This window comes from Nonomuraea sp. NPDC050536, assembly GCF_044457685.1.
Taxonomy (GTDB): domain Bacteria; phylum Actinomycetota; class Actinomycetes; order Streptosporangiales; family Streptosporangiaceae; genus Nonomuraea.
In genome coordinates this window covers 226,200-282,718 of sequence record NZ_JBITHD010000001.1, presented here as the reverse complement: position 1 = coordinate 282,718, position 56,519 = coordinate 226,200, and the positions used below count along the sequence as shown (strand labels likewise).

The following is a 56,519-nucleotide window of genomic DNA, read 5'->3' as shown; positions in this document are numbered from 1 at the left end:
CAGCAACTCGTCGGGCTTGGCGGCGAACCCGGTGTCCACGCCGTCGGCCGGCGTATAGACGTTGTGGCTCAGATCCCCGAGCGAACGGGCGATCTCGATCCCTGGCTGGGGACCGCCGGAGATGAACGCGTTGTGCATCGCCCTGGCCTCGTCCAGGGTCGAGGCGATGATGCCGCGCGTGATGTGCAGGTTCGGGGGCTCCATGACTGTCTCCATCCTTGCGTCGTAACTGTCCTCGCAACGCACGGTAGCTGGCCACAGTCCGGAGCTTCTATGCCGTGTAGTCTCCAAAATATGTCCAATCGTCCAGAGGTCGCTCCCGCTGTGGATGTGCTCGCCGACGTGCTCGGCTCTCTCGATCTGCGCGGCTGGCTCCACTCACGCACCGAGATCGTTCCGCCGTGGCGATTCGACTTCATGGCCAGCCACGACAGCGTCTTCCACATCATCGGTTCAGGAGGCGGCTACCTGCTGGCCCCTGGCAGCCACGCTGGCCCCCTTCCGATCAGCGAAGGAGACGTCATCGTCTTCCCCTACGGTGACGCTCATGCGATCTGTGACGAGCCCGCCTCATCGGCCGTTCAGGAGGTGGCTCTGGACTACCACGCCAGCCGTGAGCATCAGGTCTTCCCGTTCGAGGGTGACGGCTCGAAATCGGTCATGCTCTGCGGCTCGTTCCGCATGGAGCACCACCGCCACCTGTCGCTGTTGCAGTCCCTGCCAAGGCTGATCCACATCCCGGCGGCGCAGGGCCGGCTGTCCCCGGACTTCGCCGGCATCGTGGATCTCATCGCGGCGGAATCGAGATCCCGCCGGCCCGGGGCGGAGGCGGTGCTGCGGCGACTCACCGAGATCTTCTTCATTCACATCATCAGGGCGTGGGTGGAACGACAGCCACCCGAAGCCGGGGGATGGTTGCGGGCACTGGAGGATCCGTCGATCAGCCGCGCGCTCGGTCTCATTCACCAAGCTCCGGGACGGCCATGGAACGTCACGGAACTCGCGGCGGCGGCCGGGCTGTCACGCTCGGCGTTCTCCGCACGTTTCACGCACATCGTGGGCGAGCCACCCATGAAGTACCTCACCCGGTGGCGGATGCACCGCGCCACCCGGCTCCTCGCCGGCGGCCACACCATCCCGATCATCGCAGGTCGACTCGGATACGACTCCGAGATCGCCTTCCGCAAGGCCTTCAAACGTCAGATCGGCGTCCCCCCAGGCAGATACCGCACGCCGCCTCAGGCGGACTCGCGCTGACACGACATCATGGTGCGCGCGGCCCGCCGGTGGGGCGGTGGTGCCTAGGATCTGGCGCATGCCACGGTTCGAAGTTGTCACGGTCATTCAGGCGCCTCGGGAGCTGGTCTTCGATACGTCGCTGTCCGTCGAGGTGCACACGTCGTCGATGCACGCCTCCGGAGAGCGGGCCGTCGGCGGGGTCACCGAGGGGATGCTCGCGCTGGGCGACCAAGTGACGTGGGTGGCGCGGCACTTCGGGGTGAGGTGGCGGCTGACCTCCACGATCAGCGGGTACGACAGGCCGGTCTCGTTCGTGGACGAGCAGGTGGCCGGGCCGTTCCGGCGCTGGTATCACGAGCACCACTTCGAGGCGACCGGCGGGGGCACGGTCATGCGGGACGTGGTCGAGTTCACGGCGCCGTTCGGGCCGGTGGGGAGGCTGGCGGAGGTTCTGGTGCTGCGGCGGTACATGGCCCGGCTCATCCTGCTGCGTAATCGGCACATCAAGGCGCTGACCGAAGCCGCCGCCCGCCGTACAGAAGATATGCCAGAATTCGGGGGTGCTTGAGGGGTTCGCTAGGCTGTAGCGCTCGAAGTTACGAATGAGGGATTTGCTGTGTGCCGGGGGTTTGCCGGGGGATGAGCTTGCAACTGCCGGGGCAGCTGGCGTTGGCGCTGAACATGACGGGGTACGAGTGGCCGACCGTCGATGAGGACCTGCTGGGCAGTTCGGGGGGGCGATGGGTCGCCTTCGGTGGAACTCTCCACGAGCACCACAGGGACGCCACGGACGCCGCCGGACGAGTAGTCGCGCGTAACTCCGGGGCGGATGTGGCGCAGATGCGCGAGAGCATGGCCGTGGCCGCCGAGGACGGCGGTGATCACGCCAGGGTGGCGCTGCTGATCGGCGGCGCGTGCGTCGTGGGCGGGGCGCTGGTGCTGGCCTGGAAGGTCGGCATCATCGGCGCGCTGGTACGGCTGGCCGTCCGGATCGTCAGAGCCCTGAGCGCGTCGGCGGTGTCGATGGGGGCGTCGCTGGCCTCGCTGCCACTGTCGGTGCTGGTGACCAGGGTGGCGATGCGGCAGACGCTGCGGCGGATCTTCCCCACCCGGTACCTCTACGACGTGGACGCGCCGGGCGGGATCGACCTCCAGCAGACCATGGGCAGCGCGCTGCGCACGGCGCACCAGCGGGAGGTGGCCTTCCCCGGCGGCATCGAGGGGCGCTACATCAAGGGCGCCAAACCCTACGATCCGGAGACCGGCCAGTTCGGCGAGTACATCGCCAACCCGCACTACCGGCCGTGACTCAGATGGTGCTCGCGTCGTCGGCGTCGCGATACGTGGCCGACATCCTGCCCACCCGCACGCCGTCGTCCTGCATCGCGGCGGCGCGCGAGGCGTAGATGCCGAGCGCGTCCTGCGTGACCGACCTGTAGAGGGACCCCTACGAGGGTGACCAGTTCGCCCCACGGGTCGAACTGCTCACCGGTGAACGCCCGGATGTGCCCGTCCAGCGACTGGCCGATGCTGATCAGCTCGTCGCGGGCGTCGAGCAGATCGCGGTGCGAGATGTCGATCTCCCCTGCCATGGCCTCGACACTACCGGGTTGACCTGGAGTGCGGTCCAGCGGGCGGGATCTTCATCGACACCGCCGACAACTACGCCTTCTGGGTGAACGGCACGCAGGGCGGCGAGAGCGAGACGCTGCTCGGCCGGTGGCGGCGCAGCAGGGGCATCGGCGACGAGGTCGGACGCGGCGAGCACGGAGGGGTATCAGGGCTGACCCCACGGAACGCCGCGAGGGGTCGTCGAGGGGTGGGAGTTGTGGTTGGCTCGAGCGAGAGAGCGCTCTCCCACCCTGCTGGAGGTTCTGTGCGTACTCGCTTATGCGTGGCGCTGACGCTCGTCGCCGCGCTATTCGTCGCACCACCGGCCCGGGCCGAGGCCGGACCACCGCTGACGATCACGGATTTCGAGGGCGACGGGCTGCCGCCCGGCGTGTTCGCCTGGGGCAACGACGGGCCGTCCACTCCGGCGCTGGCCGTGCAGGCCGACGCCGAGCGGGGTGGGCGGGTGCTGAAGGTGGACTACCACGTCTCCCAGTGGGGCGGGTGGTCGCACGACCTGACCACGGCTCAGGACTGGTCACCGTACGAGGGATTCTCGTTCTGGGTGAAGGGGACCGGTTCCGGGCAGAAGATGGCGTTCGAGATCAAGGACGGCGGCGCGGGGGCGGGCAGCTCGGAGCTGTTCGAGTCGTCGTTCACCGACACCTCGGCGGGCTGGCGGCAGATCAAGGTGCCGTTCACGGACTTCACCCGCCGCGCCGACTACCAGCCGCCGGGCGCGCCCAGCGACGGCGAGCTGGACCTGGTCGCGATGTGGGGCTACGCGATGCGGCTGCCGACCACCTCCGGCACCCTGCTTTGGGACGACGTCCAGGTGTACGGCACAGCGCCGCCGAGACCCGCCAGGCTGAGCACGAACGCGCCCGTCTACCCCGTGGACGAGGCGGGATCCGCCCGGGTGGGCGTGACGGTGACCACGTTCGACGGCAAGCCGCTGCCCGCCGACCTCGCCGTTGACTACCGGACCGGAACGGGGACCGCTGCCCCGGGCCAGGACTACACCCCCGCCCAGGGCACCCTGACGTTCCCCGCCGGGACCGCCTCCGGGGCCACGAAGACCGTCACGGTCCAGACCCTGGGTGACGGCGACGCCGAGACCGCCGAGACGATCCCGATCGAGCTGTCGGGAGCCGGAACCCGCCCGCCGCAGGAGCCCCCGGTCGTCGTGATCAACGCCCACGGCCTGCCGTACCTATCGCGAAAGATCCCGGTCAAGGACCGGGTGGCGGACCTGCTCAAGAGGATGACCCTCGAGGAGAAGATCGGGCAGATGACCCAGGCCGAGCGCCAGGCGCTGGGCAAGCAGGGTGACATCGCCACGTACCTGCTGGGGTCGCTGCTGTCCGGAGGCGGGTCGGCCCCGGCGGCGAACACGCCCAGAGGCTGGGCCGACATGGTGGACGGCTTCCAGCTCAGAACCCGGCAGACCCGGCTGCAGATCCCGCTGATCTACGGCGTCGACGCGGTCCACGGGCACAACAACGTCTACGGCGCGACGATCTTCCCGCACAACGTGGGCATGGGCGCCACCCGCGACCCGGAACTGGTCGAAGAATCCGGAAAAATCACCGGCGACGAGGTCAAGGCGACCGGCATCCCGTGGGCCTTCGCGCCGTGCGTGTGCGTGTCGCGCGACGACCGCTGGGGCCGCGCCTACGAGTCCTTCGGCGAGGACCCCGCGCTGGTCTCCCGGATGACGACGATCATCGACGGGCTGCAGAGCCAGGGCGTGCTGGCCACCGCCAAGCACTACGTGGGCGACGGCGGCACCACCTACGGCACCTCGACGACCGGCGACTACAAGATCGACCAGGGTGTCTTCACGGGCACCAGGGCGGAGCTGGAGGCGATCCACCTGCCGCCGTTCGAGGCGGCGGTCAGGCGCGGGGTGGGCGCGGTCATGCCGTCCTACTCCAGCGTCGGCGCGACCAAGATGCACGCGAACAAGGAGCTCATCACGGACGTGCTCAAGGGCCGGCTGGGCTTCAAGGGCTTCGTGATCAGCGACTGGCAGGCCATCGACCAGATCCCTGGCGACTACCCGAGCGACGTGCGGACCTCGATCAACGCCGGGCTCGACATGATCATGGTGCCGTACGCGTTCCAGACCTTCGAGTCCACGCTGAAAGACGAGGTCTCCGCCGGCAGGGTGCCCGTCTCCCGCGTCGACGACGCGGTGTCCAGGATCCTGGCACAGAAGTTCCGCCTGGGGCTGTTCGAGCACCCCTACGCCGACAGGTCGGGTCAGGTGGGCTCCGCGGCGCACCGCGCGGTCGCCCGTACGGCTGCCGCCGAGTCGCAGGTCCTGCTCAGGAACGACGGGCACCTGCTGCCCCTGGCGCCGTCCGCCAGGGCCTACGTGGCCGGGTCGAACGCCGACGACCTGGGCGCCCAGACCGGCGGGTGGACGATCACCTGGCAGGGCTCACCGGGTCCGATCACGCAGGGAACCACGATCCTGCAGGCGATCAAGGCGCGGGCGGCCTCGGTGACGTACTCGGCCGACGCCTCCGCGCCCATCGCGGGTCACGACGTGGGCGTGGTGGTCGTGGGCGAGAAGCCGTACGCGGAGGGCATGGGCGACATCGGCGTGAACGGCCACACGCTCGACCTGGCGGCGGCAGACCGTGCCGCGATCGACCGGGTGTGCGGTGCGCTGAAGTGCGTGGTGCTGATGGTCTCAGGGCGCCCGCTGGCGCTCGGCGACCTGTCGCGCGTCACGGCGCTGGTGGCCTCGTGGCTGCCGGGCACCGAGGGCGCCGGGGTGGCCGACCCGCTGTTCGGGGCCGTGCCGTACACCGGCAGGCTGCCTTTCACCTGGTTCAGATCGGCCGACCAGCTGCCGATCAACGTGGGCGACAGCGCCTACGACCCGCTCTTCCCCTACGGCTGGGGGCTGCGGACCGACTCCGCGCGCGACCGGCTCGCCGCGGCCCGGGCGGTCCTCGCCCGCGGCGACGGCCCGTCGAGGGCTGCCGCCGCGGTGCTCCGGATCGACCCCGGCGGCAACGCCGGCCGGGTGCTGGCCGCGCTGGCCACGGCCGCGTCCCTGCTGGAGAAGTCGCGCACCGACGCCTACGCCCAGGACGACGCGGTCGTCTCCGTGGCCAGGGACCTGGCGCAGGCCGGCGGCAAACGCCCCGGCCTGCAGGCCCTGGCCGACCACGAGGTGGCCTCGGGCAACCTCAGGAAGGCGGTGGACCTGCTGGCCCAGTCAGTCGCGGCATAGGCAGAACGGGTGACCGGCCGGGTCGAGGAAGACGCGGAAGCTGTCCTCCTCGCTCGGCTGGTGCTCGTGCTTGACGGCGCCGATCACCAGCACCTGCTTCTCGGCCACGTCGAGATCGTCGACGGTCACGTCGAGGTGCAGTTGCTGGGGACGCTCGGCGCCCGGCCAGTCCGGCGGCTGATGGTCGGCGGCCAGCTGGAAGGCCAGCCGCTTGGGCGACCCCCCGTCGCTGACCACCACCCAGTCGTCCTCCGCCGAGACGATCGGCCAGCCGAGCAGCTTGGAGTAGAACTCCGCCAGAGCCCGCGGATCAGGGCAATCCAGGACAGTCGTGCGATATCTCGCAATAGCCTTCATAGGACCCCTATTATCGTGGCTCGCGCCGACGAAGAATGAAGTTCATGGCTGCCAACTCGTTCATGGTTCCTCTCGGTACACCCGCTCCTCCCTTCGATCTCACAGCCATCGACGGCGGGAGCGTCTCTCTCACGGACCTCAAGGGCTCGCCCGCGACGCTCGTGATCTTCCTGTCGAACCACTGCCCCTACGTCCGCCACATCGAACACGGGCTCGGGGTCATGGTCGCGGAGTACGGCTCACACCTGTCGGCCGTCGGCATCTGCAGCAACGACAACGTCAACTACCCCGACGACGACGCCACGCACCTGGCCGAACAGGCGGCGCGCGCCGGGTTCACCTTCCCGTACCTGCTCGACGACACCCAGGAGGTGGCCAAGGCCTACCGGGCGGCGTGCACGCCGGACTTCTTCCTCTACGACTCGGCGTTCAAGCTCGCCTACCGCGGCCAGTTCGACGCCTCCCGCCCGCGCAACGACATCCCGGTCACGGGCGAGTCGCTCCGCGGCGCCGTCGACGCGCTCCTCGCGGGCGACCCGGTCGACGACGACCAGATCCCGTCCATCGGCTGCGGCATCAAATGGCGGCCCGGCAACGAGCCATCCTGATTCCTCTGCTGGATTTCTCTGCTGTACGGCAGGCCGCCCTACCGGCCGCCCGCCGTACTTCGGCTGAGGGCCCGCGACCGGCGCGTCCGGCGAGTCGGTGACGGTCGCCCGCCGCCACGACTCCGCCCTTGACCACCGAGGAGGGTCGAAGGTGCGGCGGGCCACCGTAGCGCCCCCATCCAGGGGCCCGTACGCCGTGGGCCACCGCAGCGGCCCGCTCGCGCGACAGGCCGTGCTGTATATGGACCAGCGTGGCGGCGGCGTGCCGTACGGGAGTGTGATTTTGCGGTGAGCAGCAACGTTTGCCGGTCAGTTTGGACAGCACTTGGGGGCTGATCGGGCCTGGAATGTCGGTGAGAAGTACGTGACGTTAGGGGCTGTTCGGATGAGATCCGTGCGCGAACCGCACGGTGATGGACAAGCCGCCTTCTGGGCGTGCGCTGGTGGTAAGGGTGGCGTGGTGAGCTTGGGTGACGGCGTTGACGATGGCGAGGCCGAGGCCGTAGCCGTCGCGGCTGCCGTGACGATCAGGCGCCTGTTTCTGGAAGGGGTGAAAGAGGCGCTGGATCTGATTGTCGGGGATGACTGGCCCGCTGTTGGTGACCGTGAGGGCCACCTGCGTGCCGGAGGTCTGCGTGGTGACCTTTACGTGCCCGTCTGCGTGGTTGTGGCGGATGGCGTTGTCGATGAGGTTGGCGACGAGGCTTTCGATCAGTCTCGGGTCTCCGGCCGTCACTGCGGGCGTGAGATGTTCGGCAAGGTCAATGCCTTTCTGCGTTGCTTGGTCGCGGCGGGAGGCGAGCACTCCTTCGACGACGTGGGCGAGGTCGAGGGTGTCCCAGCGGGTGACGCCGCGCTCGCTGGTGGCCAGAGTGAGCAGTGCTTGGACGAGTCGCTCCTGATATCCGCCGAGAGCGAGGGCCTCCTGGCAGGCCGAGCGCAGGGTGTCGGTGTCGGCATCGGGGTCGGCGAGGGCGACTTCGAGGAGGGTGCGCAGGCCGGCGAGAGGGGTGCGCAGCTCGTGGGAGGCGTTGGCGACGAAGTGGCGTTGGGCGTCGAAGGAGGCCTGAAGGCGGGCGAACAGGTCGTCAAGGGTGTGGCCGAGCTCGGTCAGCTCGTCCGTGGGCTCGCCGAGGTCGAGGCGCCGGTGGAGGTTTCCGGCGGAGATGAGTTGGGCGGTGGCGGTGATGGCGCGCAGCGGGTGCAGGAACCGGCCGGCGACGTACCAGCCCAGAGCCAGGGCGACGGGAATCAGAATGACCAGGGCGACGGCGGATCCTGTGAGGAGTTGGGGCAGGCTGATCCCGGGCCCGGTTTCGGTGATCGCGCTCGATGAGGGGTGGCCTATGGGGGTGGCCGCCTGGATGCTGGCGAGCGGGACGGCGACGAATACGAGCACCAAGACCGCGGCGGTGTAGATGCCCGCCGCGTAGGCGAGCGCGAGCCGCGTCTGCAGGGACCTTCTGGCGAGCTTCTGGGGGGTCATGACGGTCCGATGCGGTAGCCGCCTTCGCGGATGGTCTCGATCACGGGCGGGTCGCCGAGCTTGGCCCGTAACCGGTGCATGGTGTGCTTGACGGCGCTGCTGAAGGGGTCGGCGGCCGCGTCCCAGACACGTTCGAGCAGTGCCTCAGCGGAGATGACCTGGCCGGGTACGGCGAGCAGGCATTCGAGCAGGGCGAACTCCCTGGGGCTCAGGTCAAGGCGCCGACCGGCCCGGAACGCGATACGGCGGGCCGGATCGAGGGTGATGTCCCCGCATGCCAGGGTGGGCGGTAGCGGCGGGGTGGCGCGGCGAGCCAGGGCGCGGACGCGGGCGACCAGTTCGGCGAACGCGAAAGGCTTGGGCAGGTAGTCGTCGGCGCCGAGGCTGAGCCCGTCGACGCGGTCCTCGATCGTGCCGGAGGCGGTGAGCATCAGTACGCGGGTCTCACAGCGGCCGTGGGCGAGCTGCCGGCAGATCTCGTCCCCGTGGACGCCGGGCAGGTCGCGGTCGAGGATCACCACGTCGTAGCGGGTGGCGGCCAGGCGGTCGAGGGCGGCGGTCCCATCCAGGACGACGTCGACGGCCATGCCTTCGCGGCGCAGCCCGGTTCCGATGGAGCGGGCGAGGACCTCGAAGTCCTCGACGACCAGGACCCTCACCGCCCCTCGCCGCCGGTCGTCGTGCCTGGTTGAGGTGCCATGCCTTTACGATGCCAGATCCCCGGTCGCAGCCGGGTCGCAGCCGCTGCGACCCGGTTGGAACCAGGTGCCGCGTACAACCGTCGGCATGAATCCATCGACGCCTAACCGATCGGGCTTCCCCGAGTTGCTGCGCGCGGAATGGACCAGGTTTCGCACCGGGCGAGGCTGGGTGCTCACCATGGCGGCCTCCGTGCTGGTCACCGTATCGCTCGGATTGCTGATCACCGGGGGCGCCCGCAGCACCTGCGTGACAGGGAAGGGCGAAGGCCCCTGCCCCGCGCCATTGCTGGGACCCGATGGCACGGCTGTGCAGGACAAGTACTACTTCGTGCACCAGCCGCTCAAGGGGAACGGCAGCATCACCGCCCGTGTGTCGGATATGACCGGGCAGATGCGGCTGCCGGACGCCGTACCCGGGGTGCGCAACATCAAGGAGGGGATGGTGCCTTGGGCGAAGGCCGGGCTCCTCGTACGGCAGAGCCTCAAGCAGGGCACACCGTACGCCGCCGTCATGCTCACTGGAGATCACGGCGTGCGGATGCAGTACAACTTCACCCACGACGTGGCCGGCGGTCCGCACAATGGGCCGCAGTGGCTGCGGCTGACCAGGTCGGGCGACACCATCGCCGGCTACGAGTCAGACGACGGCAAGACGTGGACCGCGATCAGCACAGCCAAGCTGACCGGGCTGCCAGAGACGGTCGAGATCGGGCTGTTCGCCACCTCACCAGGCGCCTTGTGGGACATGGCGGAAGCCTTCGCCCAGGCCACCGCCACCTTCGACCAGATCACGCTGCAGGGCCCGAACGGTTCGTGGCGCCGCGACGACGTCGGCGTCGTCATGGAGTCCGACGGCAAGACCCCGCATCACCCGGGCGGGGTCGTCGAGTCCGGAGACAAGCTCATCGTGACCGGGGGTGGTGACATCGGGCCCGCCACGGTGGAGGGCGGTCTGCGCGCCGACTTCACGCTGATCGGCGGGGCCGTGGGGCTGATCCTGATGCTCGTGGTGGCGGTCACGTTCTTCACGGCAGACTACCGGCGCGGGCTGATCTGGACCGGCCCGCCGGTCGAGCCGCATCCGGCGCGGCCGCTCGTGGCCAAGGCCGTGGTGGTCGGCGCGGTCGCGTTCGCGGCGGGGTTGGTGACCTCGGGGGTCGTGGTCCCCGGCGGTTTGGCACTGTTGCGTGCCCATCAGAACCCGGTTCAGCCGCTCACCTTGGGTACCGAGCTCCGGGTGATCGTCGGCTACGCGGCACTGACCGCGGCCGCCGCCGTGCTGGCTCTGGGCCTCGCCGCGCTGATCAAGCGGGCCATCGTCGCCATCGGGCTGGCCATCGCGCTGGTCGTCGTGCCCTACCTGCTGGCGACCGCGGGCCTGGCGCCATGGCTACTGATGATCACCCCTGCCGCCGGGTTCGCGATCACGCAGAGCGTCCCCACGTTCGCGCATGTGGACGTCGACCCGTCACCGCTCTGGGGCTACTACCCGCTCCCGCCATGGGCAGGTTTGACCGTGACCTGCGGATATGCCGCCCTCGCCCTCGGGGCGGCGATAGCCGTACACCGCAGGAAGGTTTCACGTCAGGTTCCGCTCGCCTAAAGGTACAGAATCTTGGCCGGCACGATCGGCGGTAGCAACCCAAGGCCAAGTCTCGTGACATCGAAGTTTGAGCAGTCAGCACTGCCGGTCCACGCGCCCTTGCCGGTTCGGCGCCTGAATCCCGGTCAATGTGGCCGATCTTGGCTGGCTGTTCGCCGATCCTGCGCCGCTGACCGCTGGTGCCAGGCGACGCGCTCGCGATGCTGGTCGATAAGCCCGATTCCGCGGGCGCCGATCTGGCCCTCCACCCCGTCCTTCTCATGCGCGCCGATCAGCCCGGGCCGGCAGTAGAAGGCGTCGATGCCGGCCCAGCTTCTGAAGGCCACCCACCGCTCCGACTCCACCCGGCTGCGGGAGAAACCCAGCACCCCGGCCACCGCGCCACTTCATCCCGCGAAGCACACCGATGCTCTCACCGCAAGTCCCCGGGCGCTGTCACTTCTCAGCGACATCGTCTTCCAGCGGAAACGATCGCCGTCGCAGGAGACCGGCAAACGCTGTCACTTGTCACCGACAGAACCAGGAGTGGCTAGGTGTGGGCGGCGATGGCGTGGGGGATGGCGAGGAGGAGTTCGTGGGGCTGGCCGCCGGGCCAGTCGCGGATGAGGCGGCGGCCTGACTCGCCGGGGTCGAAGTCCTCGCAGCCCAGCGGCCCGTAGCAGCCGGACTGGTCCAGCAGCAGGACGAGCGGGTCGTCGTCGGGCAGGCCGGCGGCGTAGGCGGCGGCGTCGAGCAGTGCCAGCGCGGCCCTGGCGTTGCGGCCGTCGTCGTTGGACTCCACCCGGTCGAGGCGGCGGCGAGCCTGGGCGCGCAGGTAAGCGGCGAGCGATTCGGACCTACTCACGACAACCTTCTTCGATCACACACTTTGGGCTACGACATCATCACGCAAAGTGAGCATTGATCGTGGGACGTTGGCGTAACTCCGCCTGTCGGCACCCCTGTGAACACCACCATTGGGGCATGCGGGACTATCTATGCCATGAGTCCGTTTGACGACCTACTCGCCGCTAACGCGAAATATGCGGAAACGTTCGAGGATTCTCATCTCACGGGGCGGGCGGCACGCGGATTGGCCGTGGTCACCTGCATGGACTCCCGCATCGACCCGCTCGGACTGCTCGGACTGAAGCCCGGCGACGCCAAGATCCTCCGCAACGCCGGGGCGCGCGTGACCGACGACGTCCTGCGCACGCTCGTACTGGCCGTCTACCTGCTGGGCGTCGAACGCGTGCTCGTCATGCCGCACACCGACTGCGGCATGTCCAAGGTCACGGACACCGACGTGCACGAGCTGACGCAGCAGAGCGGCGTGGACACGCGCAGCCTGGAGTTCCACACCGTGCCCGACCAGGGCGCGGCGCTCGAACACGACCTCACCCGCATCCGCACCACCCCCTTCCTCCCCGAGGGCATGCCCATAGCCGGCGCCATCTACGACGTCCACACCGGCAAACTCCTCCCCGTGGCAATCCCCTAGATCCCCCTCCCCACCCAGGGCTCTCTATTCAGGGCCCGCCGCTCAGGGCAAGAGCACTCTTCCCATACGGCAAGCCGCCCCACCGGCCGCCCGCCGCACTTCGGCTGGGGGCCCGTGGGCGGCGCTTCCGGCGAGTCGGTGCCACTTACCCACCGCCACGCCACCAGGAACCCACCTCCCACGGCCCACCATCGCGCCCACGCCTCACACCCCTCCGCCTCGCGGGACCACCCGCCCCAGCCCCGGGTCACCCATCCCGTCGCGGCGCAGGCACCTCGGCCTCTTGATTGCCCACCGCACAAGGCGCCGCCGTTCGCCGGATCATGTCCCGCCGACCCGCGCACGGGACCCCGCGGAACCCACGACCCGGCCCCTTGGCAGGGCGGCCACCCCGGACCCCTGCTGCCCACCGCACAAGGCGCTGCCTTTCGGTGGGCAGCGTGTCGGCCTGGTGCCTGGAGGGGTGAGGTGCGGGGTCGTTAGCGGGTGCGGAGGTTGGTTACCTCGGTGGTGAAGATGTCCTCTGTTTTGGTGAGGAAGGTCTTGATGAGCTCCAGTTCCTCGTCCGAATAGTCGGACATGGCCGCACGCCAGGACTTGATGAGCGGGGCGAAGACCGGTGCCACGTCGGCCACGGCGCGCTCAAGGATCAGCGAGACCACGACCTTGCGGCGGTCGGCGGTGTCGCGTTCGCGGCGGACGTAGCCGGCTGCCTCCAGCCGGTCGATCACGCCGGTGATCGAGGCCGTGGTGATGCCCGCCTGCCTGGCGAGCTCGCTGGCCGTCATCGGGCCGGCGCTCAGCAGGTTGAGGCAGTGCAGGTCGGTGGTGTTGACCCCGATCCGCTCCGCCGCGGCCTGACTCATGGACACGGTCAGCACGTTGGCCCGCCGCAGCGCGTCGAGCAGCCCGTTGATCGCTTCAGCACGGCTTGACATCCCGCCGCCAACTCCTTAGCGTGCCAAGTGTCTAGGAAAACTAGAGATCTGGTTCTCTAGCCACTAGGTTACCGGAAGGATGTCACGATGAAAGACATCGTCATGCGGTTCTACGACGAAATCCTCAACCAGAACAGACTCGAAGTGGCCGACGAGATCGTCTCCCCCGCCTTCAGCGGAGGCCGCGGCGCGACCGGACCGCAGGCCATTAAGGAGACCGCGCATTACCTCCGCGCCGCCGTACCCGACCTGCGATTCGACATCGAGGACGTCATCTCGGACGGCGACCGCGCCGCCACCCGCTGGACACTGCGCGGCACGCACAAGGGCGACTTCTTCGGCTTCGCGCCCACGGGCCGTCCGCTGGAGATCCGCGCCTGCGTTTTCTTCCGCTTCGAGGACGGCCGCGTCTCCGAGGTGGTTCCCGTCGTCGACGTCAGCTCCCTCTTCAGAGCGGCGGCCTAGATCTCATCTCAGAGATCTTCTCTCAAAATGGCTATCCTCTGAGAGATTTTTTCTCAAATAGCGTCGCTTCCGAGAAATCTTCTCTCGTACGGGCTTCTTCTCAGAGTGCTCTCGTACGGGCTTCTTCCCGGAGATGCTCTTGTACGGCCAGCCGCCCCACCGCCAACCGCCGCACTCCGGCTGGGCCCTGTCCAGGGAGACGCTCCTCCGGTGATACAGGGTTGCGCGCCGCTACGACGCACCGGACCCGGCACGGCTACACCCTTCGTTTCGCGGGCACCCCGGTTCCTTGGGTGCCCGCCGTACGAGGCGCCGCCCTTCGCCGTTCACCTCCGCGCCGACCCGGCGCCTGGAATCTCCAGGATCCAGCGGGTCAGGCGGTCACGTGGGGGCGAGAGGGCGGCGGCGCTGGAAGCCGCGGGCAGGACCCGCGTCCCAGGCCGCTACGGGCGGGCTTATCCTGGCCCGCGGTTTCGGCGTGGCACGACCAGGCCCGACTCGTAGGCGGCGACCACGGCCTGGGTCCTGTCGCGCAGGCCGAGCTTGTTCAGCACGCGGCTGACGTGGGTCTTCACCGTCTCCTCCGTCACGGTGAGGCGGGCCGCGATCTCCGGGTTCGACAGGCCCTCGGCGACCAGGCGCAGGACCTGGGTCTCGCGCGGGGTCAGGCTGGCGGTGGCGACGGCCTCGGGCTGGGGACGCAGCTGGGCGAACTCGTCGATCAGGCGCCGGGTGATCGCCGGGGCCAGCAGCGCCTCACCGGCGGCGATGACGCGCACGGCGTCGAACAGGCGCTCGGCGGTGACGTCCTTGAGCAGGAAGCCGCTGGCTCCGGCGCGCAACGCGTCGTAGACGTACTCGTCCAGGTCGAAGGTGGTCAGGATGAGCACCCGCGGCCCGTCGAGGCGCTTGGTGGCCTCGATGCCGTCCATGACGGGCATGCGAATGTCCATGAGCACCACGTCGGGCGACAGCTCGCTGCACACGCGCACCGCCTCGGCGCCGTCGGAGGCCGTGCCGACGACCTCGAAGTCGGGCTGGGTGTTCAGCAGCTCGGCGAACCCGGTCCGCACCACCAGGTGGTCGTCGGCGACCACGATCCGCACGCTCATGCGGACGCTCCAGGGAGGCGGGCCTCGATGAGGAACCCGCCGCCGGGGTCGGCGCCGGTGGACAGCTCGCCGCCGACCGCGACGGCCCGCTCCCGCATCCCGGCCAGCCCGTGCCCCATGTCGGTCCCGGCGGTGGCGCCGGGACCGTTGTCGCGGATACGCAGGTGCAGGAGGTCGGCGGTGTAGTGGAGCTCCACGTCCACGGCCGCGCCGGGCGCGTGCCGGCGGGCGTTGGTGAGCGCCTCCTGGACGATGCGGTAGGCGGCCAGCTCCACGCCGGGATCCAGCGCTGCGGGCGATCCGCTCAGGATCAGCCGGATCGCCGATCCGGACGCCTCGCGCGACTCGTCGAGCAGCTCTCCCAGCTCCCGCAGCCCTGGCTGGGGCCGCCGCACGTCGGGCTCCGCCTCTGCGTCCTCCCGCAGCACGCCGAGCAGCCGGCGCATCTCGGTCAGCGCGGACCTGGCTGTGTCGCCGATGGCCGACAGCCGCTCGGCTCCCGCCTGCGGCATCCCCGGGGTGGTGAGCCTGGCCGTCTCGGCCTGCACCGCGACCATGGAGATGTGGTGGGCGACCACGTCGTGCAGCTCGCGGGCGATCCTGGCGCGCTCGCCCCTGGCGGTGTGCTCCAGCAGGGAGTCGGCGATGCCCTGCTGGGCCGCGGCGCTCTCCGACGCCTCTCCCCTGGCCCGCCGTACCAGTCCCGCGAGGGCGGCGGCGGGGCCGAGCGAGGCCAGCACGAGCGTCAGCACGCGCGCCTCGCCGTCCAGCCCGCCGACCACAGCGAGCACCGGAAACGGTACGGCGAGCAGCACCGACAGCCGTGAGCCCGCCAGCCCGAGGCGGTAGCCGGCGATCAGCTGGGCGGCCGCGCCCGCCACGGTCAGCGTCTGGAAGGCCGTCAGCGACAGCACGCACGCGGCCGACACGACGAGCGCGGCGGCCCGCTCCCGCAGCAGCGCCACCGGCAGCGTGGTGGCGAGCGCGATCAGCGGGAAGATCACGTAGTAGAGCGTGATGTTGCCGCCGTCGACGGGCGGCGGGTTCAGCCCGTGGTGCGGCAGCGGCTGCCCGGCGGGGGCCGTATCGGAATAGCCGCCCATGAGGTAGGTCAGCGGGGTCGTCCGGGCCTGCACGATCGACTCGGCGACCGCCAGCAGGGCGAGCAGCACCCCGACCACGGCGATCCGCCGTCCCCTCTCGACCCATTCGTGCACGAGTGTCATTGTCACCGACACCAGGACCTGGGGCATCCCTCGCACGAGGGACACGCGGTAGCTCACGCCAGCGACGGCGAAGATCGCTCCGCGCCGTGACGACCGCGGGTGGCGGGCGTCCATACTCTGCCTGGCATGGAAGCAACTATCGAAGTCGCCGGGCTGCGCAAGCGATTCGGCCGCACCCTGGCGCTGGACGGCATGTCGTTCACGGTCGCGCCGGGGCAGGTGACCGGGTTCGTCGGCCCGAACGGCGCGGGCAAGTCCACCACGATGCGGGTGGTGCTCGGGCTGGACGCGCCGGACGAGGGGCGCGCGCTGGTGGGCGGCCTGCCGTACCAGAGCCTGCGGCGGCCGCTGAGCCACGTGGGGGCGCTGCTCGACGCGGCGGCGCTGCAGCCCAGCCGCGCGGGCCGCAACCACCTGCTGTGGCTGGCTCACTCCCAGGGGCTGGGCGCCGCCCGGGTGGACGAGGTGATCGAGCTGGTCGGGCTGAGCTCGGCCGCGCGGCGCAGGGCCGGCGGCTACTCGCTGGGCATGCGGCAGCGGCTCGGGATCGCCGCGGCGCTACTCGGCGACCCGCCGGTGCTCATGCTGGACGAGCCGTTCAACGGGCTCGACCCGGAGGGCATGGTGTGGATCAGGGGCTTCCTGCGGTCGCTGGCCGCGCAGGGTCGCGCCGTGCTGGTGTCCAGCCACCTGATGAGCGAGCTGGAGGACACCGCCGGCCATCTCGTGGTGGTGGGCCGCGGCCGGGTGGTGGCGGACACCAGCGTGGCCGACCTGATCGCGACGGCGTCCGGCGGCAGGGTCACGCTACGCACGACGGCACGGGACGAGGCGATGGCCGCGCTCGCGCACGCGGGCGCCACCGTGGCCGCGACCGCGCGCGACACGGTGACCGTCACCGGGCTGCCGTCGGAGCACGTCGTGGCGTTGCTCGGTCGCAGCGGGGTGCCGTTCTCCGAGGTGGCCGCGCACCGGGCGACGCTGGAGGAGGCCTACATGGAGCTCACCAGGGACGCGGTCGAGTTCAGGGCGGCGTCGTGATCCGCGCGGAATGGACCAAGTTCAGGACCGTGCGCGGCTGGGTGGCGGGCACCGCGGTATTCGTGGTGGTCGTGGTACTGCTCGGCGTGATGTTCGCGATGGGCTCCCACTCCTCCTGCAGCCAAGGGGCCAAGGAGGTGCCCTGCCCGGCCAACCCGCTGGGGCCCGGCGGGGAGGCCGTGAACGACCGGTTCACCTTCGCGCACCAGCCTCTGAGCGGCGACGGCAGCATCACGGTGCACCTGACGTCGATGACGGGGATCATCACCTACCCGCCGCCCAACCACGACCAGATCGTCAGCGGGCTGGTGCCCTGGGCCAAGGCGGGCGTCATCATCAAGCAGAGCACCACGCAGGGAGCCCCCTACGCGGCGGTGGCGCTGACCGGCAGCCACGGCGTGCGGATGCAGCACAACTTCACCGAGGACATAGCGGGCAAACCAGGCCCGGCACCGCGCTGGCTCCGGCTCACCCGCGCCGGCGACACGATCACCGGATACGAGTCGGCCGACGGGTCGGCGTGGAGCGAGATCGGCAAGGCCCGCCTGGCGGGGCTGCCGGAGACGGTGCAGATCGGGATGTTCGCGAACTCGCCCGGGGACCTCACCGTCCGGCAGCAGTCGATGGGCGGCAGCATCGTACAGATGCGTTTCACGCAGACCTCGGCCGTCTTCGACCACGTCACGCTGCAGGGCAGGACGCAGGGCAGGACATGGCTGCAGCAGGACGTGGGCGTCGGCGATGGACGGACGGACTGGGAGAAGTACCACCGCCCGAACGGGCTGGTCCAGTCGGGCGGGACGTTCACCGTGACGGGCACCGGCGACATCTCGCCGATGGGCCCCGAGGGCGGGCAGTCCCTCGAGCGCACCCTGACCGGGCTGCTGGCCGGCTTGATCGTGATGATCGTGGTGGCGGTGCTGTTCATCACCGCCGAGTACCGGCGCGGGCTGATCCGCACCACGCTGGCCGCCGGCCCGCGTCGAGGGCGGTCGCTGCTGGCCAAGGCGCTGGTGATCGGGGCGGTGTCCTTCGCCGCCGGGCTGGTGGCCGCGGCGGTCGTGGTGCCGGTGTGCTCGGCGATCCTGCGCGGCAACCAGGCCCCCATCCTGCCGGTCCCCGCGCTCACCCAGGTGCGGCTGATCGTGGGGACCGCGGCGCTGGTGGCGGTCGTGGCCGTGCTCGCGCTCGCGCTGGGGTCGCTGTTCCGGCGCAGCGCGGCGGCGGTCATCGTGACCATCGCGGTGATCGTGGTGCCCGAGATCCTGGCCACGGCCTCGGTGCTGCCGATGTCGGCGGCGCAGTGGCTGCTGCGGCTCACGCCCGCCGCCGGGTTCGCCATCCAGCAGACGATGCCGGAGTACCCGCAGTCGACGGGCTACGCCGCGCCGTCGGACGGGTACTACCCGCTGGCGCCGTGGGCGGGCTTCGCCGTCCTGTGCGCCTACGCCGCGCTCGCCCTGGGCCTGGCCGTTCACCGTCTGCGCCGGAGGGACGTATGAGGACCACCCTGACACCTGGCACGCGGGGACAGCTGGCGTGGGCGTTGCGGGCCGAGTGGACGAAGCTGCGGACCGTGGGCGGGACCGGGTGGCTACTGCTCGGCATCGTGGCGCTGACCGTGGCCGTCAGCTCCATGACCGCGGCGCTGACCTTCGCCGATCCATGTCCGCGCACCGGCTGTCTCCAGGACCCCGTCAAGATCAGCCTGTCCGGGGTCACCGTCGGGCAGGTGGCCGTCGCGATGCTCGCCATACTGGTGGTCTCGGGCGAGTACACGTCCGGCATGATCCGCACCACCCTCACCGCGATGCCACGCAGAAGCACGGTGCTGGCCGCCAAAGCGATCGTCGTCACCGGGCTGGTCCTGGCCGCCGGGATCGTGGCCGTGCCAGGGGCGCTGGCCGCAGGGCGGTTGCTGCTGCCGGGCAGCGGGTTCACCCCCGAGCACGGCTACCCGCCGCTGACGCTCGCCGACGGCCCGACGCTGCGCGCGGCGGCGGGCTCGATGCTCTACCTGGCGTTGGTCGGGTTGCTGAGCCTGGGCGTCGGGACCGCGGTCAGAGACTCGGCCGCGGCCATCGGCTCGATCCTGGGGCTGCTGTTCCTGCCGCTGCTGCTCTTCGTGTTCCCCGACCCCCATCTGCAGAAATTGATCTTCCGCATCACTCCGATGAACGCGGGCCTGGCCATCCAGGCCACCCGCGATCTGGCGGCCTGGCCGATCACCCCGTGGGCGGGCCTGTCAGTGCTGGCCGCATGGGCCGGAGTCGGCCTGCTGTGTGGCGGGCTCCTCCTGCGGCACCGGGACGCCTAGGGCGGAGTTCACCCAGCGGCCCTTGCGCATGAGGTCGCGCTCGGCCAGCTCATTGGCCTCCCGCCAGGCCTGGATGCGCTGCGGGGCGATGCGGAAGTACACGTACGGGGTCCCCAGGTCGCGCGGGTCGAACCCGGTCTTGACCGCGAAGGCGTCGCCGGTCTCCTTCGGCAGATCCGCCATCCGCACGACCTGGACGGTGCCGTCGATCAGCACCACGTCGCGGGTCGGGCCGAGCCCGATCCGCGCCGTGGCCCGCGCGCGCAGGTTGCGTCCCGTGGGGCTGGACTCGGGCGTCGACAGCAGCAGCGTGCTTCCGTCCCACAGAAACGACAGCGGAACCAGGTACGCGGACTCGCCGGCGGTCGTCGCCACCCAGCAGTCCACATCGTTCTCCAGCCGGTGCAGCGTGTCCTTCATGCGCTGCTCCCTGCTGCGGGGCTCCTCGATCATCATGGCCTCCTCCATGAGTGCGATGCTGCCAGTGGAGGGGGCGACACGCGCGGTGCCGCCCCCTCGTGGCGCGTCACCAGGCGCCGGCGATCTGCCTGGTGGTGGCGTTGAGCCGGTTGAACAGGTTCGTCACGGCGATCATCATGATGATCGAGGCCAGGCCCGGCTCGTCGTAGTGGCCGGCGGCCTCCTCCCAGATCTCGTCCGGGACGGCGTCGGGGCGGTCGGCCAGGCGGGTGGCCGACTCGGCCAGCGCGAGCGCGGCCCGCTCCGCGTCGGTGAAGTAGGAGGTCTCGCGCCAGGCGGCCACCGCGAACAGGCGCTCGTCGGTCTCCCCCGCCTTCCTGGCCGACTTGGCGCCGGCGTCCACGCAGGCGCTGCAGCCGTTGACCTGGCTGACGCGCAGGTGCACCAGCTCCAGCGTCGTCTCGGGCACGCCGCCCGACTTGACGGCCTTGAACAGCGCGAAGATCGGCTCCATCGCGCCGGGAAGGATCTGGGCGGGGTTCTTCATCCGAGCCTGCATGATTGTTGTCCTTTCGAGGTTGGTGTGATGGACGAGCGGCCAGTCGATGGCGACCCGGGCCGCGTTGGTGAAGTAGTCGCTGAAAACGTTGAACGCGACGTGCGCGACGATCTCGGCGAGATGGGTGTCGGACAGCCCGCCCTCGCGCGCGGCGCGCAGTTCCTCGTCGGTGATGTGGCCGCGCCGCATGAGCAGCGCCGCGGCGAAGGCGAGCACCGGATGGGCGTCACCGCCGCGCCGGGCTCTGACGGCCTCCCGCTCGGTCAGGCCGGCGACCTTGGTGCCCACGTAGGTGTGCGCGGACAGGCCGTAGTCGGCGGCGTTGTGCTGGGCGACCAGCAGCGCGATCCGCTCCCGGTCGGCCGCGGACAGGCCCCCGCGTTGGAGCGCGCCCGCGAACTCCAGGTAGGCCCGGAGCACTGCCGGGCTGTTGGCCATCGCCTTGGCCAGGTTGGGCGTCAGGCCCGTCATGGCCTGCACCGCGTCCAGCAGGCGGGCCACCTCGGGGGTGGCGTCCTCCGGCTGGACGAGCGGGAGTCCCGGCATTCCTGATCTCCTCCTTTCCTTCGATGACTCCCATCGTGGCGAGGCGTTTTGATAGATTTGCGATGCGTTTCCGATATGACGTTGTGTAGTGGATGGTGTACGTGGAGTTCCGGATCCTGGGTCCCATGGAGATTCACGCCCCGGGCCGGTACGTGCCGAGCCCCACCCCGCGGCACCGCGCGATCCTGGCCTACCTGCTGCTGAACGCCCGTCGCGTGATCAGCGCCGACCAGCTCATCGAGGCCATGTGGGGCGGCGCCCCGCCGGACACGGCCCGCTCGCAGATCCACGCCGCGATCACCGCGCTCCGCCGCACGCTGCGCGCCGTAGACGCGGCACACCTGCTGGAGACCCGCGCGGGCGGCTACGTGATCCTCCCCGAGCCCGGCGGGCTCGACCTGGAGGAGTTCACCGGCCGCCTGGCCGAGGCCGGTGACGAGCCCGCTGAGGCCGCCCGGCGGATCCGCGACGCGCTGGGGCTGTGGCGGGGCAGGCCGCTTGCGGACCTGAACGCCGACTACACCGACAGCGCCAGGACCCGCCTGGAGGAACGGCGGCTGGCCGCCGTGGAACGCCTGGCCGAGCTGGACCTGGCGCTCGGCCGTCAGGACGAGCTCATCGAGGAGCTGTCCGCGCACGTGGCCGCGCACCCGCTCCGGGAGCGGCTGACCACCCAGCTCATGCTCGCCCTGCACCGCGCGGGCAGGCAGGCGGACGCTCTGGCGCTCGCCCGCGCCTTCCGCGAGCGGCTCGCCGAGGACCAGGGCCTCGACCCGAGCCGCACCTTCACCGCCCTGGAGGAGCAGATCCTCCGCGACAACCCCGGCCGCCCGTCCTCCGTCGACCCACCGCGGAGGGTGAGTTACCTGCCGTACGGCACGCCCGACTTCACCGGGCGCGCGGCCGAGCTCGACCACCTGCTCCAGGCCGCCGGGTCGGGGACGGTGACGATCTCCGCGATCGACGGCATGGCCGGCATCGGCAAGACCACGCTGGCCGTGCACGCCGCGCACCGGCTGGCCGGCCGCTTCCCCGACGGGCAGCTCTTCGTCGACCTGCAGGCGCACACCGCCGGCCAGGACCCGCTCGAGCCCGGCGCCGCCCTCGACACGCTGCTACGCCAGCTGGGCGTACCCGCAGATCGCATCCCCGCCGCGCTGCCTGACAGGGCCGCGCTGTGGCGGGCCGAGCTGGCCGAGCGGCGTGTGGTGGCCGTGCTGGACAACGCCGCCGACGCCGAGCAGGTGCGCCCGCTGCTGCCCGGCCTGTCCAGCAGCCTCATCCTGGTCACCAGCCGCCGCCGGCTGACCGACCTGGACGGCGCCCGTGCGCTGTCGGTGGACGTGCTGCCCGCCCGCGACGCGCTCGAGCTGTTCGCCGCCGTCGTGGGCGAGCGGGCCCGGTCCGAACCGATCGCCACCATGGACGTGCTGCAGCTGTGCGGATTCCTGCCGCTCGCGGTCCGCATCGCCGCCGCGCGGCTGCACCACCGGCCGCGCTGGAGCGTGGAGTACCTGGCGGGCAGGCTGCGCGACCAGCGCCGCAGGCTGGGCGAGCTGGCGACCGCCGAGCGCGGGGTGGCGGCCGCGTTCGCCCTGTCCCACCAGCAGCTGGACCCCGCACAGCAGCGCGTCTTCGGCCTGCTCGGCCTGTATCCCGGGCGCGACCTGGACGCCACGGCCGCGGGCGTCCTCTGCGACCTGCCGCCTGAGCGGGCCGAGGCGCTGCTGGAGGACCTGCTCGACGCGCACGTCCTGCTGCAGCGCGAGCCGGGCCGCTACACCTTCCACGACCTGCTGCGCGAGTACGCCAGGGACACCGCCGAGGACTCCCCCGAGGCGGTCGCCCGGGTCATGGACTACTTCCTGGCCGCCACCTGGGCCGCGGTGTGCCTGCTGTATCCGCATATGTCCCACCCCGAGCCGGAAACGCCGCGGCTCGCCGTACCCTTCGGCGACCCTTTCGGCGACCCCTTCGGCGACAGTGCAGGGGCGCGGGCGTGGCTGGCGGTCGAGCTGCCCAACCTGCTGGCGATCGCCGCGCACGCCGAGGAGCACGCGGGCAGGCTGGCGGTGCTGCTGCACCTGTACCTCTACGACCACGACCACCACACCGACGCGCTCACCCTGCACACACACGCCGCGCAGGCTCAGCGCCGCCTCGGCGACGCCTCCGGCGAGGCCCGCGCGCTCATCCACCTGGGCTGGGAGCAGGCCCGCCAGGGCAGGTACGGCGAGGCCGCGGCGAACTCCGGGCGCGCCCTCGACCTCTACCGCGAGCTGGGCGACCGAATCGGCCAGGCCCGCGCGCTCAACAGCCTGGGGAACGCCCGCTGGCGCGAGGGCGACCTGGAGGGCGCCCACGCGCACTTCCGTCCCGCTCTCGACCTGTTCCGCGAGCTCGGCGACGGCGGAGGCGGCGAGGCCAACGTGCTGACCAGCCTCGGCCTGGTGCTGGCGCGGCTGGACCGGCACGCGGAGGCGGACGAGCACCTCAGAGAGAGCCTCGTGCTGCACCGCCGGCTGGGCGACCGCGGCGGGGAGGCCGAGGCGCTCGACCACCTCGGCCTGCTCTTCCTGCGTCAGGGCGACCACGAGCGGGCCGCGGACCACTACCGGCGGGCGCTGGAGCTCTGGCGCGAGCTGGGCAACCGGGGCGGCGAGGCGGAGGCGCTCAACGGCCTGGGCGAGGTGGCCAGGTCGGCCGGCGACGCGGTCCAGGCTCGCGCCCACCACACGGCCGCCCTCGTCCTCGCCCAGGAGATCGACCTGTCGCCCGAGGCCGGCCGAGCCCGCGACGCCCTCGCCTCCCTGCCCGCCGAGTAACGGCCGGGCTCAGGCGTCGATGTGGTCGCGGTCGACCTCGGCGGCGCTGCTGACGATGAACTCGCGCCTGGGCGCCACCTCGCTGCCCATCAGCAGGTTGAAGATGCCCTCGGCCGCCTCGGCGTCCTCGATGCGGACCCGGCGCAGGACGCGGTGGCGCGGGTCCATCGTGGTCTCGGCGAGCTGGTCGGCGTCCATCTCGCCCAGACCCTTGTAGCGCTGCACCGGGTCCTTCCAGCGCTTGCCGCGCCGCTCCAGGCCGGACAGGACCTTGTGCAGCTCGGCGTCGGAGTAGCAGTAGATGTACTTGTCCTGCCCCTTGCCGGGGTTGGTGAGCTCGATGCGGTGCAGCGGCGGCACCGCGGCGAAGACCCGCCCCGCCTCGACCATGGGCCGCATGTAGCGGTGGAAGAGCGTCAGCAGCAGGCAGCGGATGTGGGCGCCGTCGACGTCGGCGTCGGCCATCAGGATGATCTTGCCGTAGCGGGCCGAGTCGAGGTCGAACGAGCGGCCCGACCCGGCGCCGACCACCTGGATGATCGCGGCGCACTCGGCGTTCTTGAGCATGTCGGCAACGGACGCCTTCTGCACGTTCAGGATCTTGCCGCGGATCGGCAGCAGCGCCTGGAACTCCGAGTCGCGGGCCAGCTTGGCCGTGCCCAGCGCCGAGTCGCCCTCGACGATGAACAGCTCGCTGCGCTCGACGCCGTCGCTGCGGCAGTCGACCAGCTTGGCGGGCAGCGCCGAGTTTTCCAGCGCGGACTTGCGGCGCTGGTTGTCGCGGTGCTCGCGGGCGGCGATGCGCGCCTTGGCGGCCGCCACGATCTTCTCGAGCACGGCGCGCAGCGGCTGCTTCATGCCCCGCGGCGGGTTGTCGAACAGCTGCTTGAGCTCGCGGGAGACCACGTGGGAGACGATCCTGGTGGCCGCGGAGGTGCCGAGCACCTCCTTGGTCTGGCCCTCGAACTGCGGCTCCGGCACCCGCACGGTCACCACGCCGGTCAGCCCCTCGAGGATGTCCTCCTTGGTGACCGGGTCGTCGCCGTTCTTCAGCAGCCGGGTCTCGCGCAGCTGCTCGTTGAGCGTCTTGACCAGCGCGCGCTCGAACCCGGTCAGGTGGGTGCCGCCCTTGGGGGTGGCGATCACGTTGACGAACGAGCGGATCGTGCTCTCGTAGCCCTTGCCCCAGCGCACCGCCACGTCGACGGTGAGCTCGCGCTGCACCTCGGTGGCCGTCATGTGACCCTGGTCGTCGAGCACCGGCACGGTCTCGTGGAAGTGGCCCACGCCCTGCATGCGCAGCACGTCACAGACGGCCTCGTCGCGGGCGAGGAACTCGGTGAACTCCGAGATGCCGCCGTCGAAGCGGAACTCCTCGGTCTGCCCGTCGTGGATGAGCGCGAGCGTGAGCCCAGGCACCAGGAAGGCGGTCTGGCGCAGCCGTACGTGGATCTCGTCGATCGAGACCTCGGCGTCGGGCAGGAAGATCTGCCGGTCGGCCCAGAAGCGGACCCGGGTGCCGGTGCCCTTCTTCTTCAGCCGCCCGCCGTCGCGCAGGCCGGACTTCTTCTTGAACTTGGCGCCCGGGCCTTCGCCGTCGAACACGCCGGGCACGCCGCGCCTGAAGCTGATCAGGTGGACCTGGTCGCGGTCGACCTCGATGTCGAGGCGGGAGGACAGCGCGTTGACCACCGAGGCGCCCACGCCGTGCAGGCCGCCGGAGGCCGCGTACGAGCCGCCGCCGAATTTGCCGCCCGCGTGCAGCTTGGTGTAGACGAGCTCGACGCCTGCCAGGCCGCTCTTCGGCTCGATGTCGACGGGGATGCCGCGCCCGTCGTCGCGCACCTCGATGGAACCGTCGGGGTGGAGCTCGACCTCGATGCGGGTGCAGTGACCGCCGAGCGCCTCGTCCACGCTGTTGTCGACGAGCTCCCATAGACAGTGCATGAGCCCACGGCTGTCGGTGGACCCGATGTACATGCCGGGGCGCTTGCGAACCGCTTCGAGGCCCTCAAGCACCGACAGGTGACGAGCCGTGTAACCCGCCTCCACAACCGTCACTCCAGCTCCTCTTGTCAAGGATCGAACACCAGTGCGTAGCTTACCGTTCTTCCCGTCCACGCGCGTACAAGCTTGCCATCACGAACGGTTTGCCGTTACCAACCGGCTGATCGTCATTACTTTGGGATACATTCCGCTCTCGGCGTAGTCGGGCCGCGGTTGGGAACGTCTCTGTCCGGTTAGATGTTGTCTCAAGTGACTGACGCCAGATCCTCGCTTCGGCGGGGGTGACCCGAAAGGCGATACGTGACTGGAGCTCTCGCCCCCGTTAAGCCGCTGACGGCCCTCGACCGTTGCGACCGCTGCGGCGCCCAGGCATACATTCGCGCGACCCTGCCCGTGGGCGGGGAGCTGCTGTTCTGCGCCCACCACGGGCGTCAGCACGTTGCGGCGCTGCGCGAAAAGGGCGCCGAGATCATGGACGAGTCGGCTCGGCTCAGCGAAACCCCTGCAACCGCCAACCACGAGGAACGCTAACCACATATACGAGACGCGGCGGGCCATCCCAGGTCCGCCGTTTCTCATCTCACGCGGTAGTGGTAGCGAGCCCGGACCTCGAACCCCTCGCTCCGATACAGCGCCTGGGCCGCCGTGTTCGACTCGGTGGTGACCAGGTAGGCGTGCTCGTCCCGCCGTACCAGGGCACGAAGCACGCTGGAGGCCAGCCCGCGGCGGCGCGCGGCGGGCAGCGTGGCCATGCAGTAGATCCCGACCGTGTCGCCCTGCGGGACACCGCGGCCCACGGCAAGCGCCACGCCGTCCTCCTCGACGGCCGCATAGCGCGCCTTGACGCCCGTGCAGATGCGCCGGGCGGACTCCAGGCCGTCGGTGAAGCGGCCGTCCACCGACCACCAGGTGTCCAGCCAGCCGTCCCACGGCTCGTCCTCGATCCTGACCCGGTGCCGCGGCTCTCCCTCGGGTGAGCCCGCCATGATCAGCGTGGGGTCGACGAGCCCGTATCCCCGGCCCTCAAGCTCCGCGTCGAGCCCCTCGCCGGCGCCGGGCCCCATGGAGAAGGCGCACGGCAGGCCGCGGTCGGCGTAGAAGGCCTCGGCGGCCTCGATGTCGCCGCGCTCGCCCAGCGGCAGGACGGAGTTCGCCCGTTTGGTGACACCTCCGGCGTAACGGAAGGTCCAGCCCCGGGAGCGTTCCCGCTCGAACGCGGGCCAGGCCTCGTCTATCAGGCTGTCGTAGTCACGCATGCCGGAACCCTAGCGTTAAGCTGCGGAATCGTGCTGATCCTGCTGCCGCCGTCCGAGGGCAAGGCCGCCGAGGGCAACGGTCCCGCGGTCGGCGAACTGTCCTTCCCCGCGCTCGACCGTGCCCGCAGGCGCGTGGTGAGCGCACTGGTCAAGGCCTCGCGCCGCCGCGACGCGCTCGACGTGCTCGGCCTGTCGCCCGGCCAGGCGCCCGAGCTGGCCAAGAACCTGGCGCTGAAGACGGCGCCCACGCTGCCCGCCGCGCAGCTGTACACCGGTGTGCTCTACGACAACCTGGGCCTGGCCACCCTGTCCCCCGAGGCGCTGAGCAGGGCCGAGGAGTCGGTGCTGATCTTCTCGGGCCTGTGGGGCGTGCTGCGGATCACCGACCGGATCCCGCCCTACCGCCTGTCGATGGGCGTCACGCTTCCCCCGCTGGGCGGCCTGGCCGCCTTCTGGCGCCCCTTCGTCGCCAAGGAGCTGGACCGGCTGCCCGGCCTGGTCGTCGACCTGCGCTCCTCGACGTACGCCGCCGCGTGGAAGCCGGGCGACCGCGCGGTGGCGGTCCGCGTGCTGCGCGACGGCAAGGTCGTCAGCCACATGGCCAAGGCCACCCGCGGCGAGGTGGCCCGCGCGCTGCTGGACAGCGCCGCCGAACCGGCCACCCCGGACGAGCTGGCCAAGGTGCTCCAGGACCTGGGCTATGCCGTACGGCCGGCGCCGGGCAGGATCGACGTCAGCGTCGGGTGAGTCAGCGATAGATGGCCGTGGCCTGGTTGGCGATGTAGGACTCCAGGGCCTTCATGATCTGGGCGACGTCCGGTCGCACGGCCCGGGTCAGGTCCGCCAGGCGGGCCCTGATCTCGGCGGGGCGCTCGCCGAGGTAGAGGGAGTCCTCCAGGTGGAGCAGCCGCACCAGCTCGCACAGCGCCAGGTCGGCCGGCGTGGGCTCCTCGTGGCCCATGACCGGCAGCCTGACCCGGGCCATGGCGACCGTAAGCGGCCCGTGGCCGACGGGCACGTAGCGGATCGAGGATCCGATGAGGCGCCGCCGTACCGTGGTCCCTATCAGGCCCAGCGTGTCCAGTTGGCGGGCCGTCGTCTCGTACATGTCGGCGCCCAGGACGGCCAGCCACTGCACGATCGGCATCCGCTGCTGCGGCACGGCGGCCATCAGCCGACCGCAGGCCGGATCACTCAGGTGGGCGGGACCCGGCCGCCCGCCGCCGAGCACCAGGTGCTGGCCCTCCAGGGCCAGCGCGCCGACCAGGCTGAGGTCCGCCATCAGGGCGGCGGCCAGCCCGGCCCCCAGGGTGGGCACGTGGATGGAGGGGGCCCCCTTCTCCCCGTGGGCGATGAGGAACAGGTCGTACGGCAGCGGGAGACGTTCCATGTTCTGTCAGAGCCGTTCGTGTGACAGTCCGGCCAGCCTGGGCTGCGCACCGGCGACGTAGAGGCCGGCCAGCACCAGCAGGCCCAGGACCAGCCAGACCAGGCCGACGAGCTGGGCGGCGAGGTTGGCGTTCCAGACGACGAAGGCCAGGATCACGAAGCCGATCAACGGCGAGATCAGGTGCCGCCAGAAGTCCCTGGACCCGCCCCTGATCCAGTAGTGCGCGATGACCGACACGTGCAGCACCATGAAGGCGATCATCGCGCCGAAGTTGATCAGCGTGCCCAGCACGCCGATGCCCTGGTCCTCGGTGAACACCAGCAGGCCACCGGGCAGCGCGAGCCCGAGGAAACCGACCAGCAGGATCGCGTTCACCGGCGCGAGCCGCTTGAGCGAGACCTTGGCCAGGAAACGCGGCAGCTGCCCGTCGCGCGCGATCGCGAACAGCAGCCGGGAGGTCGCCACCTGCGCCACCATCGAGTCGGCGATTCCCCAGGCCGCGGCCGTGGCGACGGCGGTCACGCCGCCCAGCCAACCGCCGCCCGCCGACGAGGCGATGTCGAAGAACGCCGTGCCGCGCTCCCCTCCGTGGGCGAGCAGGTCCGCCGGGTTCGGGGCGAGCAGCGCGGCCACCCACGTCTGCGCGATGAACAGCAGCCCGGCCAGCCCGAGCGCGGCCGCCATGGCCCTGCCGATCTCCCGCGACTCTCCGCGGCTCTCCTCCGACAGCATCGCGATCCCGTCGAAGCCGAGGAAGCTCAGCACCGCCACGGACACCGCACCGAAGATCACCGACAGGGAGAACGTGCCGGAGTTGAACAGCGGCTCGATCGACATCCCGTTGCCGTGCCCGCTCAGCAGCGCCCACAGCCCCACGGCGAGGAACAGTCCGAGCACCACCAGCTCGCAGATCAGGAACACCTTGGTGGCCGTGGCCGTGATCTTGATGCCGAACAGGCTGACGGTGGTGTTGAACACCACGAACAGCACCAGCCACCCCCATACCGGTACGGCCGGCACCACGGAGTGCATGGAGGTGGAGGCGACCAGGTAGAGCAGGCTGGGCACCAGCAGGTAGTCGAGCAGGATCGCCCACCCCGCCAGGAACCCGACGCCCGGGTGGATGGCCCGCCCCGCGAAGCTGTAGACACTGCCCGCCAGCGGGAACGCCTTGACCATCTGGGCGAAGCTGGCGGCGGTGAAGGTGAGTGCGACCACGCCGATGAGGTAGGCGAGCGCGACCATCCCGCCCGAGGCCTGGAACACCTGCCCGAAGATCGCCATCGGGGCGATGGGCACCATGAAGATCAGACCGTAGAACATCAGGTCCGCGAAGCTCAGGGATCGGCTCAGTTCCTGCTTGTAGCCGAACTCGGATAAGGACGTCGCCATGGGTCGCCTCTCGGGGGGTGCACAACCAACGGAGTGCAACCTAAGGCACACGCGTCACTACACACCAGATCAAACCCCCAGAAAGCACCAGGTTGACCGCATTCCCGCGATGTGCGGCCAAATACCCCGAGCGCCCCTGCAAGGGCCCCTGGGCCCCTCTCCGGCCCTACACCGCCCCTACCTCGGGGCGATCCGATCCCCTGCACCTGAGTTGACCGCCCGGCCCTGCATCCGTCCCTGGCCTGTCGGTCGCCCGGATCCTGCATCGGTCCCCGGCCTGGACAGTTGCCCGGCCCTGGCGTCGGATCCCCCGGTCCTGGGGCGACCCCTGCTCTGCGTCACCAGGTCCTGGCCCAATTCCCCTACCGCGCTCGGCCCGCCAGCCGCCCGGATCCTGCATCGGTCCCCGGTCCAGCGTCGATGCCTGGCCGTGTTCGGTTACTCGCCGCAATCGGTTCGCCCAGGGCACCGGGCCGAGAGCCACCTCGCGGCGGTGGCCGGCCTATCCCCCGGGCGCCCGCGGATGGGCTTGGCTCTGCCGTACGGCTGGCGCCGGGGGGTTGGCCGTCAGTGTCGGATGACGCAGGCGTACTGGATGTCGGCCGGGAGGACCGGCTTGCCGTCCACCGGGGGCGTGGGTCCGTCGGGCTCCGGCTGGATGCCGCCCGCGGCGATGCGGTCCAGGGCGGCCAGCCCAGGCCCGTCCACGGTCCCGAAGATCGTGTAGTTCGGCCGCAGCCCGGAATCCCCGTACACCAGGAAGAACTGGCTGCCGTTGGTGTCGGGCCCGGCGTTGGCCATGGCCAGCACGCCCCTGGCGTACGTCCTGCGCTCGCCGGTCGGATCCCCGGGCCACGGCGGCAGGTCGGTGGGCAGCTCGTCCTTGAACTTGTAGCCCGGGCCGCCCTCACCGGTGAAGCTCGGGTCGCCGCACTGCAGGACCTTCAGCCGGTCGTAGGCGGTCAGCCGGTGACAGGAGGTCGCGTCGTAGAAGCGGTGCCGGACCAGGTGCACAAAGCTCTGCACGGTGCACGGCGCCTTGGCGGGGTCCAGCGCCAGCCCGATGTCACCCTGGTTGGTCTTGAGCACGACGGAGACCGGGCGGGTCGGCGTGTGCCGCGGGTCGGGCGGCAACGGCACCTTCCTGACGGCGGGGTCGTCCGGCGTCTCGGTGTAGCCGCACGGCCCGTGCGTCGTCCTGGGCGGCTTGTCGGCGGCACTGGCGGGCAGCCCGGCTGCCACCACCGCTCCCGCGGCCACCGCCACCACCGTGAGCCGTAATGCACCTCTCCTGGACACAGTGCCCTCCCGTGAAGTGATCGACAGGCCCCCCGACATCTAGTCGATCAACCGGGTAGCGTCAAGGGGGCGTCAAACCTCCCGTTGCGGACCTCGAACTGCGCCCCGAGAACGTCAGGTCCACGGCCAACCTCTTCGGCCTCGCGGGCGGCCCCGGATTCGAGGCGTGGCGGGAGCCGGCGGCCTCCGTCATGGCCACGAACTGGGCGCTGACGGGTCAGAGCGAGGCCTGCCCACTTGGTTTACCACTGGCGGGTCGTGCCCGGCGCTCCCCCATCCCACGACGTGCACGCCGATCTCGAGGGGACCGTCAACTACTGGGGCGGCTCCCCCGCGATCCCCCACCGCCTGGAAGCGGTCGCCGAGTCGACGACGAGCCTCGTGCTCTTCTTCGAGCACATCCCGATGAACTGGCTGGCCACCGAGCTAACGGCAGGACCGGAGGCGATCGTCGCGGCCTACGCGATGGTGCGCGCTTCCCGGCCTCCGAGGCCGAAGACGCCCTGCTCGCTTGATCCACCTGCCGATTCCGGACACGCGCCCGAAAAAGACTGTAGTCAAGCGCGAAGCGCTGCCGAAAGCAAGGAAGGCGCGGCCCCGACGAGGGGCCGCGCCTTGCGGACTGCTAGTCCAGGTAGTCGCGGAGGACCTGGGAGCGGCTCGGGTGGCGGAGCTTGGACATGGTCTTGGACTCGATCTGGCGGATGCGCTCGCGCGTCACGCCGTAGACCTTGCCGATCTCGTCCAACGTCTTCGGCTGCCCGTCGGTGAGGCCGAACCGCATCGACACGACGCCCGCCTCGCGCTCCGACAGCGTGTCGAGAACGGAGTGCAGCTGCTCCTGCAGCAGCGTGAAGCTGACGGCGTCGGCGGGCACGATGGCCTCGGAGTCCTCGATGAGGTCACCGAACTCGCTGTCGCCCTCCTCACCCAGCGGGGTGTGGAGCGAGATGGGCTCGCGCCCGTACTTCTGGACCTCGACCACCTTCTCGGGGGTCATGTCCAGCTCGCGGGCCAGCTCCTCCGGCGTGGGCTCGCGACCCAGGTCCTGCAGCATCTGCCGCTGGACGCGGGCCAGCTTGTTGATCACCTCGACCATGTGGACCGGGATGCGGATGGTCCGCGCCTGGTCGGCCATGGCACGCGTGATCGCCTGCCGGATCCACCACGTGGCGTAGGTGGAGAACTTGTAACCCTTGGTGTAGTCGAACTTCTCCACCGCGCGGATCAGGCCCAGGTTGCCCTCCTGGATGAGGTCCAGGAAGAGCATGCCGCGGCCGGTGTAGCGCTTGGCCAGCGAGACCACCAGGCGGAGGTTGGCCTCCAGCAGGTGGTTCTTGGCCCGGCGGCCGTCCTCGGCGATCCACTCGAGCTCAGCGCGCACGTCGACCGGCAGGTTGTCGGTCTCGCCGCCGCCGAGCTGCTCCTCGGCGAACAGGCCGGCCTCGATGCGCTTGGCGAGCTCGACCTCCTGCTCGGCGTTGAGCAGGGGGACCTTGCCGATCTGCTTGAGGTAGTCCTTGACGGGGTCGGCGGTGGCGCCGGCGGCGGCCACCTGGGCGACCGGGGCGTCATCGTCGTCGTCGGAGAGGATGAGGACCTCGTCCTCACTCTTTTCGACCTCGGCCACCTCGGCGGGCTTGGGCCCCTCCTCCGTCTCCTCGGAGTCGTCGGAGTTGTCCGAACTGTCGCTGTCGTCGGAGTCGTCCTCGGCGACGATCTCCTCGTCGTCGACCTCGATCTCCTCCAGGTCCTCCAGCTCCACGTCGCCGTCGAGCTCGAGGTCCTCCTCGTCGTCGGTCTCGGCCTTGGTCTCGGCAGGCCCAGCGTTCTCAGGCTTGGCCTTCTTGGCGGGCGACGGGGTCGCCGCCTTCTTGGCCGCGGGCGCGGCCTTCTTGGGCGGGGCCGGCTTCTTGGCGGCCGGCTCGGCTTCGACGGTGCCCACGACCGCGGTCACGGTCTCGGGCTGCTGCTCTTTGGCGGCCGCTGCGGCCTTGGTCTTGACGGGGGCAGCGGTGCGGCGCTTTGCTGGACCACGAGACTTCTTCGGCGCAGCCGAATCCGCGGCGGTCACCACCACGGTCACGCCCTCTTTGCTGAGGTTCCGCAAGAACGCGGCGGCGTGCGACATGGGGATGTCCGCCTCCTCGAAGGCCTGACGGACATCCTCAGACTCGAGGAAACCCTGCGAGCGCCCACGCTCGAGCAGTCGCTGAATGACGGGCTCGTTCAGCTCTTGTGGCTTCGAGCGAGTCGAACTTGCAGGCGACACGAACACCTCTCGAACGAACACGTGGCGACAATGGACCCAGATGGCCGGTGGGGGATCGTCTGGAGCTTGACGGACCTGTCCAAGCATTCTGGCACGACCAAGCACTCCATACGGCCACCTCCCGGCGGTTGACCTCCACCCTAGGCCGACCCGGACAGTAGTGCGTACGTAAGCGCGCCACCGATACCCGAAAGCAACCCTTATGACTGTTTCATTCAGTCACTCTTCGTGGTGGGCGGTACGTGAATGGCCAGGGCGGTAACGTCATCATCCTGTTCATATCCCGACAACATCCGGTCAACCAGGAAGTCCAGCAACATATGCGGACTACTGACCACCTCAGGCGGCGCTTCGGTCACAACACTGCAAATCTCTGCAAGTCCGGCATCCAGCCCGCGCTTCCTGTTCTCGACGAGACCGTCGGAGTAGAGCACGGCGGTATGGCCGGGCGGCACCACGAACCGGAACTGCCTGCGGCTGGTCGGCCAGCCTAGCGGAGTGCCGGGCTCGGCGTCGCACAGGATCGCCGTGCCCTGCGGAGAAACCAGGACGGGTGGCGGGTGACCGGCCAGGGCCAGCGTGCCCTCGCCCGTGCCGGGCTCGACCACCATGTAGGCCAGCGTGGTGACCTGCTCTTCCTCCTCCGTCGCCTCGAAGACCCGGTCGAGACCGGTCAGCACGGCGGCAGGCGGCGGGTTGGTCAGGGCCAGCGCCCGCATCGCGTTGCGGATACGGCCCATGCCCGCCGCGGCCTTGACGCCCTTGCCCATGACGTCGCCGACGACGGCCGCGACCCGGCCGTCCTGGAGCACGAACGCGTCGTACCAGTCGCCGCCCACCTGGACGTGCCGGCTGCCCGAGCGGAAGCGCTGGGCCAGCACCAGCCCCTTGACCACCGGCAGGCGGTCGGGCAGCAGGCTGCGCTGCAGCGTCTCGGCGGTGCGGTGCTCGCGCTCGAACAGTGTCGCCCGCTCCACGGCGAGCGCGCACTGGCCGGCCAGCGCCTCCAGGAAGACGCCGTCCTCCTGTGAGATCTTCTGCGGCCTGGTGAAGGAGAAGCGCAGCGCGCCAAGGGCCCGGCCCGCCGCCAGCAGCGGCAGGCCCACCCAGGCCCGCTCGTCGCTGTGGGCCAGGTAACTGGCCAGCACCTCCTCGTCGCCGCCCGCCTCGAGCAGCTGGGACTTCAGCGAGTCAGGCGACTCGGCGAACACCGGCCTGCGGCTGTTCACGGCCATGGTCATCACGCTGGAGTGGGACAGCGGGATCTCCTCGCCCGCCGTACCCGACGCCTCGGGGACGCCCTCGCCGTTGATCAGCTTGAGCGCGGCCCTGTCGGTGTCGAGCAGCGCGACCGCGGAGCGGTCGGCGGCCAGGGCCGTGCGGCCCACATCGACGATGACCTGCATGACCTGCTCGACCGTCAGCGCCTCGGCCAGCATGGCCGTGGCACCTTGAAGCCGGGCGGTGCGCAGGGCGGCGGCGCCGAGCTGGTCGGTCAGCCTGCCGCGCATCTCCTCGGCCTCGCGCTGTGGCGTGACGTCGGTGTTCGCGCCGACCCACTCCACGACCCTGCCGTGCCTGATGATCGGTACGGCGCGCACCTCGAAGTGCCGGTAGCCGCTGGCCCGGGTGCGGACCCGGTAGTTCCACTCGAACATGGTCCGGCCGCGCAGCGCCTCGCGCCAGGCCTCCTCGGTCTGCTGGCGCTCCTCCGGATGGACCACGTCGAGCCAGCCGTGGGCGAGGTACTCCTCCAGACCCTGGCCGGTGATCGCGCGCCACTGCGGCGCGTCCTCCACGACGGTGCCGGTGGGCGAGGTGATCCAGACCAGCTGCGACTGGGCCTCCACCAGCGAGCGGTAGCGCTCCTCGCTGCGGCGGAGATCCTCTTCGGTCTGGCGACTCTCGGTCACGTCCAAACCCACCAATGCGACTGCCCGCAACTCGCCCTCGGCGTCGTGCACGGGCGAGAAGGACAACGACCACTGCTGGTTGTTGCCCTCGGCGGTGCGCACGCGGACACGGCCCTCGGTGACCGGCGCGTCGCTCTCGACGACGCCCTGGACGGCGTGCGTGATCAGCTGGTTGAGATCGGCTGTCAAAGTCTCGGCGGGGGTGCGCCCGGCCAGCCGGTCGGCAGGGACACCGACGATGTCCGTGAACACGTCGTTGACCCGCTGGAACTTGCCGTCAGCGGTGAAGAAGGCGAAGGCGAACTCCGCCTCAGACAGCAGGCCCTTGAAAAGGGCGGAGTCTGAGATGTCCACATCCGACTCCCGGGGACGAGGAACGGAGGTCTCGGCGCTCATGATCGGCACCTCCGTCGCGTGCCAGGGTCTCCCACGCGGCACATCTCCATAACTGTGTATCGGCGTAGCGCAGCTCCGGGCGACCGGATTCTGCAGTACATCATCGGCGATGGGTATGCATGGACGGAAGCCCCAGCCGCCATACGGTCAACGCATCCTGTCAAAATCGCTCCACGTTGCGCAGCAAGATCAGGCTACTTCGCCTTGGCCAGCCGCTTGGCCTCCTGCTTGGTGGACCGTACGCGGCCCAGGCTCTCGGCGTCGACCACGTCGGCCACTGAACGGAACGAGTCCTGCTCACCGTAGGCCCCGGCGGCCTCGCGCCAGCCGGGCGGCTGGACGCCCAGCTGCTTGCCGAGCAGCGCGACGAAGATCTGTGCTTTCTGCTTGCCGTAGCCCGGAAGGTCTTGCAGCCGCTTGAGCAACTCTTTGCCGTTCGCGGCATCGGCCCAGATCCTGTCGGGCTTCCCGTCGTAGTGCTCGACGAGGTAGGCAGCCAACTGCTGGACACGGGCGGCCATCGACTTGGGATAGCGGTGCACGGCCGGCTTGTCGGCCAGCAACGCGGTGAACGCCTCGGGGTCGTACGAGGCGATCTCCTCCGCCGACAGGTCGTGTCCGAGCCGTTCCGAGATGGTGTACGGCCCCGTGAACGCCCACTCCATCGGGATCTGCTGATCGAGCAGCATGCCGACGAGCAAGGCGAGCGGACTGCGGCCGAGCAGTTCGTCGGCCTCGGTCCGCTGGGCGAGCTGGATGCGCATGGCTACAGCTTCGCACGAATAGAGGTCTCCCGTTCGACGTCTGGTCCGGCACACCCGACTAGACCGCAAACCCCTGCCACATAACGAGAAACGAAGACAGGCGGCACAGAGGCTTGACACCCGCCCGAGAACGGATGGAATGAGAACGCAAGTCGCCCTGCGTCCGCTCCCGGGGGGTTTGCCCTCGGGCTTCCAGAGGAATCTCACTTCTATGCTCGCTCTGGCCACACGCTTCCTCAGGGAGCCGGTGAGTCTTCGGCTGGCCGAAGAGTTCCTGACCGTGCCCGTCGACACCATCGACCGATGTGTCGCCGACGTGTGCGCGTGCGCGACTCACCTCGGTATCGACGCGACGCCCGACGTCGTCGAGCGCATCGCGCGTGAGCACCTGCTCGCCATCGTCAACTCGGCACCTCCGCCGCGGAACCCCCGGTAACATCGGGGTCACCAGGCCGCGTTAAACGCGCCGTTTACGCCTGGAATGCGAGAGAGTGAGGGCGTGCGCCGACACCGACGAGATCCCCGGGAGAGCACCCCGCCAGACGATGTGTTCAAGGAGATGGTGCAGGCGGCCCGCGAGCTGCTCGCCGTACGCAGCCCCCTTGACGCGGAGCTGATGGTCTCCGACATGGTCGGCGCCTGGTGGGGCAGGCGGGTGCGTGGCGGCGACGTGGAGCAGGTCCTGGGTGAGGGTCTGGTGGATTTCGCCGCGAAGGCGGGCACTCCGGCGTCACTGACCCTGTTGATCTGCCTGGCCTATCTCGGTACGGCACGCCAGGGCGCCAAGGCGGAGGGCGCGGCGCTGGCGATGATGGAGTCGGGCGTGGCCCGCCCCGGCTGGGCCGACCGGGTCGGCGCGGTCAAGCCGACCGGCTGCTGGGTCTCCCGCGACGCCTACGGCGACCAGGACACCGTGATCTGCACGTTCGCCTACAAGTCGAGCGAAGGAGCTCGCGACGAGAGAGCGAGGAACGAGCCAACGAGGAGCGAAGCGGTCGCGACCAGTCCATACAGCCAGGACCGGCACGCGCTGGTCGTGGTCGTCGATCACAACATGTCCGGCATGGCGCGCGACGCATGGGTGTCCTCGCAGGTCGACAAGCTGCTCGAGCAGGCCAGGGCGGAGGCCGCGGGCAACCCGATGCTGCTGTTCGAGGAGATCGAGCCGCAGCAGGCCAGGGCGCTGCTGGAGTCGGCGATGAAGGCCACGCGCGAGCCGAAGACGCCGCCGCCGGTCAGCGACAGCTACAGCGCCTACCACGCCTTCGCCCGCTCCCGGCTCAAGGCGCTGCCTCCCGGCCGCAAGCGTCCCGCGCCGCTGCACATCGAGGCCCCCTACAGCCGTGAACGGCGGGCCATGCTGGCCGCCGAGTTCCTGGCCTCCGACGCGGCCGAGCACCTGTCGGACCCGTCGGCGGCCTCCCGCTGCGCCGACCACATCATCGACTACGGCTGTGAGCAGGACTTCGGGCGGCCGCTGCGGGTCAGCCCGACCAAGTGCGAGACGTTCCTGCTCGACTGGCTGCCGCGCAAGGTCATGCTCAGCCAGGCCGAGCAGGACGCCATGCCGCACGCGCTGTCGGCGTGGGTGCGCTTCGCGGCCCGCCGTACCGCGCTGCCCGAGCAGGGTCTGAAGGCGACACTGGACGCGGTGTGGGAGGCGACGGGCAAGTTCCCCGAGGCCTACCGCGACCCGACCTCGTTCGGGCTCGACCGGCCGCTGCTGGAGCGGCTGCTGCCGGACGGCGACCTGTCGGCGCTGGCCAGGAGGGTGTTCGCGTTCCCCTTCCTGACGGGCACGCACGGCGGGGTCGAGCTCCACAGGCTCAACCCGGCCGACGAGGCCGACCGGCGCACGCTGCTGGAGATCGACCACGTCGGCGAGATCGACGAGGAGCACCTGGCCTGGCACGAGGAGATCGCGACCCGGCTGTGGGAGGGCGATCCGCCGCAGCTGTGGGAGGCCGCGCAGCGGCTGCTCGACCTGGGTCACGACCGGCACGACGTGCTGCACGTGCTGATCGAGATCGCCGAGCGGATCGGCGGCGATCCCGAGGAGCTGGCCGCGGCCCTGGACGACATCGCGGACATCCCCGACGAGATCTAGAATCTTGTTCTATGTCGATGTACACCCGGCTGGGCGCCGGCCGCTATCTCGCCTCGGAGCACACCCAGGGACCGTGGGACACCGGCTCGCAGCACATGGGTCCGGTCTCCGCGCTGATCGTGCACGAGCTGGCGCAGACCGCGCCCCGGCCGGGGCTGGAGCTGTCGCGGCTGGCCGTGGACGTCTTCGGGCCCGTACCCGTGGGCGAGCTGAGCGTGCGGACCGACGTGATCCGCGACGGCAAGCGCATCCAGTGCCTGTCGGCGAGCGTCTGGTCGGGCTCCCGCGAGTACGCGCGGGCCACCGCCTGGCGCATCCGTGAGGCCGCGACGCCCCCGTCCGGCGCCCGGCAGGCCCCGCTGCCCATTCCGGAGACCTCGAGCGGTTCGTGGCTGGCGACGGGCTTCGGCTACGGCAGGGCCATGGACTGGCGCTTCGTCAGCGGGGAGGCGTTCGTGCCAGGCCCGGCCACGGTCTGGGGCCGCGCCAGGGTGCCGCTGGTCGAGGGCGAGGAGATCACCCCGCTGGAGCGGCTGGTCCTGTTCGCCGACAGCGGCAACGGCGTCAGCCCCGCCCTGGATTTCGCGGACTATCTCTTCGTCAACGTCGACCTGGTGATCTCGCTGTTCCGTCCCCCGGCGGGCGAGTGGATCTGCCTGGACGCCGAGACCAGGACGGGGCCGTCGGGGCGCGGGCTGACCCAGACCACGCTCTACGACGTGACCGGCGAGGTGGGCACGGCGACTCAGACGTTGTTCGTCGCGCCGAGGTAGCCCGTGCCGCCATGATGGAGTCATGGTGATCGACCTCAACGCTGACCTGGGTGAAGGCTTCGGCATCTGGCACCTCGGCGACGACCTGGCGCTGCTCGACATCGTCACGAGCGCCAACGTCGCCTGCGGCTTCCACGCCGGCGACCCGGTGACGATCAGGCGCACCTGCGCGGCCGCCGTCGACCGCGGGGTGGCGATCGGGGCCCAGGTGTCCTATCGCGACCTGGCCCACTTCGGGCGCAGGGAGATGGAGATGGAGCCCGAGGAGCTCTGCGCCGAGGTCCTCTACCAGCTGGCCGCCGTCGACGGGATCGCCAGGGCGATGGGCGGGCGGGTCTCCTACGTCAAACCGCACGGGGCGCTGTACAACCGCATCGTCCGCGATGAGGTGCAGGCCGCGGCCGTGATCGACGCAGTGGCCGACTACGACCCCGCGCTGCCCGTGCTCACCCTGCCCGGCTCCGCGGTGCACGCCGCGGCGGCGGCCGAGGGGATCCCGACGGTCAACGAGGCCTTCGCCGACCGGGCCTACACCCCCGCCGGGACGCTGGTGCCGCGGCGCGAGGTGGGCGCGGTGATCCACGACGCCGAGGCCGTCGCGGCGCGCGCCGTCCGCATGGCCGTCTCGGGCACGGTGACCGCCCAGGACGGTACCCAGGTGCCGGTTTCCGCCCGTTCCATCTGCGTCCACGGCGACACTCCCGATGCGGTACGGCTCGCGCAGGCCGTACGCGATCGGCTGCTGGAGGCCGGGGTGGTCCTCCAGGCGTTCGCGTGAGCATCAGGACGGCCGGGGAGCACGGGCTGCTGGTGGAGACCGGCGGGCTGGAGGCCTCCCACCGGCTCGACGCGCTGCTGCGGGAACAGCGGCCCGAGGGCGTGGTGGAGATCGTCCCAGGGCCGTCGACGGTGCTCGTGGTGGCCCCCGGGGTGGACACCGCGCGGTTGCGTGTCCGGCTGGAGGCGTTGCTGGCCCTCGCCTCACCAGCTCAGGGCGGCGTACTCGCGGAGCCCGCGGAGGCGGTGGTCGTGCCGGTGGTCTACGACGGGGCCGATCTGGCCGACGTGGCCGCCGAAGCGGGGGTGCCGGTGGAGGAGGTCGTCGCGCGGCATACCGGACGGGAGCTGGTCGTGGGCTGGCTGGGGTTCGCGCCCGGGTTCGCGTACCTGACCGGGCTCGATCCGGTGCTGCACGTGCCGAGGCTGGCGACGCCGCGGACGTCCGTGCCCGCCGGGTCGGTGGCGATCGCCGGGCCGTACTCGGCCGTGTACCCGAGCGCGTCGCCCGGCGGCTGGCGGCTGCTCGGGCGGACCTCGCTGCGGGTGTGGGACGTCTCGGCCGACCCGCCCTCGCGGTTCCTGCCCGGAATGCGCGTGCGGTTCGAGGCCGCATGATCGAGGTGCTCGCGCCTGGGCCCTACGCCACCGTGCAGGACCTGGGGCGGCCCGGGTACGCCCACCTCGGCGTCCCGCACTCCGGCGCCGCCGACACGGTCTCGCTGCGGCTGGGCAACCGGCTCGTGGGCAACCCCGAGGGCCTGGCCGGGATCGAGCTGACCTACGGCGGTGCGCGCCTGGCCTTCCGCGCCGGCGCCTGGATCGCCGTCACGGGCGCCCCCTGCCCGCTGTCCGTCTCCCCTTCCGCGGCGGGCGGGTACGGCGTGCCGTTCTGGGTCCCGCCGGGTGCCGTGGTGACTTTCGGCGCGCCCCGCTGGGGTCTGCGGACGTACGTGGCGGTCCGGGGCGGCATCGACGTCGAGCCGGTCCTGGGCAGCCGCTCCACCGACTCGCTGTCCGGCCTGGGGCCTCCTGCCCTGGGTCCCGGCACGGCACTGCCCGTGGGGACCCCCGGCCCCGGGGAGATCGTCGTGGACCTCGCACCGCCCGGCGAGCCGCCGCCCGGCGTCCTGCGCGTGGTGCCAGGACCGCGGGACGACTGGTTCGTCCCCGGCGCGCTGGCCACCCTGTGCGGCTCGCCGTACCAGGTCACCCAGGACAGCAACCGCGTCGGCGTCCGACTGTCGGGCCGTGAGCTCGCCCGCTCCCGAGCCGGGGAGCTCCCCAGCGAGGGCATGGTCCCCGGCGCCATCCAGGTCCCGCCCAGCGGCCAGCCCATCATCTTCCTCGCCGACCACCCACCCACCGGCGGCTACCCGGTCATCGCCGTACTCCGCACCGCCGACCTCCCCACCGCCGCCCAACTCCCCCCCGGCACCCCCCTCCACTTCACCCTCCACCCCTAGCCCCTTACAGGGCGAGGTCGCCGTGGATGCAGGTGATGGCGTTGCCGCCTACCCAGATGTCGTCGGCGTCGGTGGTGATGTGGACGCGGCCGGCGCGGCCGAGGGCCGTGCCCTGGGAGGCGGTGTAGGGGGCCGTGGCGCGGCCGGTGGCGAGGAGCCACTGGGCGAGGGAGGCGTTGAGGCTGCCCGTGACCGGGTCCTCGGCGGTCGCCCCGTGGTGCGGGCAGAAGGCACGTACCTCGAAGGCCTGCGGCGACCCGGGCGGGTGGGGGCCGACCACGCCGATGTCGAGGTCCACCACGCCGGGCCTGAGCGCGAGCACCTCCTCGGCCGACGACAGCAGGACCGCGACCCAGCCGGGGCCGTTGTCGGCCCACTGGGCGTCGACGATGTCGGACCTGGCGATCCCCAGCAGGGTGGCCAGGTGTCCCACCAGCGACTCCTCGACCGGACCCGACCGCAGGAGGGCGGGCGCGGCGAAGGCGAGGCCCGGGTTCGTGCGCCGGATCGGCACGAGCCCCGCCCCGCATTCCTGAACGATCCTGTCGGGATCGCGCGGCCGGCCGCCCGCCTCGAGCCAGGCGTGGCAGGTGCCGAGCGTGGGATGCCCGGCGAAGGGCAGCTCGGACGAGCCCGTGAAGATCCGCACGCGATAGTCCGCCTCGGGAGAGGACGGCGGCAGCAGGAACGTGGTCTCCGACAGGTTCGTCCAGTGGGCGAAACGCTGCATCTCCTCGTCGGTCAGCCCGTCGGCGTCGAGCACCACGGCCAGCGGGTTGCCCAGATAGGGGGTGGAGGTGAACACATCGACCTGGCGGAATCGGCGCAACATGGCCACGACGCTACCCGAGCAGCCCCTGGACCCTCCCGACCGCCTCGTCCAGCGGCCCCTGCGGCACCGGCTCGAACAGCTCGAACGACATGTCGCGCGGCTCCCACACCCCGGCGACGCGCCCCCGGTAGATCACGACGGGCGAGATCCATCCGGCCTGGCGGCTGACCTTGGCCTTCACGGCGGCGGGAAGCAGCGGCTCCAGGTCGCGGGGCGCGCCCAGGATGTACTGGTCGAAGCCGGGCAGCAGGTGAACCTCCTCCGAAGGAGGCGTGGCGGCGAGCTCGTCGACGTCGGACGACAGCGCCAGCAGGGTCTGCCCGTCCACCTCGACCTCGGTCAGTTCGGGACCCAGGTCACGGAACCAGCCCTTCAGCACCGACTTGCGCACCACTCCCCCGAACAGCCACTTGTCGAACATGTCCGGCGTGGCGGGCCCGTGGGCGCCCAGGAAGGACCGGGCCAGCCGTACGCCCGCCTCTTCGAACGGCGGTGAAGCGGCCCAGCCGGGGATCCACCGCCGGGGCGCGACGAACGTCACCCGGCCGTCGCGCGGCGGCCCGTAGCACAGCTCGCCCAGGCGGCTCAGCGGCTTGAGCAGCGCGCCCCACCCCGAGGTGAGCGCCTCGCGCAGGTGGTCGTCGCCGGTGACCTTGACCACCCCTTCGACCAGCTCGTCGCGGGTCAGCGGCTCGTCGCCGAGCGCCTCCGGCACCGCCTCGATGATCGCGGCGATCTCCTCGGCGGTGACGCCGTGGCCGCGCTGCCACGAGCCCTTCTCCCAGAACCGCAGCGTGCCCAGCGCCGAGCAGTAGTCGGCCAGCGTGTCGGCGGGCACCAGGTGCAGCGTGCCCCGCATGATCCACGTCTTGACCAGCGCGCGATCCTGCCACAGGAGCCGATCGATCTCGCCCGCGTCGGGCGCGGCGCTGCGCACGGCCACCGCCAGGTGCGCAGAAGAGGCCACCTGCGCCTGCACCCCGCACAGCCGCCGTGCGATCGCCACCGCGTCAGGCCCGTCGGCGCCGCTCACGAACTGCCGGCGCAACCGCCAGGCCAGCACCTGCGGCCAGGTCGAAGCGAGAGTCATGCCCTTACTTCTACACGCCCGCCCCGACAAGCTCGCAGGCATCCGGTACGGCAGGCCGCCGGCCGCACCGGCGAAGCCCAGAAAAGATCACTTGACGAAGCCGATGTCCTGGTAGCGGAGGTCGTAGAAGCCGCGGGCGCCGATGTTGGCCAGGGTGTTCATGACGGCCACGTTCTGCGGGCGCTGGTACAGCGGCAGGACGTTGACCTCCTGCCAGATGAGCTTGTCGGCCGTGTTGGTGTACTCGTGGGCCGTGGCGGGGTCCAGCGCCTGCCCGGCCTTGTTCATCGCGTCGTCGATCGCCTGCGACCCCGTGCGGCCGAAGTTGGCGTTCCACGTCTTGCCGTTGGGCGAGTTGGCGTAGATGCCGAAGCTGCTGGAGATCGGGAACGGCGTGCCGATGTAGGCGAACGGGGCGATGTCGAAGTTCCCGGGGATGACGTACTTGCTGAAGAAGTCGTCGTTGGGCACGGCCTGGATGTCCAGCTTGACGCCGATCTGGGCGAGCATGTTCTGCGCCAGCTCTCCCTCCGACTTGCTCAGCTGCAGCCCCGACGGGATGACGAAGCGCAGCTCCAGGGTCTTGCCGTTCTTCTGCCTGAGGTTGCCGCTGAGCTTCCACCCGGCGGCGTCGAGCAGCTGCTTGGCCTGGTTGGGGTTGTAGACGCCGAGGGGGCCCGCGTTGTCCTGGTAGCCCTCCTGGGTGTTCATGAAGAAGTGGTTGTTGAGCAGCGTGATCGGCCAGTCGAGGCCCTGCAGGTCGGACTGGGCGATGGCCTGCCGGTTGATGCCGAGCTGGATGGCCTGGCGCACCTTGACGTCGCTGAGCAGGTCGCTTTCGCCGTTGAAGGTGAAGTGGCGGAAGTCGGGCCCGGCGGCCTGCCGGACGACGGCGCCCTGGGTGGCCTTGGCGCGGGCGTAGTCAGGCGCGGAGGGGCCGATGTCGGTCGTGTCGAGCTCGCCGTTGCTGAACGCGCTGATCAGCGAGTCCTGCTCGGAGGCCCGGTAGATGATCTGGTCGAGCTTGGCCCTGTCACCCCACCAGGTGTCGTCGCGGACGATCGTGATCGTCTTGGCCGTCTGGTCGAAGCTCTTGAACTTGAACGGCCCGGCCGTGACCGGGATCTTGTTCAGCCAGGAGTTGTTGAACGAGTCCGGCGAGCTGTTGGTGGAGGCGGGCAGCAGCGGCGCGAACAGCGACTTCCAGTCGCCGAAGGGCCTGGCGAAGGTGACCTTGACCTCGTAGTCGTCCTTGCCCTTCTCGACGCTCTCGATGTCCTGGTATCCGGTGCTCGTGACGATGTGGAAGTCCGGGTTCTTGCCGTTGAGCGCCTTCCACTGGGCCTGGTAGTCCTCCCAGGTGATCGGCTTGCCGTCGGACCACTTGGCCTTCGGGTTCAGGGTGTAGGTGATGACCTGCTTGGGCTCCTGGTCGGTGATCTTGGCGTCGACCAGGTAGTCGGGGTCGGGCGAGATCTCGGCCTTCTCGTTGGAGCGGAACGGCGAGGGCAGCAGCGCGTTGCTGACCTGGGCGGCCACGGCGAGGTTGCCGTCGATGTGGTTCCTGTTCCACTGGGTGGGGAACTCGTTGATGCCCCACCGCAGCGTGCCGCCATCCTTGACCTTGTCGCGCGGCTGCAGGTTGATGTCGAAGGCCTTCAGCGAGGGCGGAGCGCCGGGACCGGCCTCGCCCCCCTGTGCCGTCTGCCGGGAACCGCCGCAGCCCGCGAGGACCAGCGCCACCGCGGCCACGAGGACACATGCTCGTTTCATAGGATTCCTTCCCTCCTGGCGTAGTGGCACGCCGCGCCGTGGTCGTCGCCCAGCATCCGGACCTCGGGCTCCTCGTCGATGCAGCGGCTGCGCTCGGCGTCGCTGAGAGTCCGGAAGAGCGGGCACCGGGTCCGGAAGCGGCATCCCGAGGGCGGGCTGGCCGGGCTCGGGAGATCCCCTTCGAGCAGGATCCGCCGCCGCGACCGCTCGCGTTCCGGGTCGGGCACCGGGATCGCCGACAGCAGCGCCTGCGTGTAGGGGTGCATGGGGGCGCCGTAGACGGTGTCGACGGCGCCGATCTCGGCGATCCTGCCCAGGTACATGACCGCGACCCTGTCGGCGATGTAGCGCACCACCGCCAGGTCGTGCGCCACGAACAGGTACGACAGGCCCAGCCTGGACTTGAGCGAGCCGAGCAGGTTGATCACCCCGGCCTGGATCGACACGTCGAGCGCGGAGACCGGCTCGTCGAGCACCACCAGGCGGGGTTCGAGCGCGAGCGCCCTGGCGATGCCGATGCGCTGGCGCTGGCCGCCGGAGAAGTCCTGCGGGTAGCGGGCCGCGTGCTCGGGTTCGAGCCCGACCAGGTCGAGCAGCTCGTGCACGCGGGATCCGGGGTCGCGCCGCCCGTGGGTGCGCAGCGGCTCGGCGAGGATGTCGTAGACGGTCAGCCGCGGGTCGAGCGAGGCCAGCGGGTCCTGGAAGACGACCTGCAGGTCGCGTCTGACGGCCATCCGGGCGGCCGCGGTCAGCCGCGCGGTGTCGTGGCCGAGCACCACGATCCTGCCGTCCTGCGGTTTGACCAGCTCCAGGATCTCCAGCAGCGTCGTGGTCTTGCCACAGCCCGACTCGCCGACCAGCCCGAGTGTCTCCCCCTCGCGGATGTCGAAGCTGATGCCCGCCACCGCGTGCACGGTGCCGATCCTGCGTTTGAACACCGCCCCCCGCATCAGAGGATACTCCTTGACCAGCCGGTCCACCTCGAGGACGGGCTCGTGTGGGCGGCCCGCGCGGGCGGCCTGCTCTTCGGCCACGGCGGGCCTGCCGGGCGTCCGGCGTTCGACCTCGGACCAGCGGATGCAGGCCGCCGCGTGCCCGTCGCCGATCCGGGCCAGCCGGGGCTCGCCGAGCGTGCACTGCGTGACGGCCATCGGGCAGCGCGGCTCGAACGGGCACCCGGGCGGCAACGCCGCCGGCGAGGGCGGGTTGCCCTCGATGGGCACCAGCGGCTGCCGCTCTCCCCTGTCGATCCGGGGGATGGAGTTCAGCAGGCCCACGGTGTACGGCATGCGGGTGCGGTAGTAGATGTCGTCCACGTCGCCGATCTCGACGGGCCGCCCGGCGTACATCACCAGGACCCGGTCGGCGAATCCGGCCACGACCCCCAGATCGTGGGTGATCATGATGATGGCCGCGCCCGTCTCGCGCTGCGCGGTCTTGAGCAGCTCCAGGACCTGCGCCTGGATGGTGACGTCCAGCGCGGTGGTCGGCTCGTCGCAGATGATCACGTCGGGGTCGTTGGCGATGGCCATCGCGATGACCACGCGCTGGCGCATGCCGCCGGAGAACTCGTGCGGGAAGTCCTGCGCCCGCTGGGCCGGGTTCGGGATGCCGACGAGGTCCAGCAGCTCGACGGCCTTGACCGCGGCCTGCTCCTTGGTCACCTTGCGGTGGATGCGGACCGCCTCGGCGATCTGGTCGCCGACCCGGTAGACGGGGGTGAGCGCCGACAGCGGGTCCTGGAACACCATCGAGATGGTCTTGCCGCGGAACCTGGTCAGCTCCTTCTCCGGGGCGCCGATCAGCTCCTTGCCGTGCAGCCGCACGGATCCGGTGACCGTGGCGCCGGGTGGCAGCAGGCCCATGATCGCGGCCGAGGTGACGGACTTGCCGGACCCGGACTCGCCCACGATGCCGAGCACCTCGCCCTGCCGTACGGAATAGCTGACCCCGCGCACGGCCTGCACGTCGCCGAAGGACACGCGCAGGTCGTCGACCTCCAGCACGGGCTCAGGCACGCGATCAGGCACGGGCGTCATCCGCGCCTCCGCGCCGCGGCGGGGTCGAAGGCGTCGCGCAGCGCGTCTCCCATCAGGTTGACCGCCAGCACCGTGATCACCAGCAGCCCGGCCACGAACCAGAACGTCCACGGCGCGTAGACGGCGGTCTTCGAACCGTCGGCGATCAGCGTGCCGAAGGAGACGTCGGGCGGCTGGATGCCGAAGCCGAAGTACGACAGCGACGTCTCGGTCAGGATGGCGGCGCTGACGTTCAGGGTGGCGTCCACGATCAGCAACGACGACAGGTTCGGGATGATGTGGCGGAAGATGATCGTCACGGGGACCACGCCCATGAACCGGGCGGCCTGGATGAACTCCCGCTGTTTGAGCGAGATCGTCATCCCTCTGATGATCTTCGAGGTGACCATCCACAGGAACAGCGCGAGCATCACCACGAACAGCGGCCACTGCCCCGCTCCGAACAGCGGCGACATGATCGCCAGGATGAGGAACGCCGGCAGCACGAGCAGCAGGTCGACGACCCAGGTGAGGGTCCGGTCGGTCCAGCCGAGGAAGTAGCCGCAGAACGCGCCCACGAACGCCGCGAGCGCGGTGGACACCAGCGCCGCCAGCAGGCCCACGATCAGCGACTTCTGCATGCCACGCAGCGTGACCGCGTACACGTCGGCGCCGGTCTGCAGCGTGCCGAACCAGTGCTCGCTGGAGGGCGGCTGCAGGAACGCGGTGAAGTCCTTGTCGGTGTAGCTCCACGGGCTGAACAGCGGCCCGACGAAGGCCAGCAGGAACATCAGCACCAGGACGGCGAAGCCCAGCAGCCCCTGACGCGAGCGGAAGAACCGCTTGGCGACCACGCGCAGCCGCGACGGCGCTCTGGGCGCCCGGGACGTCAGCTCCTCTGCCAGTTCCTCCTCGGGGAGCATCAGCCCACCCTCACCCGCGGGTCGAGCGCGGCGTGCAGCACGTCGGAGGCGAGCGAGGCGACCAGCACGGAGATCGCGGCCAGGAAGGAGATGGCGGCCACGGTGTTGACGTCGTTGCTGAAGATCGAGTTGATCAGCTGCTCGCCCAGGCCGTGCCAGCCGAAGATCTTCTCGGTGAACGTGGCGCCGGTCAGCAGCGCGCCGAAGGTGAAGGCGAAGTAGGTGACCACGGGGATGAGCGCGGTGCGCAGCGCGTGCTTGGTCAGCGCCTTGCGCCTGCTCAGCCCCTTGGCCATGGCGGTGCGCACGAAGTCGGCGCCGAGCACGTCGAGCATCATGTTGCGCTGGTAGCGGCTGAAGATGGCGATCAGTGCCAGCGACAGCGTGATCGTCGGCAGGATCAGGTGCTGCAGCCGGTCGACCAGCGAGCCCCAGAACCCGGTGTCGAGCCCGACGCTGTACTCGCCGCTGACCAGGAACAGCTGGAAGCCGAAGACGTTCTCGTTGGCCCAGGTGCCCGCCAGGATCAGCACGTTGGCCAGCACGACCACGGGGATGGCCAGGACCAGGAAGGACAGCCCGGCTGACAGGCGGTCGAACCACCCGTACTGCTTGACCGCGGCGTAGGCGCCCACGAACACCCCGAGCAGGCTGCCGAAGACGACCCCCAGCAGGACCAGCCGGAACGTCACGCCCATGCGCCGCTTGAGGTCCTCGTTGACCGAGCCGCCCGTCACGGTCTTGCCGAAGTCGCCGTGCAGCACCCCCTTCGCCCAGGTCGCATAGCGCTGCAACAGGGGCGTCTTGTCGTTGAGGTTGAGCGCGGTCAGGGTCGCGTCGACGACTTCGGGCGGCGGTTTGGGCGTGCGCTCGGCGTAGTTGGAGCGGGGGTCGAGCGCGCTGGCCGCGAGCATGTAGGCGAGGCTGGCGGCGACCGCGACGAGCACCAGGTAGTTGACCAGTCTGCGCGCCAGAAATCCCGCCATCATCCCCCCTCCGGACACGGGTTGTAGCCATAGTGCTACACCATGCGACCGCTCGGTCGCAGGGAAGTGTCAAGGAGAGGTCTGCTTACCTTCCCGAGATCTCGTCGACGGCCGTGCGCACGTCCTCGCTGGTGATGGTGGTCAGCTCGGCCGAACTGGCCGACCCGCCGACCGCGGCCAGCCGTACGTCGCGGCGCATGGCGGCGCGCTCGAACAGTGACCTGGCGAAGCGCCCGTTGCCCAGGCCGTCGATCAGGCCCTGGTCGCAGACCCAGGCGAAGACCTCCTCGAGGTCGCCCATGGCCTCCTCGTCGAAGCGGTCGCCGGCCTTGTCGGCCAGCAGCACCGCGATCTCTGCCAGCTCCTCGGGCGTGTAGCTGGGGAAGGCGACCCGCTGGTTGAACCGGCTGGCCAGGCCGGGGTTGGTGGCCAGGAACGTGTCCATCTCGCGCTGGTATCCGGCCAGCATGACGACGAGCCTGTCGCGGTCGTCCTCGGCCCGTTTGAGCAGCGTCTGCACGGCCTCGGCGCCGAAGGCGTCGCCGCCGGCGTAGCCGGGGTTGACCAGGCTGTAGGCCTCGTCGATGAACAGCACCCCGCCCAGCGCCCTGTCGACCAGTTCGTTGGTCTTGATCGCGGTGGCGCCCAGGTGCTGGCCGACCAGGTCGGCCCGCTGCGCCTCGACCACGTCGGGCCTGGCCAGCAGGCCGAGCGCGGCGAAGATGCGGCCGACGACGCGGGCGACGGTGGTCTTGCCGGTGCCGGGCGGGCCGACGAAGACGAAGTGCCGCATCTGCGGCGGCGTGGGCAGCCCGCGCTCCTGGCGCATCCTGGCCACCTGCAGCTGGGCGGCGATCGCGCGCACCTGCCGCTTGACCGGTTCGAGTCCGGCCATCCTGTCCAGGTCGGCCAGCGCCTCCTCCAGCGTCGGCGTGGCCTGGTAGCCGCGGAAGCGGGCGGTCAGCTCGTTGAAGGCCTTGGTGATGTCCGCGGTCGTGGTGGTGACCAGGTCCTCAGTGGTGGGGGTGCCGCCCGCGCCGACCACCCGCACGTCGCGGGCCTGCGCGGCGGCCTCGACCAGGCTCCGTACGAACCTGGCGTTGCCCAGCTCGTCGACCAGCCCGCGCCGCTGCACGTCCTCGAAGAGCCCGAGCAGCGCGGACGCGGTCTCGGGCGCCATCCTGTCGCCGCGCCGCGACTGCTGCAGCGCGGTGATCTCGCCCAGCTCGCCCGGCGAGTAGCTGGGGAAGCGCACCCGGGTGGCGAAGCGGCTGCCGAGCCCCGGGTTGGAGGACAGGAAGCCCGTCATCTCCTGCTCGTAGCCGGCCAGGATGATGATCAGCCGCTCCCTGTCGTCCTCGGCCCGCTTGAGCAGCGTCTGCACGGCCTCGGCGCCGAACCTGTCGGGCTGCCCGTCGGAGGAGTTGACCAGGCTGTAGGCCTCGTCGATGAACAGCACCCCGCCCAGCGCCCTGTCGACCAGCTCGTTGGTCTTGATCGCGGTGGCGCCGAGGAACTCGCCGACCAGGTCGGCCCGCTGCGCCTCGACCACGTACGGCGTCTCCAGCAGGCCGAACGCGTAGAAGATCTTGGCCAGCGTGCGCGCCACGCTGGTCTTGCCGGTGCCCGGCGGCCCCACGAACACGAAGTGCCTGGTCGGCGTGCCCGCGGCGTATCCCGCCTCGGCCCGCAGCCGCGACGCCTCGATGGAGGCGGCGATCGAGCGGACCTGCTCCTTGACCGGCGCGAGCCCGATCATGCTCTCCAGCTCGGCCAGCGCCTCCTCCACGGAGATCTGCGGCGGCCCACTCTGCCGCTCGGCCTGCTGTTCGGGCCGTCCCTCGCGCGCCCGCACGCGTACCTGTTCCTCCGCGCTCAGCTCGGCCCTGGCACGGCGGGCCACCACGAACCGGTAGACCAGCACGGCGAAGGCCACCGCGTAGGCCGACCAGACGGCGGGCCACTCGGCCATCCGGGACAGGACGGCGGCCAGCACCCCGGCGGGCGCCAGCGCCATCAGCGTGGTCAGCCACGGAGGCACCCAGCGGATCAGGTGGGCGGCCGTGGCCACCGGCAGCGCGAGTGCCAGCAGCAGCGTCGGGCCCATCGACCCGGCGGGGAAGAGGCGGTAGAAGGTCAGGAAGCCCAGCGTGCCCCAGCCGAGCAGGACCACCGAGGTGGCGGCCGCTCGCGGGAAGCGCAGGGTCAGCGCCAGGAAGGCCAGCGCGGCCAGCGTGATGAGGAACGTGCTGAACAGCGACCAGCCCAGCGCGGCCGCCAGGCCCACGGACAGGATCAGGACGCCCACGTACATGACCCGCCGCGCTGCGGGCGGGATCGTGAAATAGCGCATTCGCACCTGTTCAAACAGATCCCGTGCCGCTGCCCTCCCCGCGGCCTGGGCCCTGTCGGACTCACGCATCACGCCTCCCCGGTCCGCCCCCGGTTATACCGCACGGGACCCCCGAATGGGCGGACCTGACACGCTAGGTGGCGGTGACGAAAGCAGCGATGTGCCGGCCGAGTTCCGCGCCGGCGTCCTCCTGCAGGAAGTGGCCGGCGCCGTTGATCACCGGGTGGGCCAGACCGCGGGCGCCCTTCATCGACTTCATCAGCACCGGAGCCATCCCGCCGGTGATCGGGTCGCCGTCAGAGAAGGCCACGAGGAACGGCACGTCGAGCGTGGTGAGGACCTGCCAGGCGGCGCGGTTGGCGGGCGAGGCGGGGTTGTCCGGCGTGGCGGGCATGAGCCCGGGCATGGCGCGCGGGCCCGCTTTGTAGGACTCGTCGGGGAAAGGCGCGTCGTAGGCGGCGCGGACCTCGTCCGTCAGCTTCGTGGCGCATCCCGACTGGACGAACCTGGCGATGTCCAGCGTCGGCGCCTTGATCACCGCGTCCTTGAAGCGGTGCCACACCTCGGGCATCGGGATGTCACCGGTGGGCAGGCCGGTGTTGGCCGCCACGATCCTGGCGATCCGCTCCGGGTGCTCGGCGGCGATGCGCAGGCCGATCAGTCCGCCCCAGTCCTGGCCGACCATGGTGATGCGGTCCAGGCCGAGCGCGCCGAGCAGCAGCTCGCCCGTCCACTCCACGTGCCTGGCATAGCTGTGGTCGGCCACCTCGGCGGGCTTGTCGGAGCGGCCGAAGCCGACCAGGTCGACCGCGATCGCGCGCAGCCCGGCGGCGGCCAGCTCGCGCATGACGTGCCGGTACAGGAAGGACCAGCTCGGCTCGCCGTGCAGCAGCACGATGGGGTCGCCGTCGGCGGGTCCCGCCTCGACGTAGGCCATCCTGATGCCCGAGACCTCGGCGTCGCGGGGCTCGTAGGGGAAGTCGGGCAGGTGGGCGAAGCGCTCGTCGGGTGTCCGCAGAGTTCGCATAGAACAAGATTCTAGCTAACGCCTCTGGTGCCGCCCCGGGAACTCCCCCACCAGCACCTGCTTGGGTGTCACCCGCAGCAGGTCGTCGTCGGCCAGGCCGATGCCGCGCACCTCCACCCAGAACCTGCGCTGCAGCGGATCCGCGGCGAACACCGCCACCCGCGGATCGGAGTCGATCGCCTCGATGGCCTCCGCCTCGGCGATGACGCGCAGCTCTCCCGCCTGGCTGACCGAGGCCACGGCGCCGACCACCCGCGGGCCCAGCGGGTCGCCGTAGGAGAGCACGACGCTCCTGGCGTAGGCGAAGGCCTGCCGTACCTCGGGATTGAGCGCGACCGACGGGGCGTCGCCCATCGGGCGGTCGGCCATGATCAGCGACGCGCGCCAGGGGCCCGGCGCGCCGCGCCACCAGGCCCGCGTGGCGCGCAGCACGAACACCACGACGACCGCGGCGAGCGCGGCCAGTCCCAGCCGCCAGGCCCACGCCTCGACCTGCTCCCAGCCCTTCCCCTCGACCAGGCAGAGCACGCCGCCCGCGGCGCCGGCCACGGCGGCCAGCGCGATCAGCGCGATCGCCGCGAGCAGCCACCTGTCCTCGCCGTACCGCGCGCGCCGGTAGGCCCCGATGAGCGGGTACGGCACGGCCAGCGCGGCCACCGCGGCACGCGGGTCGACGGCCAGCGCGCCGGCCACCAGCGGCACCAGGACGGTCCATGCCCGACTTGTCACGATCCACAGCGTGACGCCGGTATCTCTTCGCGCGATCCGCTCGCCCCGCGCCCGCGCGAACTCGGCCAGCGCCTTCATCGGGCGGCCTCGCCAGGTGTCGGCCAGCGCGCGCAGCCCCGCCAGTACCGGCCAGCCGAGGACCACGATCCCTGCCGAACCGGTCCAGACGGGGTCGAGCGCGGTCGGCACCTCGGGCACCGCCGCCAGCCCCAGCCACAGCGCGAACGCCGGCACGGAAACGGTCGCCGACACCACCGCCGTGCCCAGCCACGGATCGCGCGCCAGCATCGCCGGCACGTAGGCCCAGATCGCGACCCTGCGCGCCTGCCTGACCGTGATCACCACCAGCAGGACGAGTACGGCGAAGCCGAACAGCTTGCCCTGGCCGCCCCTGTCGAACCCGAGCGCGGCCACCGCGATGGCGATCGTGGCCACCGCCACGATCAGGCGGGCCTGGCGCGACCACACCTCGAGCGCGCGGCGGGCACGGCCGCTGGCGCGCGGGTCGATCGGCCAGGCGGGGTCGTGGTGCGCGCGCGGGCGGTCCCAGCGCAGCAGTGTGAGCCCCAGGTTGACGCGGGCCTGCGGGTGGACCGGGTCCGCCTTGAGCGCCTTGAGGTAGGCGCGCCCGGCCTTGGCGTGCTCGCCGCGCAGCAGGGCCAGGTCACCGAGGAGCACCTGGGGTTCGGGGCGTTCTGGGGCGAAGCGGTGGGCGAGTTCGGCTTGCCGTACGGCCTCGTCCCAGCGGCCAGGCACGCGGCGCAGGACGGCGGCCAGGCGCAGGCGGGCGGGCCAGGAGCCGAGCGCCAGCCGGACGGCCTGCTCGGCGGGGGCGATGGCGTCCTGGTCGCGGCCCAGGCGCTCCAGGGCAAGGCTGATCAGGCGGTGGGCCCACTCGCTCGCGGGATCGAGGTCGGCGGCGCGCTGGGCGGCGGCCAGGGCGGCGTCGGGATGCCCCTGGTCGAGCTCTGCCGCGCCGAGTGTGCACCATTCACGGGGGGATCGGTCTGGGTCGTCGTTCTTTTCGCCTGTTTCATCGGTCCCCACGTAGCCCATGATCGGCTGGCCATCCGGAGATAGATAGATCCCGACATATGGCTGTATCTCTCTAGAGAGGTGTGGGGTGGGCCTGGATCAATCGATACCGCTGTCCCGACGGAGTGACATGGCCTAAGCTGCCACGCATGCTGCAGCGGACCAGGGTGAGCGGATCGGGGCACTAGGAGGTCCATGACCGTCACACAGGCCGCGCCCCTCAAACAGCGTGCCGAACGGAACCAGCGGGACAAGCGCTGGTCCATCCTCGTGTTGCTCTGCCTGAGCCTGCTGCTGATCACGGTCGACGCCACTGTCCTGCACATCGCGGTCCCCGCCCTGACGGCGGCGCTTGAGCCCTCCTCGGTCCAGCTGTTGTGGATCATCGACAGCTACTCGCTGGTCGTCGCGCCCCTGCTGATCATGTTCGGCACCCTGGGCGACCGCTACGGGCGCAAACGACTGGTGCTGGCCGGGTTCGTGCTGTTCGGCCTGGCCTCGCTCGCCGCCGCCTTCGCGCCGAGCGCTCTGATGCTGATCCTGGCCCGGGCGCTGCTCGGCGTGGGCGGCGCGATGATCATGCCGGCCACGCTTTCGCTGATCCGCCAGGTGTTCACCGACCGGCGCGAGCGGGCCATCGCGCTCGGCGTGTGGAGCGCCGTCGCCGCCGCGGGCGCCGCGGTGGGGCCGCTCATCGGCGGCGTGCTCGTCGAGATCTGGTGGGGCGCCGTCTTCCTGATCAACGTGCCGATCCTCATCGTGCTGCTGCCCGCGGCCGCGCGGCTGCTGCCCGAGTCGCCCCGGCGCGCCGACCTGCCGTGGGACGGGCTCAGCGCGGCACTTTCCGTGTTCGGGATCCTGGCGCTGGCCTTCGGGCTGAAGGAGGCGGGCGCGGGTTCGCTGATGCCCTTCTGGGCCTCCATCGCCGTCTTCCTCGGCGGTGCGGGACTGCTGGCCTGGTTCGTGGTACGGCAGACGCGCCTGCCGTACCCGCTGCTGCAGGTCGGGCTGTTCCGGCGGCGCTCGTTCACCACCGGGGTGGCCGGGGTGCTGCTCGGGGTCTTCTCGCTGGTGGGGCTGCAGCTGATGCTGGCGCAGTACCTGCAGCTGGTGCTGGGCGACAGCCCGGTGCGGGCGGCGGTCCGCATGCTGCCGCTGGTGCTGTCGGCGATCACGGGCGGGCTCGCGGCGGCGCACATCCTGCCGCGGATCGGGATGCGGGCCACGATGAGCGGCGGGCTCGGGCTCGTCGCGCTCTCCCTTACACCCACCCTGACCTGGGGCGTCGAGGGCCACTCCGTGATGCTGGCGATCTGCTTCGTGGGCATCGGGTTCGGGGTGCAGGTGGCGCTGCTGGCGGCCTCCGACACCATCATGTCCGCGGCGCCCGAGTCCCAGGCGGGAGGCGCGGCTGCCATCGAGGAGACGGCCTACGAGCTCGGCGCCGGGCTCGGCGTGGCGGTCCTCGGCACGATCACCACCATCGTCTACGCCCCCGCCCTGCGCGAGGTCCCCGGAGTGTCGCCGGGCAGCATGGACAAGGCTCGCCAGTCGCTCGCGGGCGCCGCCCACGTGGCGGACGAGGTCGGGGGCAGCGCCGGCATCCGCCTCCTGGACGCTGCCCGCTGGGCCTTCGTCAACGCCCTCCACACGACCGTCGTCGTCAGCGTCATCCTCCTCAGCCTCACAGCACTGGCGGTCGCCATGCTCCTGCGCCGCGACTGACCATCCCCGCCGATCCCGAGTACGCCCACCCCCTGGGTGTACATGCTGGTCGAGAGTGATCGAGGTGTGTGATGTCCCGATTAGGGCAGACAACTACCGTGAGACAGGCCCTCCGTGATCTTGCTTCCTTAGTCGCCCGCGTCGGCGTGGGCGGCATCTTCTTCGCCAACGGGTGGACCAAGCTCGAGCGGGGTCTCACCGCCACGGGGGTGGACTTCGCCAACCAGGGCGCCCCCGTGCCGGGCGCGTGGGCGACCGTGACCATGCTGGCCGAGCTGATCGGCGGGGCGCTGCTGATCGCGGGGCTGGCGGTCACCGCCGTGGGGCTGATCCTGTTCACCGAGGCGCTGGCCGTCTTCGTGGTGGCACGTCCGCTCAACCCGATCAGCCTGAACGAGCTCATCCTGCTCGGCGCCGCGTCACTGCTGCTCG

The 56,519-nt window shown here is 70.7% G+C and carries 51 protein-coding genes (2 of these 51 cut by a window edge); 22 read left to right on the top strand and 29 right to left on the bottom strand.

From position 1 onward, the window contains the following. A protein-coding gene (locus tag ACIBHX_RS01310) for a hypothetical protein (RefSeq protein WP_397063073.1) crosses the window boundary here: on the bottom strand, positions 1-204 show its start. Its footprint begins 522 nt before the window's first position; only the first 204 of its 726 coding nucleotides appear in the window; the start codon lies at positions 202-204; its stop codon lies beyond the left edge, outside the window. A 90-nt stretch (positions 205-294) separates the two neighbouring features. Between ACIBHX_RS01310 and ACIBHX_RS01305 the strand changes: the two genes are divergently transcribed. The 3 genes from ACIBHX_RS01305 (at position 295) to ACIBHX_RS01295 (ending at position 2,547) form a co-directional block, all read left to right on the top strand. Next, positions 295-1,257, top strand: a complete 963-nt coding sequence (locus ACIBHX_RS01305; RefSeq protein WP_397063072.1) for an AraC family transcriptional regulator — start codon at positions 295-297, stop codon at positions 1,255-1,257. A gap of 58 nt (positions 1,258-1,315) precedes the next feature. Continuing rightward, positions 1,316-1,807, top strand: a complete 492-nt coding sequence (locus ACIBHX_RS01300) for a cyclase (RefSeq protein ID WP_397063070.1) — start codon at positions 1,316-1,318, stop codon at positions 1,805-1,807. Between the two features lie 71 nt (positions 1,808-1,878). Continuing rightward, a complete protein-coding gene (locus ACIBHX_RS01295) occupies positions 1,879-2,547 on the top strand; it encodes a hypothetical protein (protein WP_397063068.1) in 669 nt (222 codons plus the stop codon). On the opposite strand, the gene ACIBHX_RS01290 is transcribed toward ACIBHX_RS01295, so the two are convergent. Continuing rightward, positions 2,535-2,831: a hypothetical protein gene (locus ACIBHX_RS01290; protein ID WP_397063066.1), complete on the bottom strand. Its 297-nt coding sequence runs from the start codon at positions 2,829-2,831 to the stop codon at positions 2,535-2,537. The two genes, ACIBHX_RS01295 and ACIBHX_RS01290, sit on opposite strands and share 13 nt — an antisense overlap. A gap of 284 nt (positions 2,832-3,115) precedes the next feature. Here ACIBHX_RS01290 and ACIBHX_RS01285 point away from each other — a divergent pair, with 284 nt between their 5' ends. After that, the gene (locus tag ACIBHX_RS01285) at positions 3,116-6,100 is read left to right on the top strand and encodes a glycoside hydrolase family 3 N-terminal domain-containing protein (protein ID WP_397063064.1); all 2,985 of its coding nucleotides are present in this window, start codon (positions 3,116-3,118) and stop codon (positions 6,098-6,100) included. Here the strand turns inward: ACIBHX_RS01285 and ACIBHX_RS01280 are convergent. Then, a complete protein-coding gene (locus ACIBHX_RS01280) occupies positions 6,086-6,457 on the bottom strand; it encodes a VOC family protein (protein WP_397063062.1) in 372 nt (123 codons plus the stop codon). The two genes, ACIBHX_RS01285 and ACIBHX_RS01280, sit on opposite strands and share 15 nt — an antisense overlap. A gap of 44 nt (positions 6,458-6,501) precedes the next feature. On the opposite strand from ACIBHX_RS01280, the gene ACIBHX_RS01275 reads away from it, so the two are divergent. After that, on the top strand, positions 6,502-7,065 hold the full coding sequence (locus ACIBHX_RS01275) for a thioredoxin family protein (protein WP_397063060.1): 564 nt from the start codon (positions 6,502-6,504) through the stop codon (positions 7,063-7,065). Between the two features lie 370 nt (positions 7,066-7,435). Here ACIBHX_RS01275 and ACIBHX_RS01270 read toward each other — a convergent pair whose 3' ends face one another. Together ACIBHX_RS01270 and ACIBHX_RS01265 are read right to left on the bottom strand one after the other, a co-directional pair. After that, positions 7,436-8,551, bottom strand: a complete 1,116-nt coding sequence (locus ACIBHX_RS01270; RefSeq protein ID WP_397063058.1) for a sensor histidine kinase — start codon at positions 8,549-8,551, stop codon at positions 7,436-7,438. Further along, positions 8,548-9,210, bottom strand: a complete 663-nt coding sequence (locus ACIBHX_RS01265) for a response regulator transcription factor (RefSeq protein ID WP_397063056.1) — start codon at positions 9,208-9,210, stop codon at positions 8,548-8,550. The genes ACIBHX_RS01270 and ACIBHX_RS01265 overlap by 4 nt, the downstream gene beginning before the upstream one ends. A 127-nt stretch (positions 9,211-9,337) precedes the next feature. Here ACIBHX_RS01265 and ACIBHX_RS01260 point away from each other — a divergent pair, with 127 nt between their 5' ends. After that, entirely contained in the window at positions 9,338-10,855 is a 1,518-nt protein-coding gene (locus ACIBHX_RS01260; RefSeq protein ID WP_397063054.1) for a hypothetical protein, read from the top strand. A gap of 125 nt (positions 10,856-10,980) precedes the next feature. On the opposite strand, the gene ACIBHX_RS01255 is transcribed toward ACIBHX_RS01260, so the two are convergent. Together ACIBHX_RS01255 and ACIBHX_RS01250 are read right to left on the bottom strand one after the other, a co-directional pair. Next, complete coding sequence (locus tag ACIBHX_RS01255) at positions 10,981-11,232, bottom strand: hypothetical protein (protein ID WP_397063052.1); 252 nt, start codon at positions 11,230-11,232, stop codon at positions 10,981-10,983. 152 nt (positions 11,233-11,384) lie between these two features. After that, on the bottom strand, positions 11,385-11,699 hold the full coding sequence (locus tag ACIBHX_RS01250) for a hypothetical protein (RefSeq protein ID WP_397063050.1): 315 nt from the start codon (positions 11,697-11,699) through the stop codon (positions 11,385-11,387). Positions 11,700-11,837: 138 nt separating this feature from the next. Between ACIBHX_RS01250 and ACIBHX_RS01245 the strand changes: the two genes are divergently transcribed. Next, complete coding sequence (locus tag ACIBHX_RS01245) at positions 11,838-12,335, top strand: beta-class carbonic anhydrase (protein WP_397063048.1); 498 nt, start codon at positions 11,838-11,840, stop codon at positions 12,333-12,335. Between the two features lie 479 nt (positions 12,336-12,814). Here ACIBHX_RS01245 and ACIBHX_RS01240 read toward each other — a convergent pair whose 3' ends face one another. Further along, on the bottom strand, positions 12,815-13,273 hold the full coding sequence (locus ACIBHX_RS01240) for a MarR family winged helix-turn-helix transcriptional regulator (RefSeq protein ID WP_397063046.1): 459 nt from the start codon (positions 13,271-13,273) through the stop codon (positions 12,815-12,817). Positions 13,274-13,360: 87 nt separating this feature from the next. On the opposite strand from ACIBHX_RS01240, the gene ACIBHX_RS01235 reads away from it, so the two are divergent. Then, positions 13,361-13,738: an ester cyclase gene (locus ACIBHX_RS01235; protein ID WP_397063044.1), complete on the top strand. Its 378-nt coding sequence runs from the start codon at positions 13,361-13,363 to the stop codon at positions 13,736-13,738. Between the two features lie 455 nt (positions 13,739-14,193). Here ACIBHX_RS01235 and ACIBHX_RS01230 read toward each other — a convergent pair whose 3' ends face one another. Further along, positions 14,194-14,850, bottom strand: coding sequence for a response regulator (locus ACIBHX_RS01230; RefSeq protein WP_397063042.1), 657 nt, complete (start codon positions 14,848-14,850; stop codon positions 14,194-14,196). After that, a complete protein-coding gene (locus ACIBHX_RS01225) occupies positions 14,847-16,067 on the bottom strand; it encodes a sensor histidine kinase (RefSeq protein ID WP_397063040.1) in 1,221 nt (406 codons plus the stop codon). The genes ACIBHX_RS01230 and ACIBHX_RS01225 overlap by 4 nt, the downstream gene beginning before the upstream one ends. Before the next feature lie 135 nt (positions 16,068-16,202). Between ACIBHX_RS01225 and ACIBHX_RS01220 the strand changes: the two genes are divergently transcribed. From ACIBHX_RS01220 to ACIBHX_RS01210, 3 genes are read left to right on the top strand one after another with little or no spacing between them, the layout of a single operon-like run. Beyond that, positions 16,203-17,117, top strand: coding sequence for an ATP-binding cassette domain-containing protein (locus ACIBHX_RS01220; protein WP_397063038.1), 915 nt, complete (start codon positions 16,203-16,205; stop codon positions 17,115-17,117). Next, entirely contained in the window at positions 17,114-18,619 is a 1,506-nt protein-coding gene (locus ACIBHX_RS01215; protein WP_397063036.1) for an ABC transporter permease subunit, read from the top strand. The genes ACIBHX_RS01220 and ACIBHX_RS01215 overlap by 4 nt, the downstream gene beginning before the upstream one ends. Continuing rightward, positions 18,616-19,434: an ABC transporter permease gene (locus ACIBHX_RS01210; protein WP_397063034.1), complete on the top strand. Its 819-nt coding sequence runs from the start codon at positions 18,616-18,618 to the stop codon at positions 19,432-19,434. Before ACIBHX_RS01215 ends, ACIBHX_RS01210 begins: the two co-directional genes overlap by 4 nt. Here ACIBHX_RS01210 and ACIBHX_RS01205 read toward each other — a convergent pair. Together ACIBHX_RS01205 and ACIBHX_RS01200 are read right to left on the bottom strand one after the other, a co-directional pair. Continuing rightward, complete coding sequence (locus ACIBHX_RS01205) at positions 19,363-19,902, bottom strand: pyridoxamine 5'-phosphate oxidase family protein (protein WP_397063032.1); 540 nt, start codon at positions 19,900-19,902, stop codon at positions 19,363-19,365. The two genes, ACIBHX_RS01210 and ACIBHX_RS01205, sit on opposite strands and share 72 nt — an antisense overlap. Positions 19,903-19,960: 58 nt before the next feature. Then, positions 19,961-20,959 carry a carboxymuconolactone decarboxylase family protein gene (locus ACIBHX_RS01200; protein ID WP_397063030.1) on the bottom strand — a complete coding sequence of 333 codons (999 nt, stop codon included), beginning with the start codon at positions 20,957-20,959 and terminating at the stop codon, positions 19,961-19,963. A gap of 125 nt (positions 20,960-21,084) precedes the next feature. Between ACIBHX_RS01200 and ACIBHX_RS01195 the strand changes: the two genes are divergently transcribed. Beyond that, positions 21,085-23,784 (top strand): BTAD domain-containing putative transcriptional regulator, encoded by a 2,700-nt coding sequence (locus ACIBHX_RS01195; protein ID WP_397063028.1) that lies wholly within the window; start codon positions 21,085-21,087, stop codon positions 23,782-23,784. 9 nt (positions 23,785-23,793) lie between these two features. On the opposite strand, the gene ACIBHX_RS01190 is transcribed toward ACIBHX_RS01195, so the two are convergent. Beyond that, positions 23,794-25,863 (bottom strand): type IIA DNA topoisomerase subunit B, encoded by a 2,070-nt coding sequence (locus ACIBHX_RS01190; protein ID WP_397063026.1) that lies wholly within the window; start codon positions 25,861-25,863, stop codon positions 23,794-23,796. 228 nt (positions 25,864-26,091) lie between these two features. Here ACIBHX_RS01190 and ACIBHX_RS01185 point away from each other — a divergent pair, with 228 nt between their 5' ends. Beyond that, complete coding sequence (locus tag ACIBHX_RS01185; protein WP_397063024.1) at positions 26,092-26,322, top strand: hypothetical protein; 231 nt, start codon at positions 26,092-26,094, stop codon at positions 26,320-26,322. A gap of 44 nt (positions 26,323-26,366) precedes the next feature. Here the strand turns inward: ACIBHX_RS01185 and ACIBHX_RS01180 are convergent, their stop codons facing one another. After that, positions 26,367-27,047 (bottom strand): GNAT family N-acetyltransferase, encoded by a 681-nt coding sequence (locus tag ACIBHX_RS01180; protein WP_397063022.1) that lies wholly within the window; start codon positions 27,045-27,047, stop codon positions 26,367-26,369. 30 nt (positions 27,048-27,077) lie between these two features. On the opposite strand from ACIBHX_RS01180, the gene ACIBHX_RS01175 reads away from it, so the two are divergent. Continuing rightward, positions 27,078-27,794, top strand: coding sequence for a YaaA family protein (locus ACIBHX_RS01175; RefSeq protein ID WP_397063020.1), 717 nt, complete (start codon positions 27,078-27,080; stop codon positions 27,792-27,794). A gap of 1 nt (position 27,795) precedes the next feature. On the opposite strand, the gene ACIBHX_RS01170 is transcribed toward ACIBHX_RS01175, so the two are convergent. The 6 genes from ACIBHX_RS01170 to ACIBHX_RS01145 form a co-directional block, all read right to left on the bottom strand. After that, complete coding sequence (locus ACIBHX_RS01170; protein ID WP_397063018.1) at positions 27,796-28,437, bottom strand: GPP34 family phosphoprotein; 642 nt, start codon at positions 28,435-28,437, stop codon at positions 27,796-27,798. 6 nt (positions 28,438-28,443) lie between these two features. Further along, on the bottom strand, positions 28,444-29,829 hold the full coding sequence (locus ACIBHX_RS01165; protein ID WP_397063016.1) for an APC family permease: 1,386 nt from the start codon (positions 29,827-29,829) through the stop codon (positions 28,444-28,446). A gap of 567 nt (positions 29,830-30,396) precedes the next feature. Further along, entirely contained in the window at positions 30,397-31,128 is a 732-nt protein-coding gene (locus ACIBHX_RS01160; protein ID WP_397063014.1) for a peptidylprolyl isomerase, read from the bottom strand. Between the two features lie 625 nt (positions 31,129-31,753). Further along, complete coding sequence (locus ACIBHX_RS01155) at positions 31,754-33,400, bottom strand: RNA polymerase sigma factor (protein ID WP_397064994.1); 1,647 nt, start codon at positions 33,398-33,400, stop codon at positions 31,754-31,756. A gap of 215 nt (positions 33,401-33,615) precedes the next feature. After that, on the bottom strand, positions 33,616-35,709 hold the full coding sequence (locus ACIBHX_RS01150) for a SpoIIE family protein phosphatase (RefSeq protein ID WP_397063012.1): 2,094 nt from the start codon (positions 35,707-35,709) through the stop codon (positions 33,616-33,618). A 194-nt stretch (positions 35,710-35,903) separates the two neighbouring features. Beyond that, positions 35,904-36,473, bottom strand: coding sequence for an HhH-GPD-type base excision DNA repair protein (locus ACIBHX_RS01145; RefSeq protein WP_397063011.1), 570 nt, complete (start codon positions 36,471-36,473; stop codon positions 35,904-35,906). 247 nt (positions 36,474-36,720) lie between these two features. Here ACIBHX_RS01145 and ACIBHX_RS01140 point away from each other — a divergent pair, with 247 nt between their 5' ends. The 6 genes from ACIBHX_RS01140 (at position 36,721) to ACIBHX_RS01115 (ending at position 41,596) form a co-directional block, all read left to right on the top strand. Then, positions 36,721-36,909, top strand: coding sequence for a hypothetical protein (locus ACIBHX_RS01140; protein ID WP_397063009.1), 189 nt, complete (start codon positions 36,721-36,723; stop codon positions 36,907-36,909). Positions 36,910-37,032: 123 nt separating this feature from the next. Further along, the gene (locus ACIBHX_RS01135) at positions 37,033-38,580 is read left to right on the top strand and encodes a hypothetical protein (RefSeq protein WP_397064992.1); all 1,548 of its coding nucleotides are present in this window, start codon (positions 37,033-37,035) and stop codon (positions 38,578-38,580) included. Positions 38,581-38,591: 11 nt separating this feature from the next. Beyond that, on the top strand, positions 38,592-39,353 hold the full coding sequence (locus ACIBHX_RS01130) for a thioesterase family protein (protein WP_397063007.1): 762 nt from the start codon (positions 38,592-38,594) through the stop codon (positions 39,351-39,353). Positions 39,354-39,375: 22 nt separating this feature from the next. After that, positions 39,376-40,131, top strand: coding sequence for a LamB/YcsF family protein (locus ACIBHX_RS01125; RefSeq protein WP_397063005.1), 756 nt, complete (start codon positions 39,376-39,378; stop codon positions 40,129-40,131). Continuing rightward, a complete protein-coding gene (locus tag ACIBHX_RS01120) occupies positions 40,128-40,748 on the top strand; it encodes an allophanate hydrolase subunit 1 (protein WP_397063003.1) in 621 nt (206 codons plus the stop codon). The genes ACIBHX_RS01125 and ACIBHX_RS01120 overlap by 4 nt, the downstream gene beginning before the upstream one ends. Continuing rightward, complete coding sequence (locus ACIBHX_RS01115) at positions 40,745-41,596, top strand: biotin-dependent carboxyltransferase family protein (RefSeq protein WP_397063001.1); 852 nt, start codon at positions 40,745-40,747, stop codon at positions 41,594-41,596. The genes ACIBHX_RS01120 and ACIBHX_RS01115 overlap by 4 nt, the downstream gene beginning before the upstream one ends. Positions 41,597-41,600: 4 nt before the next feature. On the opposite strand, the gene ACIBHX_RS01110 is transcribed toward ACIBHX_RS01115, so the two are convergent. The 9 genes from ACIBHX_RS01110 to ACIBHX_RS01070 form a co-directional block, all read right to left on the bottom strand. Then, positions 41,601-42,428, bottom strand: coding sequence for a PhzF family phenazine biosynthesis protein (locus ACIBHX_RS01110; RefSeq protein ID WP_397062999.1), 828 nt, complete (start codon positions 42,426-42,428; stop codon positions 41,601-41,603). A gap of 10 nt (positions 42,429-42,438) precedes the next feature. Then, positions 42,439-43,518: a winged helix DNA-binding domain-containing protein gene (locus ACIBHX_RS01105; RefSeq protein WP_397062997.1), complete on the bottom strand. Its 1,080-nt coding sequence runs from the start codon at positions 43,516-43,518 to the stop codon at positions 42,439-42,441. 87 nt (positions 43,519-43,605) lie between these two features. After that, positions 43,606-45,291 (bottom strand): ABC transporter family substrate-binding protein, encoded by a 1,686-nt coding sequence (locus ACIBHX_RS01100; protein ID WP_397062995.1) that lies wholly within the window; start codon positions 45,289-45,291, stop codon positions 43,606-43,608. Continuing rightward, positions 45,288-47,330: a dipeptide ABC transporter ATP-binding protein gene (locus ACIBHX_RS01095; protein ID WP_397062993.1), complete on the bottom strand. Its 2,043-nt coding sequence runs from the start codon at positions 47,328-47,330 to the stop codon at positions 45,288-45,290. Before ACIBHX_RS01095 ends, ACIBHX_RS01100 begins: the two co-directional genes overlap by 4 nt. Next, positions 47,327-48,232: an ABC transporter permease gene (locus tag ACIBHX_RS01090; RefSeq protein WP_397062991.1), complete on the bottom strand. Its 906-nt coding sequence runs from the start codon at positions 48,230-48,232 to the stop codon at positions 47,327-47,329. The genes ACIBHX_RS01095 and ACIBHX_RS01090 overlap by 4 nt, the downstream gene beginning before the upstream one ends. Next, entirely contained in the window at positions 48,232-49,218 is a 987-nt protein-coding gene (locus ACIBHX_RS01085) for an ABC transporter permease (protein WP_397062989.1), read from the bottom strand. The genes ACIBHX_RS01090 and ACIBHX_RS01085 overlap by 1 nt, the downstream gene beginning before the upstream one ends. A gap of 85 nt (positions 49,219-49,303) precedes the next feature. Continuing rightward, on the bottom strand, positions 49,304-51,571 hold the full coding sequence (locus ACIBHX_RS01080) for an AAA family ATPase (protein WP_397062988.1): 2,268 nt from the start codon (positions 51,569-51,571) through the stop codon (positions 49,304-49,306). 133 nt (positions 51,572-51,704) lie between these two features. After that, positions 51,705-52,598: a haloalkane dehalogenase gene (locus ACIBHX_RS01075; protein ID WP_397062986.1), complete on the bottom strand. Its 894-nt coding sequence runs from the start codon at positions 52,596-52,598 to the stop codon at positions 51,705-51,707. A gap of 15 nt (positions 52,599-52,613) precedes the next feature. Further along, positions 52,614-54,383 (bottom strand): tetratricopeptide repeat protein, encoded by a 1,770-nt coding sequence (locus tag ACIBHX_RS01070; protein WP_397062984.1) that lies wholly within the window; start codon positions 54,381-54,383, stop codon positions 52,614-52,616. Positions 54,384-54,557: 174 nt separating this feature from the next. Here ACIBHX_RS01070 and ACIBHX_RS01065 point away from each other — a divergent pair, with 174 nt between their 5' ends. Together ACIBHX_RS01065 and ACIBHX_RS01060 are read left to right on the top strand one after the other, a co-directional pair. Next, entirely contained in the window at positions 54,558-56,087 is a 1,530-nt protein-coding gene (locus ACIBHX_RS01065; RefSeq protein WP_397062983.1) for an MFS transporter, read from the top strand. A 98-nt stretch (positions 56,088-56,185) separates the two neighbouring features. Next, positions 56,186-56,519, top strand: partial view of a DoxX family membrane protein gene (locus ACIBHX_RS01060; RefSeq protein ID WP_397062982.1) — the beginning only. It continues 413 nt past the right edge of the window; only the first 334 of its 747 coding nucleotides appear in the window; it begins with the start codon at positions 56,186-56,188; its stop codon lies beyond the right edge, outside the window.

Coding starts and splice junctions, on each gene's coding strand:
- ACIBHX_RS01275 (WP_397063060.1), top strand. CDS start 6,502: ATGGCTGCCAACTCGTTCATGGTTCCTCTCGGTACACCCGCTCCTCCC.
- ACIBHX_RS01090 (WP_397062991.1), bottom strand. CDS start 48,232: ATGCTCCCCGAGGAGGAACTGGCAGAGGAGCTGACGTCCCGGGCGCCC.
- ACIBHX_RS01130 (WP_397063007.1), top strand. CDS start 38,592: ATGTCGATGTACACCCGGCTGGGCGCCGGCCGCTATCTCGCCTCGGAG.
- ACIBHX_RS01260 (WP_397063054.1), top strand. CDS start 9,338: ATGAATCCATCGACGCCTAACCGATCGGGCTTCCCCGAGTTGCTGCGC.
- ACIBHX_RS01210 (WP_397063034.1), top strand. CDS start 18,616: ATGAGGACCACCCTGACACCTGGCACGCGGGGACAGCTGGCGTGGGCG.
- ACIBHX_RS01305 (WP_397063072.1), top strand. CDS start 295: ATGTCCAATCGTCCAGAGGTCGCTCCCGCTGTGGATGTGCTCGCCGAC.
- ACIBHX_RS01195 (WP_397063028.1), top strand. CDS start 21,085: ATGGAGATTCACGCCCCGGGCCGGTACGTGCCGAGCCCCACCCCGCGG.
- ACIBHX_RS01080 (WP_397062988.1), bottom strand. CDS start 51,571: ATGCGCTATTTCACGATCCCGCCCGCAGCGCGGCGGGTCATGTACGTG.
- ACIBHX_RS01165 (WP_397063016.1), bottom strand. CDS start 29,829: ATGGCGACGTCCTTATCCGAGTTCGGCTACAAGCAGGAACTGAGCCGA.
- ACIBHX_RS01145 (WP_397063011.1), bottom strand. CDS start 36,473: ATGCGCATCCAGCTCGCCCAGCGGACCGAGGCCGACGAACTGCTCGGC.
- ACIBHX_RS01295 (WP_397063068.1), top strand. CDS start 1,879: ATGAGCTTGCAACTGCCGGGGCAGCTGGCGTTGGCGCTGAACATGACG.
- ACIBHX_RS01105 (WP_397062997.1), bottom strand. CDS start 43,518: ATGACTCTCGCTTCGACCTGGCCGCAGGTGCTGGCCTGGCGGTTGCGC.
- ACIBHX_RS01280 (WP_397063062.1), bottom strand. CDS start 6,457: ATGAAGGCTATTGCGAGATATCGCACGACTGTCCTGGATTGCCCTGAT.
- ACIBHX_RS01070 (WP_397062984.1), bottom strand. CDS start 54,383: ATGGGCTACGTGGGGACCGATGAAACAGGCGAAAAGAACGACGACCCA.
- ACIBHX_RS01125 (WP_397063005.1), top strand. CDS start 39,376: ATGGTGATCGACCTCAACGCTGACCTGGGTGAAGGCTTCGGCATCTGG.
- ACIBHX_RS01170 (WP_397063018.1), bottom strand. CDS start 28,437: ATGGAACGTCTCCCGCTGCCGTACGACCTGTTCCTCATCGCCCACGGG.
- ACIBHX_RS01220 (WP_397063038.1), top strand. CDS start 16,203: ATGGAAGCAACTATCGAAGTCGCCGGGCTGCGCAAGCGATTCGGCCGC.
- ACIBHX_RS01135 (WP_397064992.1), top strand. CDS start 37,033: ATGGTGCAGGCGGCCCGCGAGCTGCTCGCCGTACGCAGCCCCCTTGAC.
- ACIBHX_RS01110 (WP_397062999.1), bottom strand. CDS start 42,428: ATGTTGCGCCGATTCCGCCAGGTCGATGTGTTCACCTCCACCCCCTAT.
- ACIBHX_RS01230 (WP_397063042.1), bottom strand. CDS start 14,850: ATGAGCGTGCGGATCGTGGTCGCCGACGACCACCTGGTGGTGCGGACC.
- ACIBHX_RS01075 (WP_397062986.1), bottom strand. CDS start 52,598: ATGCGAACTCTGCGGACACCCGACGAGCGCTTCGCCCACCTGCCCGAC.
- ACIBHX_RS01115 (WP_397063001.1), top strand. CDS start 40,745: ATGATCGAGGTGCTCGCGCCTGGGCCCTACGCCACCGTGCAGGACCTG.
- ACIBHX_RS01100 (WP_397062995.1), bottom strand. CDS start 45,291: ATGAAACGAGCATGTGTCCTCGTGGCCGCGGTGGCGCTGGTCCTCGCG.
- ACIBHX_RS01180 (WP_397063022.1), bottom strand. CDS start 27,047: ATGCGTGACTACGACAGCCTGATAGACGAGGCCTGGCCCGCGTTCGAG.
- ACIBHX_RS01245 (WP_397063048.1), top strand. CDS start 11,838: ATGAGTCCGTTTGACGACCTACTCGCCGCTAACGCGAAATATGCGGAA.
- ACIBHX_RS01235 (WP_397063044.1), top strand. CDS start 13,361: ATGAAAGACATCGTCATGCGGTTCTACGACGAAATCCTCAACCAGAAC.
- ACIBHX_RS01095 (WP_397062993.1), bottom strand. CDS start 47,330: ATGACGCCCGTGCCTGATCGCGTGCCTGAGCCCGTGCTGGAGGTCGAC.
- ACIBHX_RS01085 (WP_397062989.1), bottom strand. CDS start 49,218: ATGGCGGGATTTCTGGCGCGCAGACTGGTCAACTACCTGGTGCTCGTC.
- ACIBHX_RS01240 (WP_397063046.1), bottom strand. CDS start 13,273: ATGTCAAGCCGTGCTGAAGCGATCAACGGGCTGCTCGACGCGCTGCGG.
- ACIBHX_RS01200 (WP_397063030.1), bottom strand. CDS start 20,959: ATGCCGGGACTCCCGCTCGTCCAGCCGGAGGACGCCACCCCCGAGGTG.
- ACIBHX_RS01065 (WP_397062983.1), top strand. CDS start 54,558: ATGACCGTCACACAGGCCGCGCCCCTCAAACAGCGTGCCGAACGGAAC.
- ACIBHX_RS01300 (WP_397063070.1), top strand. CDS start 1,316: ATGCCACGGTTCGAAGTTGTCACGGTCATTCAGGCGCCTCGGGAGCTG.
- ACIBHX_RS01150 (WP_397063012.1), bottom strand. CDS start 35,709: ATGAGCGCCGAGACCTCCGTTCCTCGTCCCCGGGAGTCGGATGTGGAC.
- ACIBHX_RS01270 (WP_397063058.1), bottom strand. CDS start 8,551: ATGACCCCCCAGAAGCTCGCCAGAAGGTCCCTGCAGACGCGGCTCGCG.
- ACIBHX_RS01290 (WP_397063066.1), bottom strand. CDS start 2,831: ATGGCAGGGGAGATCGACATCTCGCACCGCGATCTGCTCGACGCCCGC.
- ACIBHX_RS01205 (WP_397063032.1), bottom strand. CDS start 19,902: ATGGAGGAGGCCATGATGATCGAGGAGCCCCGCAGCAGGGAGCAGCGC.